Below are 55,459 nucleotides of genomic sequence, written 5' to 3'. Positions count from 1 at the left end.
CGATACCGTCCGTGTCGCGCTGGTGACGACGCTGGGCACGATCGAGATCGATCTCGACGGCAAGCATGCGCCGATCACCACCGCCAATTTCCTGCACTATGTCGATACCAGGCGGTTTGACGGGATCACGTTCTACCGCGCGATGCATCTGGCCTGGGGGGATCAGCCCAATGGTCTGGTCCAGGCGGGCCTGCGCGATCCGCGCCGCCTGTTCCCGCCGATCGCGCACGAACCGACCACGCAGACCGGGCTGTCGCACAAGGCGGGGGCCATTTCGATGGCGCGCAATGCGCCGGGCACGGCGACTGCCGATTTTTCGATCCTCCTGTCCGAAATGACCGGGCTCGATGCCGATCCCAAGGCGACCGATCCCGATCTTCGCGTCGGCTATGCCGTGTTTGGCCAGGTCGTGTCGGGGATGGACGTGGTGCGCAAGATCTGGGACGCGCCGATTTCGCCGACCGAGGGCGAAGGCGTGATGCGCGGGCAGATGCTCGCCGACCCGGTCAAGATCCTGAACGTGCGGCGGATGCCGATCCCGCCCCCGCCCGGACCTCCACCGGGTGCCTAACGCGTGACGGCTGCGAGCGCCGTGGTGATCGCGGCTTCGACCCGCGCGTGGTCGGCTTCGTCGAGGCAATAGGGCGGCAGGACATAGACCGTGTTGCCGAGCGGGCGCAGCAGCACGTCTGCCTCGCGAAACAGCGCGAGCAGGCGCGGGCCCAGTGTCGAGAGATAGCCGCCGTCGGGCGCGATCACGTCGATCGCCGCGATCGTGCCGCAAGTGCGCGGATTGGCAACGCCGGGCAAGGCGGCCAGCCGTTCGACCATCGCCGCCTGTCGCGTGGCCAGGGCCGCGATCCGTTCGCGCACCGGCTCGTCCTGCCAGATCGCGATATTCGCCGCCGCCGCTGCGCAGGCGATCGGATTGGCGGTAAAGCTCGACGAATGGAAAAAGGTCTTGGCGCGGTCGGTCGAGCAATGCGCCGCATAGATCGGCTCGGTCGCCATGGTTACCGCCAGCGGCATCGATCCGCCGGTCAATCCTTTGGCAAGACAGAGAATATCGGGCACCACCCCGGCCTGATCGCAGGCCAGCAAAGTGCCGGTGCGGCCCCAGCCGGTCATCACTTCGTCGGCGATGAACAACACGCCATGCGCGCGGCAGATCGCCGCCATCGCGCGCAGGACATCCGCCGTATAAAACAGCATGCCGCCCGCGCCGAGCACCAGCGGCTCGACGATCAGCGCCGCCGGGCGCGTTTCGCGGCAGGCGGCGTCGAGCGCGGCCAGAGTCGCTTCACCATCGTTGGTCGGATGAGGGCCGGTGGGAAAGGGAATCGTGCCGACATCGAACAGCAGCGGATCATAGGGCGCGTTGAACACGCCGCGCGCGCCGACCGACATCGTGCCGATGGTATCGCCGTGATAGCTGTGTTCCATCACCAGAATGCGGCTGCGCCCGGTGCCGGTATGAGCATGGAATCCCAGCGCCATTTTCAGCGCGACTTCGACACTGGTCGATCCGCTGTCGGAAAAGAACACCCGCGTCAGCTCTGCCGGCAGCAGCGCGCGCAGTCCGGCGGCAACATCCTCGGCGGGCTGGTGCGTCCATCCGGCAAAGATCACCTGGTCGAGCCGTTCGGCCTGATCGCGGATCGCGGCGACAATGCGCGGGTGATTGTGCCCGTGCGTCGTGACCCACCAGCTCGACACGGCGTCGATCACGCGGCGCCCGTCGCGGGTGTAAAGCGCGGCGCCTTCGGCCCGTTCGACCTGCGGGATGGGCTCGTGCAATCCGTGTTGGGTAAACGGGTGCCAGATCGCGCTCATCCGAAGGCCTTCATGTCGAACCCGGCGACGAACGCGGCGGCCAGGCTGTCGCGATCGAGCACGGGCAGGATGGGGAGGCGGCCGAGGCGACGGACTTTGCCCATCGCGGCAATGGTCGCCTCGTTGTCCTCGTTGGCATCGCCGACAAAGGCGACGCCGTGCACTGTCACGCCGCGCGCATGGAGCGCCTCGATCGTCAGCAGGCTGTGATTGATCGTGCCAAGGCCGGTGCGCGCGACGACGATCACCGGCAGGTTCCACCAGGCAAAGATGTCGGCATAGGTCGTGCTGCGCGTGACAGGGACCAGCGCGCCGCCTGCGCCTTCGACCACCAGCGGGCGTTGCGGCGGCAGCGCGAGCCGGGCCGGATCGATCACCAGCCCGTCGAGCTCGGCAGCGCGATGCGGCGAAAGCGGCTGCGTCAGGCGATAGGCCTCGGGCAGGATGCGATCGCGCGGCACCCCGGAAAGCTGCGCGACGGTATCGGCGTCGGCGCCATCCATCAGCCCGGATTGCACCGGCTTCCAGTAATGCGCGGCAATCGCCCCGGTCAGCGCGGCGGCAAACACGGTCTTGCCGATGCCGGTATCGGTGCCGGTCACGACAAAGGCGGTCATAGCGGTTCGCCTTCCAGGGCACAGGTCAGCGCTTCGGCAAGCGCGCGCAGATCTTCGGGGCGGCTGTTGAGCGTCAACGAGATGCGCAGCCGCGCGGTGCCCTGCGGCACGGTTGGCGGGCGGATGCCGCGCACGTCGAACCCGGCGACTTGCAGCGCACCGGCCAGGCGCATCGCGCGCGCATCTTCGCCCAGAATCAGCGGAAGGATCTGCGTGCCCGTTACGGTCGCGCCGAGCGGGGCCAGCGTGCGTCCCGCTTCGGCAACGAGCGCCGCCAGGCGCGCGCGGCGTTCGGGCTCATCGGCGCAGATGCGGATCGCCTCGCGCACGGTGGCGGCCATGACCGGCGAGGGCGCGGTCGAAAAGATGAACGGGCGGCCCCGGTTGATCAGGAAATCGCGCACCACGGCGGGCGCGCAGATCAGCGCGCCTTCGGCCCCCAGCGCCTTGCCGCATGTGCGCAAAACGATGGTATCGGGCCGCCCGTCGAGCGGTTGGGCCAGATCGGCGACCAGACCGCGCCCGCCGCGCCCGAATACGCCGGTGGCATGGGCTTCGTCGATCAGCATGATCGCGTCATGGCGTTCGGCAATCGCCACGAGATCGGCCAGCGGCGCGCGGTCGCCATCCATCGAATAGAGCGTTTCAAACGCCAGCCAGATCCGCCCATGCTCCCCGTTGGCGTGCCCCCCCTTTGCGTGCCCCCCCTTTGCGCGCCCCCCCTTTGCGCGCCAATGCGCGGCGGCGTCGGCAAAGGCATCGGCATCGTTGTGCGGCACGGCGATCGCCATGGCGCGCGACAGGCGCAGCCCTTCGTGCATCGAGGCGTGGATCAGCTCGTCATGAATGATCAGGTCGCCCCGTTGCGGCAAAGTGGCAAGCAAGGCGACATTGGCGGCATAGCCCGATGACAGGAACAGCGCGGATTCGCTGCCCGCCCAGGCCGCCGCTTCTGCTTCGAGCGCTTCGTGTTCGGGATCGTTGCCGCGCAACAGCCGCGATCCGCCCGATCCCGCCGGAACCCCGCGCGCGAGCGCATCGGCCATCGCATCGCGCAGCCGGGCAGAGCCCGACAGCGCGAGATAGTCGTTGGAGGCAAAGTCACAGCCTCGCCGGGGTTTGAGCGAACGCAGCCGGTCGCGCGCGGTCAGCGCGGCGAGATCGTCATGGTGCGCGCGCCACAATTGCGCGGCGCGATCCGGATCGGGCCAAATCACTGGCGGAGCCATCGGAGTCAGGCCGCGCATGGGCCTGCGCAAGAGGAGGCTTTGGCCGCGCGCAAGGGCTCTTCGCCTTCCATCGGGCGGAGCCCCAGCCGCGCAAACATCGCCGCGTCGGCATCGTCGCCCGCATTGGCCGCAGTCAGCAGCTTGTCACCGGTGAAAATCGAATTGGCCCCGGCCAGGAAGCACAAGGCCTGCGTCGCCTCGCTCATCGCTTCGCGCCCTGCCGACAGGCGCACCATCGACAGCGGCATGGTGATCCGGGCGACGGCGACGGTGCGCACGAATTCGATGTCATCGATTTTCGCCAGCGGCGTATCGGCCAGCATGTCGCCCAACACGGTGCCCTTGATCGGCACCAGCGCGTTGACGGGCACCGATTCGGGGTGATGCTCCATCGTCGCCAGCGCGTGGACAAAGCCGACGCGGTCGGCGCGGGTTTCGCCCATGCCGACGATCCCGCCCGAACAGACATTGATCCCCGCCGCGCGCACGCGATCGAGCGTGTTCAGCCGGTCGGCAAAGCTGCGCGTGGTGATCACGTCGCCATAGCGTTCGGGCGAGGTGTCGATATTGTGGTTGTAATAGTCGAGCCCGGCATCGGCGAGCTGCGCGGCCTGTCCTTCGGTCAGCATGCCGAGCGTCATGCAGGTTTCGAGCCCCATGTCGCGCACGCCCTGCACCATGGCGATGATCGAAGGCATGTCGCGGTCTTTGGGATTGCGCCAGGCGGCGCCCATGCAAAAGCGCTTTGACCCGGCATCGCGCGCCTGCGCGGCGGATTGCAGCACGGCCTGCACTTCCATCAGCTTGGTCGCCTCGACCCCGCTGTCGGCCTTGACCGATTGCGAACAGTATCCGCAATCTTCGGGGCACCCGCCGGTCTTGATCGACAGCAGCGTACACAGCTGCACTTCGCCCGCGCGATGGTGCGCGCGATGGACCTCCGCCGCGCGGAACACCAGCTCGGTAAACGGCAAGTCGAACAAGGCGGCGATCTCTTCGCGCGTCCAGTCGTTGCGAACCGGCGTCGGCGAGGCGCTGGGGGGGGCGTCTGCAAACATGCGAAGTGTCCTTTGCAAAGTGGCGTTCAGGTCCGCGCGTTGAAATCGGCGCATCGTTTTGCCGTTGCCCTTAGCAAACCGGGCGCATCTGCAAACCGTTATTTCGCTTTGCCCCAAAGGCACAGGCCCGGCGTGGCGCCTGCCGCCACAGCGCGGCGCGCCGCTGCGGCGGGCAACAGGCGGGCCGATGCCCCCTCGCACACCAGTTCGCGCGATCCGAAGCCGGCCATGTCGATCAGCACCTGATCCCAGTGGCGATATTGCACGTCGTGGCCTTCGCCCGGATAGGCGCGCGTCGTGGCGGGGCCGCCCACCGCCCGGCGCCAGAACGCGCCGTTGGCGGGCACCACCAGCGGATCGGACTCGCCATAATAGGTATAGACGGGCGCCTTGACCGCTTTCAGATCGGGCAGGGCCGGATCGCAATAGCGGTGCATTTCCGCCGCTTCGGGCGTGGCATCGCCCATCTGGCCGCGGATGAAGAAAGCGCGCGCGCCTTCGTCAAAGGCGCGGTCGGAAAAGCCGGGGATCCGGTGAGTCGGGCTGGAGGGGGGATAGCTCCACCATTTCTGCGGGTTTTGCACCGTCCCGGCCAGACCTTTCGCCGCATCGGCGAGCGGCGCCTGGCAGGTGTCGAGCCCGGCCGAGCGCACATTGGCAAGCGCGGCGGCGAAATGCAGCGAGATCAGGCGGTCGGGCATGGCCGCCGCGATATGTCCGGCATAGGGGCCCCCGCCCGAAATCGCCACCATGGCAAAGCGCGCGACGCCCAGATGATCGAGCACGGCGCGCACTTCGCCGACATAGTCGTCATAGCCCCAGGCCGGATCATAGGCGGTATCGCCAAACCCGTTGCGCTCGACCGAGATGAACCGCAGATGCAGTTGCCGCCGCAGCGTTTCGAGATAGCCGGTCATCAGGAATGCGCGCGCGCTCGTGCCCGTGCCGCCCAGAAACAGCACCGGGCGCCATCCCGCTTCACCGGTGTCGGCGAAATGAACCGTGCGCCCCTTCGGCCCCGGCAAAGCCTGCACCACGGGCCCCAGCGTGTCGAACTGCGCCTGAAAATGCGCAGGAGGCGCCGGTACACTGCTTGGCTCGGCGATGGCAGAGTTGGGCGCGGGTATGGCCGCAAGCGCAAATGCGGTCAGGGCAAGGCGTTTCATCCGGATACTCCCAGGCGGGCATGACCCCGCATTGGCGCGTGATTGCGCCATCAGGTCAAGCCCCTCGCGTTCGCAAGGCGAGGCTGTTCACTCTCGGCTTTGGCCCCGCGTCCATCGCGCGCGCAGCTCTGGCAGCCGGGAAAGAGGCCTGAGGAAAGCGCAGGCGGGCTGAAGCAAAAATGAGAATCTTCGGTCGCCAGACACCCTTCCGTCAAACCTCGATCCTTGACCCCGGAACCGGATTTCCTTCACATTGTCCAACGAACCGGAAGGCTAAGGTGCGGCCAGGTTTGGGCGGTCGGGTATGGCGCCTGTCGGCTGAGCTCCACCGTAATTCCCCGAATATGCAGGCGCGTGGAATCCATCATGATCGATATGTCCCGGGATACTCAGGGCGAGGCGCCTTCCGTGCCCGTGCGCGGATTGGCGGTCGAACCGGCGACGCGCGCTCCCTTTAAATCGCGCGATGCCATCGGCCGCCTGATGGACGGTTTTTCGCACGCCGGACGGGATCTCTTTCGGCGCCATTTTCCGTTCGCCGTATTTGAGCGCAAACGCGAAACGCCCGAAAGGGCGGCAGGCGCACTCATCGAACTGGCGAGTGCCCTGCTGTCGGTAAGGGGGGAAGCGTCCGGGGTCGCCATCGCCACCGATCTGCTGACGCTTTATGGAAAGGCCGATGCAACGGCGCGGCACACGTTCTTCGCGACGCTTGCGACAGACTTCAATCCCGACGAGACAGCCCTGGCCGCCAGTTGGGAGCGTTATACCAAAGAGGGTGCGTCGGCTTTGCCCGCCTTGGCCCAGGCGGTGGAGGCACCCCGGCAGGAACTGTTCCGTCGGCTAAATCTGGCGCCCGGCGGAACCGGCGCGCTGGTGCGCATGCGGGCGGACCTGCTGGCGCAGATGGCGGCGGACGGCCCGTCGCTCGATGTGGTGGATGCCGATCTGGTCCACCTGCTCCAATCCTGGTTCAATCGCGGCTTTCTTGCGATGCGATCGATCGACTGGTCCTCGCCCGCCAGCCTGCTGGAACGGATCATCCGTTACGAAGCGGTGCACGATATTTCCAGTTGGGTGGAATTGCGCCGCCGCCTCGATCCTGACGACCGGCGCTGTTTCGCTTTCTTCCACCCGGCGATGCCCGAGGAGCCCCTGATCTTCGTAGAGGTGGGGCTGACCACGGCCATCCCCGACAGCATCCAGGCGATGCTCGCCCCTGATCGACCGATAGTGGCGGCGACAGACGCCAGCACTGCGGTCTTCTACTCGATCAGCAATTGCCAGCCTGGCCTCAAGGGCATTTCCTTCGGGCATTTCCTCATCAAGCAGGTGGCGACCGACCTGAAGCGCGAATTGCCGGCTCTGACGACCTTTGTCACTCTGTCGCCCGTGCCGGGCTTGATGCGCTGGTTGCGCAGTACCGCAACAGAGCCAGCCGATGGCGCGATGCTCGACAGGTTGCAAATGCCGGGCGGCTTTGACGAGGCGGAAGAAGCGGCGGCGCGAACCTTTCTGCTGAGCCAGGCCGTGACCTATTTCACGCAGGCGCGCACGAAGGCCGGCAAGCCGGTCGATCCGGTCGCGCGGTTTCATCTGGGCAACGGCGCGCGGCTGGAACGCATGAACTGGCGCGCCGACATATCGCCCAACGGGCTGCGGCAAAGCGGAGGGCTCATGGTCAACTATCTCTATGCCTTGCCGCATATTGAGGAATATCACGAAGCCTATGCCAATCGCGCCGAAGTCGCGACCGGCGAGGCTTTCCGCAAAATGGCAAAAAAGCCGGCAGCCGACGTCCGGCCAAAGAAATAAGGGTGCATGGTCCAATCTTCTTGGCCAACATCCGGGGCCGCCTTCATGCCTGCTTCCCCGCAAATCGCGCCGATCCGTTCTCCAGGCCTGGTGACGGCTCTCCGTAGCGGACAGCGCATCGACAAACCTTGCGGAGCCATGGCGCCGGATGTGCGATAACTCCTTAGAAGGTCCTGCGATAAAATACATATAAATCAATATGGTAATATAAACAAATTGCGGTTTATGCAACTGAGGTTGTGACCATGCCGTTTGACACTTCGCCTCACAGAGGAGGATAATCGGCTTTTTGCAATAAAAGGGAGCGGCATGACAAACGACACCAGTGGCGCCAATGACAAAACCACGGGCGCGAGCGATGTGCGCAATCCCCGGGGTGTGACTTCGACAACGGTCGGCGAACCGCATGCAGGCATGGAGACCGGGCTGGCGGATGAACGGCAAGAGGCGGCGGTCGAAGCCGAGCTTGCTGCGGTTTCGGCGATTGCAGCGCAGGCGGCTGAGCGCGGCGACGCGCAAGGCGATGAAGGCGTGGCGGCGATCCTCGCCGGCGCAGCCCCCGATGATGCGGCGCGGCTTGCCCATTCGCTGGGCCTGCCCAAGCCGCCGGGTCGCCCGCGCCGCACCAGCAACGAACTGGCGCCCGGCTGGCGCAAGGGCGCCTATCCCTATCGCTTCAAGATGCTGCGCCGCGATTACGAGCGCGAGAAATTCGTGCTCCAGACCGAATTGCTCAAACTCCAGCAATGGGTCAAGGAAGCCAACCAGCGCGTCATCATCCTGTTTGAAGGGCGCGATGCTGCCGGCAAGGGCGGCGCGATCAAGCGCTTTATGGAACATCTCAATCCGCGCGGCGCGCGCGTCGTCGCGCTGGAAAAGCCGAGCGAGGTCGAACGCGGGCAGTGGTATTTCCAGCGCTATGTCCAGCATCTGCCGACCACCGGCGAAATCGTGATGATGGATCGCAGTTGGTACAACCGCGCCGGGGTGGAGCGGGTGATGGGCTTCTGTTCCGAAGACGAATACAAGGAATTCCTGCGTCAGGCGCCCGAGTTCGAGCGCAATCTGGTGCGCAGCGGCATCCATGTCTTCAAATTCTGGTTTTCGGTCAGCCGCGAGGAACAGCGCCGCCGCTTCAAGGAGCGCAAGGTCCATCCGCTCAAGCAATGGAAGCTGTCGCCGATCGACCTCGCCAGCCTCGACAAGTGGGAAGATTACACCCGCGCCAAGGAAGCGATGTTCTTTCACACCGACACCGCCGATTCGCCCTGGACGGTGATCAAGTCCGACGACAAGAAGCGCGCCCGGCTCAATGCCATGCGCTATGTGCTCCACGCGCTGCCCTACAAGGACAAGGACGTGGCCCGTATCGGCGAAGTCGATGATTTGCTGGTCGGTCGCGCCAACATCATCCACGAACGCGGCGAGCACAAGTTCGGGCCCGACAGAGACGATTGAGCGGCAATTACGGCCCTGCCCGATTGCGCTTTGTCAATGCGCGCGGTTGGGCGCGATCTCATGATGCCGCCCGTGGAGTCGGTTCACCCGAATGTGGGGGCAGTGTTATGTTTGTTCGCTTGATGGCCGCGCTGTTCAGTGTGGTCGCCACCGTGCTTATGGGGATATTGGTGACTGCCGTGCTGGCCAGCGGCTTGGGGACCAGCCGGTGGATCATCCTTGCCGCTGCAACGGGCTTTGTGTTGGCAATTCCGGTCAGCTGGGCAGTGGCGCGCGCCATCGTCGGCAAGCAGAGCGCCTGATCGGCGTCGGATGGCGGTCCGGGCGCAGGCGATGCGCTTTGCGGAGAAATGATGCGGGCTCGGGGCGTGGCGCTCCGGGCCCGTTTTCGCGATCTGCGCGTGGTGCTGTCCGGGGCGTTGCGAGACGGACGCCACATCCGGCCATAGTGCCGCTTTTGCGTTTACGATGGGGAAGGGGATCGCCTGCTATGCCAAGCGCAACGGGGCGCATTGGGCCCGGTGTGACTTTGGCAAGAGAGCGTCCCGGAAATCATGAAATCTGTCGAACGGATCGGGGTTGTCGGGCTTGGCTATGTCGGGCTGCCTTTGGCAGTGGCCTTTGCCCGGCGTTATCGCGTGACGGGGTTTGATATTGGCGCGCATCGCGTGGCGACTTTGCGCGCCGGTCATGATTTTACCGGGGAAGTGAGCGCGCAGGATCTGGCGGCGGCAAATCTGGAGATTGTCGACGATCCGGCGGCCTTGCGCGAATGTCCGGTGATCATCGTGACAGTGCCGACGCCGGTCGATGCGGGGCATCGGCCCGATTTCGGGGCGCTGCAGGCGGCATGCGATACGGTCGGGCGCGTGATCCGGCGCGGGACGATCGTGGTGTTCGAATCGACCGTCTATCCCGGCGCGACCGAGGAAATCTGTGCGCCGGTGATCGAGCGGGTGTCGGGGTTGACCAGCGGGGTCGATTTCAGGCTTGGCTATAGTCCGGAGCGGATCAATCCGGGCGACAAGGATCACCCTTTCGAAAAAATCGTCAAAGTCGTGTCGGGGCAGGATGCCGAAACGCTCGAAACGCTGGCCGAACTCTATGGCTCGGTGGTGACGGCCGGGATACATCGCGCGTCCTCGATCAAAGTCGCCGAGGCGGCCAAAGTGATCGAGAACACCCAGCGCGACATCAACATCGCGCTGATGAACGAGATTTCGCAGATTTGCGATCTGGTCGGCATTTCGACGCGCGAAGTGCTCGCGGCGGCAGGGACGAAGTGGAATTTCCTGCGCTTTTATCCGGGACTGGTCGGCGGGCACTGCATCGGCGTCGATCCCTATTACCTGACCGCCAAGGCAGAGCAGCTCGGCTATCACCCCCAAGTGATCCTGGCCGGGCGGCGGATCAACGACGGCATGGGCAGCTATGTCGCGCAGCGCACGGTCAAGCTGCTCGGGGCGAGCGGGCATGCATTGCGCGCGGCGCGCGTCGGCATCCTGGGGCTGACGTTCAAGGAGAATGTGCCCGACATCCGCAATTCCAAAGTCGATGACATCGTGCGCGAACTGCGCGAATTCGGCATTGCCCCGCTGGTGCATGATCCTTTGGCGACGCCCGAGGCGGCGGCGCATGAATTCGGCATCACGCTCAGCCCGATCGAGGCGTTTTGCGAGCTGGATGCGCTGATCTATGCGGTTGGTCATCGGGCCTATGCCGATCTGGGCCAGGCGGCGATAGCGGCCATGGTCGTGCCCGGCGGCGCGATCGTCGATGTCAAATCGTCGCTCGCACCGGCCTCCTTGCCGGAGCATATACGATACTGGAGCCTTTGACCGGGAACGGCACGACGTCTGCGCTGCGGCGACGCGCCGGAGCGGTCCAGATCAGCCCTGTGGCCGAGGCGGCAGGATCGAGCCGGCGATAGAAATTGCCGTTGATCTGCGTTTGCGCGATCAGTTCGGCGCGAAACCGGTCATGGAGCACGGGGTCGGGCACGGCGTCCTGCGCTTCGCCCCAGAACCGGTCGAGCGGGCCCTGCCAGGTCAATCCCGGCATGTCATAGATCGCCGTACCCACAGTCTTGGTCGGGCGTCCGCAGCCGATCGCGGACAGCCCGGCCGTGCTGTTGATCACCACCGTGCCGCGGCAATGGGGCAGGATCGTCGGCATGTGCTGATCATGGATATAGACCACCCGCCCGGCGCATCGGGCCGCGTGCGCGCTGCGGCGGATCAGCCCGGCATAGTCGCAATAGCCGCGGTCCATCGGATGATGCTTGAACACCAACACGGTGTCTGCCGGTGCGGCGCGGGCAAAGGAGGCGATCGTCTGCACGATGAAACCGGGCACGCCCCCGGTATCGGCATGGCAATGGACTTGCGCGTCGTTGTGGACTTGCAGCGGCACGAGGAAAAAGCGCCCCGACCATTCCCCGGTCAGCCGTCGGGTCATGCCGCGCTCGGCGATTTCATACCACGCCTTGCGCAGTGGCGAGCGCAGCCAGGGCAGCGCCTGGGCAAACGTGATCGGGCGGTGATGGCGGTAATGCGGATAGCGCCAGCGCATCAGGGCGGCTGCGGCAAAATAGAGAAAGCCCCACAGCACCATCGGCCAGAACGAGCGCGGCATCGGGCGCACCGCGATGGCGCGCGGCGGCGCGGCGCGCAAGGCATCGGGATCGGGCTTGTGCGGGCTGTTGGCATTGACCCCGTGGCGTTCGAGCGTGATGAAATCGGGGCGCAGATAGCCTTCTTCGAAAACGCCGACTTCGATCCCCATGCGCGTCGCCACCGCATGCGCGGCGCGATGGACCGGGCGGCAATCGCCGAACAGAAAGACAAGATCGATCGAGCGCGCGGCGATATACGCGGCGAGCCATTCGGGCCAGGCCCCCATCGTGCCGCGATAGGCGGTGCCATGGGGGTGAAACAACGCATCGCCGCCGTTGAAATTCACTTTGTGGACGCGTGCGCCGACCCGTTCGAGATCGTGCGCAAACCGCGCGAAAAACGGACCGACCGGGCCTTGCAGCAAGAGCACGTTGCGCCCCGCGAATGCCTCGATCCCGCCTGCGATCACCCGTCAGCACCCCTTTGAAAAGGCGTCTGGACAACCCGTCATCGCCCCGACGCCCAGCAGTATTGCGCCCGGCGCAGCAGAGGCGGCAACCGGCGAAACCACCGAAGCCAACCAATCTGGCCGAACACGCGTCTTTCGCGATCCCCGATGCGACGTGACGTGGCGCACCCCGCCGGGTCAATCAGGGGCGTTGCGGATTGCGCGCGGGCGAAAGCCATGCGCGGGTCAGCACCACGGCCTTGCGCCGCTGCCGCCGCCAGAATCCGTAAGTCAGACGATCGGGCGCGGGGCCGTGCAACAGTGCCTCGCGTTCGGAGGCAATTGTCGCCAGCGCGGCTTCGGCTGTGACGAAAGTGCCCGCCGCCGGATCCCAATAGCGCGGATAGAGCAGCATGGTTGCCGCGACCAGCGAGTCGAGATCGAGCCGCCTGCTGCGCCGTGCCAGCGCCGGATGGTCGCGCGCGCGGTCATCGGTCAGGCCCCATCCGGCATAGAACGGCGCGCCATGGGTCACCACCGGGATGCCGCGCAACAGCGCGTCAAATCCGGTGAGCGAGGTCATCGTGTGCACTTCGTCGGTATGGGCAAGACAGGCGATGATCGAGGCGGTGGTTTCGACATGGTCGGCAATCTGCATCGCGGCGCGGTGCGACAGCGCGCCGCGCCGGTTTCCGGCCATGACATCGGGATGGGGCTTGTAGACGAGGAATGCATCGGGCCGGGCCGCGCGCGCCGCTGCCAGCAAATCCGGATTGGTGCGGATGGCGCCGCCGCCCAGCGCGATCGAGGCATCGGTTTCGACTTGTCCGGGCACGAGCACGACCGGACGACCGCGATGGGCCCAGATCGGCGGCGCGGGGCTTTCGATATTGTATTTGGTCAGCCCATGGTCGACGATAAAGCCGCGCAAGGCCGCCGCCCGGGCGCAGAGCGCAGGCTCGAACGGTGCCGACATCAGCAGCGTTTCCAGCCCCGAGGCATGCGTCGCATCGAAATAGATGCCGCGCTCGTCAAGCACCAGCGAGCGCGGCGCAATCAGGTCGCTGCCCAGCCCGACCGAGCGGATGAAGCCGTCTTCGATTCGCACCAGCCGCGCCCCGCTTGTCCCGACGAGATCGTCGAGGCCGTCGGGCGCGCCCGCGCCCCAGACCATGATGCGATCATCGCGGCCGGGGCGCATCCGGCGCGCCGCGCGGCAATCGCGGACGAACACGATCCGCCCCGCCTGTGCCCGCAACAGCGGGGCCAGGTTCCAAGCGCGCCAGCGGCGAAAGCCGATGATCAGGGTTCGGCCCGCGCCGTCCGTCATCGGCATGGCGGCAAAAGCCGTTGTTGCGCCAGCCAGGCTTCGACCTGGGCAAAGTGGTCGTTCCAGTTCGGCGCATGATAGCCTGCCATCGCCGCCAGTTGGCGCGCGCGTTCGGGGCTGTCGTCGCAAAAGGCGCGGATCGCCGCCTGCCAGCCCGGTCCGTCGGTCGGATCGATAAACGTGGGGATCGCACCGGCAATCTCGCGAAACACCGGCAGGTCGCTGGCGATCACCGGAACGCCAAGCTGCAAGGCCTCGATCACCGGCAGGCCAAACCCTTCGGCGAACGAGGGCATGAGCAGCGCCCGCGCGCCCGCGATCAGCCCGGCCAGCGTGGCATCGTCGGCGGCGCCATATTCGATGATATGGGCGTGAAGGATCCGATCGCGGTCGATCATCGCCTGCGCCAGTTCGGCTTCCCAGCCGCGTTGCCCGACGATGACCAGCAAGGGCGTTGCCGGGCCCATGGTCCGCGCCAGCCGCTGCCAGGCCTGAAGCAGCAGGGCATGGTTCTTGCGCCCTTCGATCGTGCCGACGGTGACGAACCAGGGGCGGTCGAGACCGGCGGGCCGGATCGCCGGAGGCACGATCGGGCCGCTGATCCATGCAGCCAGCATGGGGGGGCGAGGCAGGCCGTGGCGCGCGGCGTATATATCCAGTTCGCGCAGCGTTGCCGCGGAATTGGCAATGATCCCGCTTGCCGCGCCGAGCGCATGGCGGATGCGGCGTTCATGGCGCGGCGCTTCGCCCGCGCGGCAGAATTCGGGATGGGTAATCGGGATCAGGTCATGCAGCAGGAATACTGCGCGAAGGCCATGCGCCGCGATCCAGCGCGCCAGAGCGGGATGATCGAGCCCGGTATGTCCGATATTGAGATAGAGCGCCCCGGCCCGCGCGTCGCGCTTTGCGGCAATTGCCAAGGCGGGCAGCATTGCGGCAAAACCCGCGCGAAAGCCCGGCCCGCCGCGATCGATCAGGCCGAACAACCGCTCCGACTGCGCGCGCGACAGAACCCGCATCCGCCCGCGCCATTGCAGCACGGCGCGCGCACGCGGCGCAAAATGGTCGAGATAGGCAAGGCAGACACGGTCTATTCCGGTCGGCAGGCGCCCGGCCCAGCGCCGCCAGACCAGTCGGCTGACATCAAGCAGGATCGGATCGGGATGCGCCATGGACCCGGCAGGTATCACGGACCCGGCTCGCAGGCACGTCCCCGACGGCCTGTCTTTGATCGAAACCGGATCATGACGCGCTACCAATCCACGTGGTTTTGCGTAGCCATCTGGTCCCGACAGCAAGGGCGACGACGGCAGGAGTGACGGTTCGATGAGCGCCGAGGCAAGTGAGGCAATCAGCATCTTCGATCCCGGCGAAGGCGCATGGGACGGGTCGGCGCAGTTCGAAACGGAGATCCCCGATTTCACGCCGGAACGATCCGTCGGCGGCGCCCCGGTCGCAGCCGCTGCGCGGCCGGTCGTGCGCGCTTCGCCACCGCGCAGCCGCTTTGACCTTGCGGCGCGGCCCCGGGTGACGCGGACGGCGCAGATCGCCCGGGCGCTCGATGAAGCCTTTGGCGATGAACGGTTTCGCGATGCGGTGGGGCAGGCCGATGCGGCGCGCGATCGCGGCGACTGGGTCACGGCAGAGCACGAATATGGCCAGGCGTTGCATCTGTTTCCGCTGCACTGGGGCTATTGCATCCAATATGCCCATGCGATCAAGGAGCAGGGCCTCTATCCCAAGGCGGAAGTCTGGTATCGCAGCGCAGTGGCGCTGGGCGCGCCGGGCGAGATGGTCGATGAACATCTGGTGTTTGTTGCGCAGCGCAACGGGGTCGCATTCGTCCGTCAGGGAACGATCGATCTCGACGTGCCGCCGCTGCTGGCGCCGCCGACGATCCATGACATCCGCGTGCTCGGTCGTCTGGCGCGGGTGCCGGGGCTGGCGGGCGAAGAGCTGGGGCTGACTTTGCTGCGCGAGGCGCGCGACAATCGCGCAGTGCTGATGCGGATGATCGCCATGCCCGAATTTGCCCGGTCGAACCGCGCGTTTCTCGACATCCTGCGGGGTTGATCGTTTATGCCTGTATCGTTTCCCACCGTTTCAATCGTCGTCAATACCTACAACCGTGGGCCGTGGCTCGATGATGCGCTGCGCGGGCTGGCCGGGCTCGATTATCCCGCGTTTGAAGTCATTGTCGTCAATGGCCCGTCGACCGACAACAGTGCCGAAGTGATCGCGCGCTGGGGCGGGGCGATCAAGGCGCTGACATGCGATCAGGCCAATCTGTCGGTATCGCGCAATGTCGGCATTGCGGCGGCGGCAGGCGACATCATCGCCTTTATCGACGATGACGCGGTGCCGCATCCGCAATGGTTGCGGCGGCTGGTCGCGCGCTATGACGATGCCGCCGTCGGCGCGGTCGGCGGCTTTACCGTCGATAACACCGGCACCCGCTGGCAAATGCGCAAGACTTTGTGCGATCGTTTCGGCAATGCGCATCATGTCAGCGACTATTTTGACGAACGCCCGCTGAACCGCCCCGGCACACCATTTTACCCCAGCCTTTTGGGCACCAATTCCTCGTTTCGCGCCAGCGCCTTGCGCGAAGTGGGCGGGTTCGATCATGTCTTTGCCTATTTGCTCGACGAGACAGATGTCTGTTTGCGGCTGGTCGATGCGGGATGGCAGGTGCATTTCGAGCCTGATGCGCTCGTGTGGCATCAGTTCGCGCCGAGCCACATCCGCTCGGGCAATCGCGTCGCGCGCACGCTCTATCCCTCGGCGGTGTCGCGCGGCTATTTCATCACGCGCCATGGCGGTGCAGCCGATCTTGTCGCGGCGGGCGAAGCGCTCGATGTCTTTCGGCGCGATCTGCTGGCGGTCAACGCGCGGTTCGAACGCGACGGGGTGATCGATGCGGCGCACCATCACGCGCTTGACGAAGATCTGGTGCGCGGCCTTGCCGAAGGACAGCGGCTGGCGATGGCGGGCGGTGCCAGGCCGGGCGGAGACCTCGCCACGGTGGCAACCGGCGCGCCGGGGCCGTTTGTGCGCTTTGCGGCGGCGCCGGGGCGGCGGATCGCGCTGATCAGCCAGGGCTGGCCGCCCGATAATGACAGCGGGATCGCGCGCTGGACCCAGCTTGTCGCCAAAGGGCTCATCGCGCGCGGGCACAAAGTCCATGTCCTGACCAAGGCCGCCGCCGCAGCGACTGCGGACGCGGCGGAAAGCGTGGTCTTTTGCGATGGGCTGTGGGTGCATCGGCTGCTGCCCGATGCGGACCTCGCCCCGGCAGCGCAGGAACGCTATGGCCTGCCCGCCGGGCTGGGCGCCTGGGCGATGCGCGTCTGGCGCGAGGCGCGGTTTCTCAAATCGTTTGGCGTCGATCTGTTTTCGTTTCCGATCTGGGATCTCGAAGGGCTGCCGCTGCTCGATGATCCGGATCTGACCACGGTGGTCAGTTTGCATACCACGTATGCCATGGCGCGGCCGTTCAAGCCGGAATGGCAGGAGCGCCCGTTGCTGGGCGCGCGCCATGTCGAGCCGGTGATCGCCGCCGAAAAGGCGCTGCTCGAACGGGCGCCGTGGTTGCTGGCCAACAGCCATGCGATCATCGACGAAATTGCGGTCACTTACGGCCTCGATGTCGGGCCGCGCGCGCGGGTCGTGCCGCATGGGACGCCCGATCCGCTGACAACGCGCGAATTCGAAGCCTGCGCCCGCGAAAATCAGGCGCTGACCGGGGCGCCGTTGCGGGTCTTGTTCGTCGGACGGTTCGAACCGCGCAAGGGGTTTGACATCGCCGCGCGGGTGGCGCGCGGATTGATCGATGAAAGCGATGTCGAGGTCTGGTTTGCCGGAGGCGAACTCGATGAGGATGCCCGCGCGACGCTCGCCTCGGTCGGGGCCGAAGCGATCGCGGCGCATCCCCAGGTCCGGTTCATGGGGCTGCTCGATCGCGCGGCGCTGGATGACGCCTATGTCGCCGCCGATCTGGCGCTGATGCCGAGCCGGTTTGAATCGTTCGGGCTTGTCGCGATCGAGGCCATGGCGGCGGGGCGTCCGGTTCTGGCGCTCGATGCGGGCGGTCTGGGCGAAATCGCGCGGGAAGACCATGGCGCGCGCGCCTTTGCCGATGGCGACGATGTGGCGCGCGCGATCGTCGCCGAGATCGAGGCGCTCGACGGCGATCGGCTTGAATTGCGGCGTCGTGGCCAACGCGCCCGCGCCGCCTGGCAGGAGCATTACAGCATTGCGGCGATGATCGCCGGGCTGGAGGCGTTTTACGCAAGCGTCATAGCGGGCAAGGCTGCGCCGCGTGCCGAACAGGCCGTGGGCGCCGAGTGCGAAAGGGCCGTGGCATGACGATCGATGCGAACTGGCTGGGTGATGTGGTCGAATTGATGACGGGTCGTGCTTTCGATGCCGACGCCGCGCGGGCGCTGGCCCCGGTGCTTGGCGAACCGGCGGAAGTGTTGCCTTGGCTGGTGCTGCGGCAAGGCGTGTTGGCCGACGAGCCCGCGATCGCTGCCGCGCTTGACGCACAGGCCGCGCAGATCGGACGACCGCTGACCCGGCGCGCGCCCGGCTTTGCAGTATCGGCGCCGCTGGTCGAGATCGATCGGGGGCTGAACGATGCCTTGCGCCTGCTGATCGCCGAAGATGTCGCCCGCACCGATCTTGCCGAGGAAGTGCATGGCCTGTTCGTGCGTCGCCATGCGCTTGCGGCAACGGACCTCGATGGCGCCTTTCGCTATCGGATCGGTGGCGTGGTCGATGCAGTCTGACGGCGCAAGGGTCTGATCAATGGGCAAGATTTCCGAAATCATTCTCCACATCGGGCTGGAAAAGACCGGCTCGACCAGCATCCAGATGTTCCTCGATGATCAAAAGGCGCTCTTGCGCAGTCAGGGGATGTTCGCCTCGGGCTGCCTTGGCTGGTACAATCACAAGCTGCTCGCGGCCTATGCCATGGCGGATGGATCGCGCGATATTGCGGTTACTTCGGCGGGGATTGACGGGCCCGAGAGCCATCAGGCGTTTCGCGCGCGGACGCGGGGGCATGTCCTGGCCGAAATCGAGCGCACCGATGCGCACCGCTACCTGATTTCGTCCGAAGATCTGTCGCGCCTGACCTCGCTTGACGATGTGCGGCGGGTTCATGACCTGATGTCGGAAATCTGCACCCGCATTCGGGTGATCGTGTTCCTGCGGCGGCAGGATCGCCTGGCGGTAAGCCGCTATTATTCGCTGCTGATCAACGGGGGGCTGCCGCCTTCGGTGTTTCCTGCTCCCGATCAGGCGGCCTATTACGACTATGCCGGGGTGATCGAGCCCTGGGCCGAGGTTTTTGGCACGGGCGCCATCCGGATCGTGCATTATCCCGAGGCTGCTGCGGCGCAGGGTTTCGATGCGATCGGGGCCTTTTGCCGGGCCGCCGGGATCGTGCTTCCTGTCGACTGGCAGCCCCCGGCGCGGCGAGAGAATGTCAGCCTCGATCTCGTCAGCCAGACCATTCTGGAAGCGATGAACGGACATTCCGACGTGCTGAAGGAAAAGGCGTCGGGCAAGCGCTTGCTCAAGCTGTTGCAGGTCGCCGACGGCGGCGTGTCGGGCCAGTTCGTCAGCGCGGCAGAGGCGAGGGCGTTTTACGAGAGGTATGCTCTGGGCAATGCCCGGCTGGCCCGGAATTTCGAATTGCCGTACCCCTTTTTCGACGATGATTTTTCGATGTATCCACAAACCCCCGCCCGGCGCGCCGATCTGGCGCAAGACGCGCTTGTGCGCATGGTCGGCGTTGTGGCCAATCTGTTGCAGGGGCCGGGCGCGCAGGCCTCGTGAACGAGGCTGCGTGAACAATTCATCGCTCGATCAAACGGCGGAAATTGGAGGTTAGCTGTCGTCGCCAACACGTCGCTTCGTCATTCCAGCGAAAGCTGGAATCCAGTGACGGGGGCTACGGTACTGATTATGGAATACGTTGTGTCTATTCGAGGCGTCGCAACTGGATTCCAGCCTTCGCTGGAATGACGAAGGGTGTGTCCGCAATTAGGCGTTACCTGCCTTTGCCGCCACTGCACGGGCCATTGGCCACGGAAGGGCGCAAAGTGGTGGAAAGCGGAAGTTGTAGACGGCCGGGTTTTCGTGCACCTTGCGCCCCGTAATCTGGCCTACGCTGTTGATTGAAAGACTTGCCGACAGGGGAGGGAACAGGAGGATGGGTCATGCTCAAGCTACTTATACGCTTCGGGGTGGCGGTGGCGCTCACGTTCACTTCTCAGGGATACGCCATGGCTGAGCAAGCAGGTCACATCACCGGCGTCGGCGGCGTCTTCGTCAGGAGCAAGGACCCGAAGGCGCTCGCGAAGTGGTATCGAGAAGTCCTCGGCCTTGAGGTCAAACCTTGGGGTGGAGCGGCATTGTCGTTCGATGCTCCGGGCCACCCTCCGAAAATATCCTGGACGGCCTTTCCTGACTCAAGCGACTATATGAGCCCTTCAACGCGGGAGTTCATGATCAACTTCGCAGTCGATGACATGGATGCTATGATTGCGCGACTTACTGCGCACGGCGTTCCTATCTTGAAGCGCGACGACGGTGACGCTTTCGGCCGGTTCGCCTGGATACAAGACCCGGACGGTACCAAAATCGAACTTTGGCAGCCCAAGGGGAGCTAGGCCCCGGTCTGCAAAAACTTGTCGCTGTCTAGGGATGACTGTGGAACCAACTCGACAGCAGCCGACCGATTCCGAAGGCCGGGTGCGCGATGCCGAAACTGTCGTCGGCGGTCTTGTCGGTCTTTTCGGGGCATTGGCCGTTCCATTGGGCAAAGTCGGTCGGTCGGCTCAGGTCCGGGCCGACCATCAGCGTGTCGGGATAATCGAATGACCAGCCGGCCACGCCCATGCGATGGCGCCACAAGTATTCGATCAGTTGCCGGCTCAGGACCGGCGCATTGGGGGGGCATCCGGTGCCTTTGCCATCGGGATAGCCCGCCAATCCCCATTCGGTCGCCATGCAGGGGTGGCTGGTGCAGAACTGGCCGAAATAGACATCCCAGTTCGCCGGGTTGCTGAATCCGACTTTGGCGGCGTTGAGATAGGGATGAACGCCATAGACCACTTTGGCATCGGGATCGGCGATCGGCGGGGCGCCGCGCAGCCAGTGCGCGGCCTGAAGCCCGCTGACGATGACCACCTGACGATGGAATCCGGCATTGCGAATCGCCGCGATGACGTGTTCGTGCGCCTCTTTCCATTGCTGCCACAGGCCGGGTTCGTCGCCGTTGCCGACAGGTTCGTTGAACAAGTCGAACATCAGCCCGCCGTCGTCTTGCGGCAACGCGGCGAGCAGGGCGGTCCAGGCGTTTTGCGTGCTGGCCGTGGGGAAGCCGGTTTCGGTCCGTGACCCCGATCCCGGCTGCCATTGCATCGAGATCATCACGGTCAGCCCGTTGGCGCGAAACAGGCGGATCGCGTTGACCACCCTGTCGCGATAGGCCGGGTCATGGATCGGGTGCGCGGGATCGAGCCCCGGCTGCGAAACCTTGATGACCACCGTGTCCGCGCCGAATGCACGGACTTTGCCCGGCAGTTGCGGTCCGAAACCGTCGTGCGCCTCGTGCAGGCGAATGCCGATGAAGGGGCGGTTCAACTGACGCACCGGGGTCACCACGCCGGAAATGCCGACCCCGCGCATCTGCCAGGGCCGCCCATCGCGGATCAGCACACCCCTGACCAGATCGACCTGGCCCGGGCCGAAGCGCCCCTGGGGCTGCGCGGCGATGGCTTCGGGTGTTGGCTGCGCTATCGCCGGGGCACCGGCAAGAGCCAGCGCCAAGCCGGCCACAGCGCCGCTCAGGCGCAACACGTTCCGCATGATCATGGGCCCTTTCTTGTCCCGCACGCTCTAAAATCCGCGCCGGTAGAGGTCTGTCAGGTAGCGGTCGAGATGGTGCTCGGTCGCTGCATCGGATTGTTTTTGCAGATTTACCTGCGTTTCGGTGAGCGTGAAGCCAAACGCGGCAAGCACTGGCGCCAGCAAGCCCGGATCGCCTGCGACATCTTCGTAACAGAGCCGGATCGGGGCAATTCCCGCGCCTGCAAAGAAATCGTCCCACAGACGATCCTGTAGCGCGAGAACGCGGCAAAAATGGTCGATAGCCACGAAATCATAGGCGATGTCCGGTTCGCCGCTGCCATCCCTGACGTGCCATCGACCGCTCGCCTTGGCGCGCCAGAAGCTGATGGCCTGGCGAAACTTGTCGCGGCGGGCGACATGGATCCACGTCGCGCCGGGAAAGGCGGCGGCCAGCTTGTGCGATTGGCTGCGCGGCAGGCCCAGCGCGCGGCCAAGGCCGCTGCGATGGGGCCACATCAGCTTGGCCGTAAACAGCGCCCCGGCAAACGGTTCGGCCACCGCGTCGCAATAGGCGGCCGGGTCCGGGGCCTGACAGATCTTGTTGAAGCGTTCGATGTCGATTCCGCTCAGCCCGTTGCGGCCGAGGATCCTGGCGATGTAGCTGCTGCCCGAACGGAACGTCGATGCCATGATCGCACAGCGGGAAATCCCGTGGCGAGCGAAGGCCTGTGCCAGAACCATCGAACGATCATGTTCGGGCAGGCGCGCGGCGCGCGGCGCCCGAAATATCGTGCTGTCCACGTTTGCGCGGATCATGACACCCTCGCATAGACGGACGCCAGCCGTTCGCGATAGGCTTCGCGGCTGAATTTGGTGGCCTGGATGCGCCCACGCGCGGCATAGTCGGCGCGCAAGGCCGGGTCGGCGTCCATCGCGCGGATCGCGCGCGCGATCGCGGTGGTGTCATAAGGATCGACCAGCATCGCGGCATCGGCGGCGACTTCGGGCAGGCTCGACGTGTTGGACGAAATGACCGGCGTGCCGAGCAGCATGGCTTCGAGCACGGGCAGGCCAAACCCTTCGTAGATCGACGGAAACAGCGTCGCGCGCGCGCCCCGGATCAGGCTGACCAGCAGCGAAAAGGGCGCATAGGGCAGGATCATCACGCGCTTGCGGGTGAATTCGTCGTTTTCCACCGTGCGGCGAAAAACGATGTTTTCCTCGTTGAGCAGGCGCAGTTCCTCTTCCGATTTCCACGCCATCGCGCCGACGATGACCAGCGGCGCATCGACTTTGCTGGCGAGATAGCCCTCGATCATCCGGCCGATATTCTTCTTCGGCTCGATCGAGCCCCAGAACAGGTAATACCCCTTGTAATCGACCCCGACCGCGCCTTCGACTTCGCGCGCGACGTCCTCGTCGGGCTTGGCAAGGAATTTTTCCGGGATGTCGATCGATTGATAGGTGTTGGTGATCCGTTCTTCGGGAATGCCGACCAGTTCGATCAGATCGCGCTTTGAACATTCCGACACGGTGACGATATGATCGGCAATGCTTGCGATGCGCTTCATCAGGCGCAGATAGAACCGTTTGTTGTCGAGCGTGGTATAAGGCAGCTTCAGCGGCACGACATCGTGCATGGTATAGACATTGGGCCGCCCTTTGAGCCGGATCGGCAAGGGATAGGTCCAGTGCGCGATGTCGGGCCGGTTTTCCATCGACAGCCGGGTCAGCATTTTCCAACTGCGAAATGCATTGTGGCTGCGGCCGAAAATGTTGGGCGAATTGACGATGCGGTCAAAATAGGGGAGCCGCGCGCTGAACGTGCGCGACACCACTTTGCCGCTGATCGGCACGTCAAAGGCATGTTTGCCCAATGGCCCGATCAACCGGCTGCGCACCGCCTCGATCGCCTGGGCAAGGCGGTCGCGATCGCCATGATTGGCATCGAAAAAGGCAATTTCGCGCATCAGGGCATTGCGCGAAGGCCCCGCGCCATTGCCGTAAAGCACTTCGACTCCATGCCCCATGGCATGCAGTTCATACGACAGGTTGCGGGCATAGGTCGCAACCCCGGTGCCCTTTTCGAGCCCCAGATTGCGCCCGTCGATCAGGATGCGGGTCATCGAATTGCGCCGATCTTCAAAGGTGCGGGAAAGCGTGCTGTGTCATTCAGGCGGCCTTGCGCGTGAAGGCGATGCCGAACGAGGTCGTGACCCATTCTTCCAGTTGCAGTTTCAGGTGCAGGTCATGTGAATAGGGTGCCATGTCGATGTGGTGATCTGCGGGCAGATCGCCGAGGTCGAAATTGAACACGGTTTCGCAGCCCAATTTCGCCAGTTCGGACCCAAAATCTTCGAAGTCGCGGCGGCGGAAGAGTACCGTGCTGGCATGATCGAGCGTCGCACTGTTGGAAGAACAGTTGAATTCGGTCGTGTGGACGGCGATTCCCCCCGGCGCGAGCAGTCGGGCCGTGTTGCGCAGGAATGCCCCGCCCCGTTCGATCGAGCCGAGATGTTCAAAGGCACAGGCCGACCAGATGAAATCGAACGGTCCCTGATGTTCGGAGCCAAGTGTATCCGCGATGGCGTTCATGTCGGCGAAGCGGAATTCGACATTGTCGGCAAACAGGTCGGGCGGACAGATACCGCGACGGTTCAGCCCTTCTTTGCTGCGGGCATGTTGGCTGGTTTCGATCCAGCCGGTGCCTGCCGCCGCCTCCGGTGCGAGGTCGGTCGCCAGAACGCGGGCGCCGCGCGCGGCAAACAGGGCGGCAAGCGGCTCTTCCCCCACGCCAAAGCCCAGCCCGCGCTGTCCGGGAGCCAGCTTTCCCGCCGTCGCGAGCACCTGGGCGATATAGCAGAATTCCCACTGTTTGCGATGTTCGCGCGGGTGTTCCCTGATCTGTTTGCACCAATAGACATAGGCTTCTTCATCCATCTGGCTGCGGGTGCAGGCCTGCGACACCGGCCGCGCCAGCAGCGGAGGCCGGGAGCCGAGCGCGAGGGGCTCTGCGGCGTCGGAACGAAAGAAGGCGAGGGGCATTGTGCGCTTGTGTCCTTAGCTGGAGGCGGTGCCGGAATCAGGCGGAGGGGTCCAGCCGATCAGGCCCTTGAACAAGGTGTAGGCGTCTTCAAAATCATCATGAAAATGCATATGTCCATCATGTAAAACTGCAAAATGGTCGCAATGATCGCGGACATAGGCCGCGTCGTGACTAACGATGATCATGGCGCGGTCGGCGCGTTTCTCGAACAGTTCTGCCTGACACTTCTGGCCAAAGCGGGCATCGCCGACCGCGCTGATTTCGTCGATCAGAAAACAGTCGAATTCGATGATCATCGACATGGCAAAGGCGAGGCGCGCGCGCATCCCCGACGAATATGTGCGCACCGGCTCATGCAGATAGGGGCCAAGCTCGGCAAATTCGTCGACCGCAACGATATTGCGTTCAAAATCGGAATTGTAGATCCGGCTGATGAAACGCACATTGTCGCGCCCGGTCAGCGCGGTCTGGAATGCGCCGCTGAATGCCAATGGCCATGATACCGACATGCCGCGTTCGACTGTGCCCGCATCGGCGCGTTCAGCGCCGCTGATGATCCGGATCAGAGTGGATTTGCCCGCGCCGTTACGGCCAAGGATGCCCAGCTTTCGCCCCGGGGCAAGGTCAAAGCTCACCGAATCGAGGATCGTGCGATGGCCCCCGCGGATCGGATAGGTCTTGGTGAGGTTGCGGACGCGGATCATTCGATGATGATCTCCGGTGCGATCGCGCGGATCTGCAACAGCGCCAAAAAGGTCAGCGTGCTGGCGATCGCGATGACATAGCCAAGATCGTAATGGGCATGGGCATAGCTGCCGAAATAGCCCTCGCGCACGATTTCAACCCCGTGAACCATCGGCAACAGCAAGACATAGCCCTGCGCCTCGTGCGGCAAGGCATCGACCATGAAGGCCGAGCCCGATAGCGGAAAGACCAGATAGGACAGCGGGTGCCACAGCTTTTCGACCAGCTCGCTTCTGACCGACAGCGCGCCGAGAAACAGCGCAAGCGCCATGCCGAACCAGGCCAGAATGAACCAGCCGCCGATCACTTCGAGCAAGTCTTCGGGCAGTTCCATCCACCCGATCATGTGAAACAGAATGCCCAACAGCATGAAAGACATCGTCGCGCCCATGAATTCCAGCACCAGTCGGGCGATGAAGATGTCCAGAATGCGGACGTTGCGATGATAGAGCAGCGGCAGATTGGGATAGAGCGCGTTGATGCATCGCCCCGGCATGTTGCGCCACAACAGCACGCTGGAATACCCGGTCAGGGCAAAGGCGGTGATCGGGATCGAACTGCCATGAACCGTCTTGGTCAGCGACCACAGCGCGGTGACCCCGACGGTAAAGATCATCGGTTCGACAAACAGCCAGAGAAAGCCGATATTGTGCCGACCATAGCGAGTCAGGGCTTCGCGCATCAGCAGTGCAAAGATCACCCGCCGCTCGATCGCCAGCGCTTCGTGCAGCGACGGCACCCGCTCGGGCGTGCAGGCCGGCTGGTGCGTGAGGCCGGGCGCCGTCACGATCCATGCTCCTTGATCCCGGCGATCAGCATCGTGGCCACGCCCCACACGATCAGGCTGAAGACCAGCGTGGTGGCGATCGCGCGCAAGCGGCGCGGCTCGATGGCCTTGTCGGGCAAGTTGGGCTCGACGATGCGTTCGACATAGCTCGACTTGCGCTGTGCGTCGGTCTCTGCCGCTTCGAGCGAGGCGAGCGCGGCGGCGAGGCGTTTGGCGGCAAAGTCGGAATCGAGCGAGAGTCGTTCGTATTCCTCGCTGGCGGCGGCGAGCGATTTCCTGCGGTTGCCTGCGGCCAGCCCCGATTGTTCGGCAATGCGCTGTTCGATTTCCCTGATCCGGGCATCGAGCGCGGGGATCTGCGCGCTTTGCGGCGCGAGGACGGTCAATTGGCGCCGGTCGCTGCGTGCCTCGATCAATTCGTCCTGAAGCTTTGACACCAGCTCATACTGGATCGGCGCCTGCTTTTCGGGATCGATCACGCCTGCGGTGTTGCGATAGCGGGCCCGCGCGGCCCCGGCGGCGCGGGCGGCGGCCTTGGCATCGAAGACTTCGTGTTCGGAACTGGTGATCAGGTCCTGGCGCGCGCGCTCGCTCATCCGGTTGACCGTCGTTTCGGCCAGCCGCAGCAACTGTTCGTTGATTGCCCGCGCGTCGGCGGCGCTATAGGCGCGCACGGTCAGCTCGGTGATCCCGGCGGAATTGTCGGTATCGACCCGGACGTGGCCTTCGTAATACTTGTAGAGATCCTCGAAACTGCCGGCAAAACCCGTCGGATCGAACCGGTCAAATCGCGAAATCGCCGAGCGCGAATAGGCGCGCGCATAAGCATTGCCGCGATTGAGTGCGGACAGCGCATCGCGCGACATAAGATAGCTTTGCGCCGCGCTGCTTTCGGGGGTGCCATGGCTGAGCGCGGCGTTGTTGAGCAGCAGGCCGAGCGCGGTCGGCGTCGATTTGTCCTGCCCGCGCACGATGAAGCGCGATTCCGACAGATAGACGTCGGACGCCAGCACACCGAAATAGAGCATGGCGATCGCCGTCGGCAGCACCACGCAGATCAGGAACAGCGGACGAAGCCACCAGACCTGCGGCTTGGCCCGTGATTCGGCAATGGAGTCGGTCATCGTGCGTTCCGTTCGTCTTGCCCGCCCGGTTCGTCTTGCCCGTCCGGTTCGTTTTGCCCGTCCAGGCGTGCGGAATGCCCCGGATGTATCCGCCGCCGCATCGCGAGGGGATCGCCGAATGCGCCGTTTCGGCACCATTGCGCCCCTCGGGACGGGTGTCGGAGCACCGGCCCGGATCGGGTCTCAGCCCGCTGGCGAGGCCGATCCCGAGCCCCCATGAGGCATGGCTGCGCGCCCGTTACGTTATGGCCCCGGAATGGACCCATACCTCGACGGAGGCGGCCGGAAATCCGCTAGGATCGGATCAGGCAATCCCTTTCGCCGCACGGCGAGAAGGGGGCATTGGGGTCAGCTAGTGAAGATTTCGGCAGGGCGCGCAGACATGACAGCTATTGAAAGACGATTTTCCGCCGGTTTTCCGCTTCGCACCGGCGCGGGCCTAGCCTTGGCGCTGGCTCTGGCCGGGCCGCTGGCGGGGTGCGGCGAATTCGGTCGGTCGGGCCCTTATGCAAGCTCGGTCACGCGCGCGGCGGGCGCGCCGGTTCAGGCCGCGCCGATCACCGTGGTCGAATTGACCGGCGTCGCCGCGCGGCAGGTCTTCGCCAGCGAGCGGCAGCAGACATTTGCCGAGGCTTTGGGCGATGTTGCGGCGGTCGGCACCGTGATCGGCAAGGGCGACACGATCGACATCGCCATCTGGGAAGCGCCGCCCGCCGCACTGTTCGGCACGATCAGCCCGCTGGGCACTGTCAATTCCGGGGTTCAGGCGGCGCGCAGCGCGGGGCTGCCCGAACAGATGGTCGATGAAACCGGGCGGATCGCGGTGCCGTTTGTCGGCGACATCGTCGTTGCCGGGCGATCCCCGCGCGATGTCGAGCGCGAGATTGCCGAGCGGCTGCGCGGCAAGGCCAACCACCCGCAAGTGATCGTACGCATGACTCACAACGCGCTCAAGAATGTCTCGGTGATCGGCGACGTCGCCAGCGCCGGGCGCTTCAACGTGACCCCGCATGGCGAACGCGTGCTCGATGCGCTGGCCAATGCGGGCGGGGTGAAACAGCCGGTGACCAAGACCGTTCTGCAGATCACGCGCGGGTCGAAAGTCGCGACGATGCCGCTCGATGCGGTCATCCGCGACCCGGCGCAAGACGTGCGGCTCGCCCCCGACGATGTCGTCACGGCGATGTTTCAGCCCTGGACGTTCACGGCGCTGGGCGCGACCGGAAACAATGCCGAAATCCCGTTTGAGGCGACCGGCATGACGCTGGCACAGGCGCTGGGTCGTGCGGGCGGACTGAACGACAATCGCGCCGATATGCACGGCGTGTTCCTGTTCCGGCTGGAAAACCCCGCCGCGCTCGATCCCGCCGTGCTGGCGACGGCCAGGACCACGCCCGATGGTCGCGTGCCGGTGATCTATCGCCTCGACCTGAGCGATCCGGCCGCATTCTTTGTCGCGCAGGGCTTTCGCATGCACGATCATGACGTGATCTACGTGTCCAACGCCCCCGGCGCGGACTTGCAGAAATTCTCGATGACGGTCGCCAACTTTGCCTATGTCGGGCTGGGCATGGTTAATCAGGTGAAATAGCGGGCGGGCAGGTCAAATAGTGGGCGGGCAGGTCAAATAGCGCGCGGGCAGGTGAAATAGCGCGCGGGGGCCGCGCCGGATGCGACCGTTCAGCCCGGCGCTTGTGCCCCGGCCAAAAAGTCCATTTTCCCGATCGAAACGCCTTTCATGCGCAGCAGGGCATAGGCGATGGTCAGGTGGAAATAGAAATTGGGCAAAGTAAAATCGGTGACGAGGCTCTGGCCGCTGAAGGTCATTTTCATGTTGGGAAATTCCAGCGTGATCTCGGCGGTTTCGCGGCCTTCAAACGCGGCGGGGTCGGCTTCTTCGAGATAGGCGATGGTCCTGGCGATACGTTCGCGCAGTTCGGCCAGGCTCTTTTCCTCGTCGGCCATCGCGCGGGGCCCGATCTGGGCCAGGCGCGTGGCGGCAAGCTTGGCCGTATCGCAGGCGATCTGCACCTGACGCGACAGCGGGAACATGTCGGGGGCAAGCCGCGCTTCGAACAGATCCTGCTCGTCGAGGCCGCTGGCGATGGCCTTGGCCAGCAGGTGATCGAGACTGTGCAGCTTTTGAATGAAGACCGGAATGGTGATCGCATAAAGGCTTGGCATCAACTCTTCCCTTTTTGGTGCGCGTGGCTTTTGATAAGTGCAGCAGGGCGCGATCGGGTGATGCACGCTCGATCCGGGCGAAGCAAGCTGTCCCCCGCGAAGCAAGCTGTCCGGGTTGCGCAAACGACGCTCACTTGTGGCGCGCGGCTTCCACAAGATCGCCGACGCCGATGACGCCGGTCACGATGATCTGCACCCCGACGCACAGCAGCAGAAACGCGACCAGCCGCGACATGACCCGCGCGCCGCCCTGGCCCAACAAGAGCGTTACCCCGTGCGACCAGCGATAGCAGAGCCAGATCAGCAGCGAGATCGCCGCCGCCGCCGCGCTGACCCCGCCGAAAAAGCCGAGCGGCGCAAAGCCGGTTTCCGGGCGTTGCGAAGACAGCGCGATGGCGACCGCGATCGTCCCGGGGCCGGTCGTCAAAGGCATGGTCAGCGGGAAAAAGGCGATGTCTTCGGCGTTTTGCGCGGGCTCTGCCTGATGCGCCTTGCGCTCTTCATGCGCTTCGGGCTGCATCAGCAGGCTCCAGGCGCGCGCGGCCACGACCAGCCCGCCCGCGATGCGCAGAGCGCTGAGGCTGACTCCGAAGAAATTCAGGATATAGCCGCCCAGCCATAGCGATGCGAGCAGAACGGCCAGCGAATAGAGCCCGATCTGGAACGCCATTTTCCGCTTTTCGGCGGGCGATTTGCCGGTGGTCACCGAATCGAAGATCAGCGCCCCGCCGACCGGATTGACGATCGAAAACAGCGCGGGAAACGCGAAAAGGAACGCGCCGATGGCGGTTTCGACCGGGATCGGGCTAATGTCCATGAAGTTCGTGCAGGTCCAATGAGCGAGGCGTTTCGCAAACGAGGCTATGCCTCATGAACAAGGTCCGGTTCAAGCGCGCCGCCGTCAAGGGCGGATAGGCGAGAGTCAGCGTTCCGCCCGGACTGCCAATCGCGACCGCAGCCGCGCGAACGTGGCGCGCACGATGGCGCGGTGCGCTATGCCGACCGGGACCATATAGGCCTTTCCAAACCAATTGTGCGTGGTGACCGACGATGTGATGGTCAGTCTTTGCTCGCCGGTCGTGACGCACGTCATCACATCGAGGTGCCGATCGCGCACGGTCAGCGTCAACACATCCGGGGCGATCCGCTCGATCAGAAAGAAGTCGAGCATGTCCCCTTGTGCCGGATCGGCCTTGCGCGTGCCGGAAAAGCCGCCGATCCGCTTGACTCCAAACCGCGCCGAAATCGCATCGCGCACGGCGAACGCCGCTTTCATGAACGGCAAGGGTTCGGCCATCAAGCGGTCCCAGGCCTCCAGCGCGCGAAGCGGATAGGGCAGGGCCATGGACTGCACGTCGAGATAGGCCAGCGCGTTTCGCGGAGCGACCAGATCGGCAGTCGGCGGCGGCATCGGCATGTCCTGATCTCCCGTGATCGGGCGCATCATAAGGCCCGCGCCGGCCCGCGCAACCGCCACCCGACGGCCCCGCTATCCACAGCCGCCGGGTGGACAGGTCGCCCCGCCGGTCGCTACGGGCGCGGCATGGGTATCACCGCAACGATCATGAACACCGTCACCGGACGGCCAATCCAGAAGATGACTTTCGGCCGCATGCCGAAACCATGGGCCAGCTTCACGCTCGAAACCGGCGAACTGGTCACCGCCGAACGCATCGACATCGGCAAACCCGCCCCGGGCAAAGTCGTCACCCCGGTCGACGTATGGATCACGCTGAAACCGAAGGACTGAGGCCGCCGCACAAGCGGACGGCTAGCTCCTCATCGAGGCATTCTGTAAGCTGCCGCTCAATCACCTTAGCCCAAACGTCGGCAATTGGGCCGATTACGGAATGGCGGGTTCCGGGCTGGGAAAGTGGGATAGCTGCCCCACCTCAGTCCAGGACCCCAAAGGCAGGTGCAAGCCCCATGTCGGTCCTTCAATCGCATTTCGGCCTGGACGCCGCCGTTCACAGCGCCGCAGGAAGTCGCTTGCTTCTCGCGAGAGCGTATCCACCGACAACTGCGGCAGCGAAACCCGCCGCAGCCCCGACGCCGAGCGACCAGCGTGGGCCGAAGTGATCGGCCGTCCAGCCGACGATGGGAGCCCCGACAGGTGTGGCACCAAGACCGACACCGATCCGCAGAGCCATGACACGCCCCCGCATGGATGGCTTTGTCGAGAGCTGCATGATGGGATTGGTCGCGTTGATGAATGTCAGATAGCCGATCCCGATCAAGGCCAGTGAGGCGGCAAAGGTCCAGTAGGTCGGAGAGACGCCGCCGAGCGTGAAGCCGAGACCTAGCAACGCTGTGCTCCAGATCAGGGTGACAAGCGTCGGTCGGCCGCTTTGGGTGCTCCACAGCGCGGCCGCCACGGCGCCGATGGCCATCGCCGACGACAGCGTTCCAAAACCACGGGCGTCGGCGTGAAAGACCTTCACCGCCATGGTCGCGATGAAGATCGGAAAATTGAGCGCAAACGTCCCGACGAGAAAGAGCATGACGAGGATGGCGATCAGATCAGGGCGACCGGCGACGTAGTGCAGGCCTTCGATGAAGCTGCCACGGCTTTGCCTGGCACCAGCAGGCGCGTGCAGTTCAACCTTTTTCAGCAGAAACAACGACGCCAGCACCGCGACGAAAGACGCGCCGTTCAGCGCAAATGCCCATCCGGTGCCCACGGCCGCGATCAGCACACCCGCTACGGCAGGGCCGATCAGGCCCGCGATGTTGAAGGATATCGTGTTGAGCGTGACCGCATTGGGCAGATACTCGTCGCCGACCAGTTGCGAGACGAATATCTGACGGACGGGTGCGTCGAACGCCGCGGCGATGCCCAACACGAACGCAAAGACCTGAACGTGCCAAAGTCGCACGGTGCCGGTCAGCGTGAGCGCGCCGAGCAGGAGCGCCAGAATCCCCATGGCCGCCTGCGTGGTCATCAGCAACTTGCGCTGGTCCAGATGATCCGCCGCCGATCCAGTCCAGGGTAGAAACAGCAGCTGGGGCGCGAACTGAAGCGCCATCACCACGCCCAGCGCCGATGCGCTGCCGTGTGTCAGCACCACCAGCACCAGCCAGTCCTGCGCGGTGCGCTGGATACTGGTGCCGATGTTTGACGCAAGCGCCCCCGCCGCCCAGATCCGATAGTTCCGGACTTTCAGCGACTGGAACACGGTAGCGACAATCGCGCTCAAGACGGGTCCGGATGGTTGCCGCCGTGAAAGCGGCCGAAATGGCGTGCCGAAAAAAGCGAAATCAGAAGCATGCCCCCGCCCAGCGCGGCTGCTTCGCCGGCATCACGTAAATCGAACAGTCCGACCCGGCAGATGAGGACATAGGCCAAAACCAGATTGGCGCCTCCCCACAACACATTGACGGTGGAAGATGAAAGGCCCTCACCGGGCGGTTTGGCGAAGGGGCTCTGGAAGGGGCGGCCCATTGTTCCACTAACGAGGTGCGGGATCGCATTGGCCAGGAAAAGACCGCCGCCGAAATAAGCGAGAAGATGAAACCACGGCATGTCAGGCCTCCTTGCTGCCCAGAAGATCGATAATCTCTTGAACCGTCCCGGTCTCGCCGAGACGGGGAAAGACGTTGTCGATGCTGTATCGGTGCGCACTCGCACGCATGTCGGTCATGGCGTCGATCGCCAGGGTGACGTTGTAGCCTTGCTCGAAGGCCTGGCGCGCGGTCGATTCCACACCTGTCCCGGTCGCGATCCCTGCAACGATCACCTGCGTGATCGCCATCGCCCTCAGGCGTGCGTCGAGGTCTGTGCTGGCGAAAACGCCCCAAGTGCGCTTCGTAACGGTGATGTCCTCGGGTCGCTGGTCAAGCTCTCGAACGAAGTCGGTGAAACCGTCAGGGAACGGACCGCTGATGCGCCCCGGTTCTTGCGTCCGCCCCGGTGCGCTGCCGGCAACATTGATCAGCACAACCGGCAGGTCATGCTGGCGGAAGGCATCGATCAATGCGCGCGAGCGATCCAGTACCTGCGCCATCGAAGGCACGTCGTCGGTCAGCCGGTCAATGGCGGAACTGACGATCCCGGCCTGAAGATCGACGACCAGAAGGGCAGTCCGTGCATCGAACGCGGTCACTGGCATGCGCATCTTCCTCTATGAATGACGGGAATGGGGAAACTCAGTCGTCGGTGAGGCGCGACAGCAGACCGACGGCGTGGCCTACGACATCCAGTTCCTCCGTCGAGAGTCGGGTCTGAAGTGCACGAGTAAGCCAATCCTGCCGCACCGCCCGCCCGCGCTGGATCCATTCCCGGCAGGAATCGGTGAGGGAAAGCAGGATCCGCCGGCCATCGGTGGGATCCGGTTCACCTCGGACCATGCCAGCGGCCTCCAGAGCGGCGATCACGGTCGACATGGATTGCGGCCGCATTCCTTCCGCGCGGGCTAGCTTCGATGCGGTGGCAGGCCCTTCCTTTTCCAAACGAAGAAGCGCGGAGACCTGCGACGGCGTGAAGTCACCGACGTCCGCCTGCTCGCGCAGCCGCCGCTTCAGCTTCCCCACCAAGGCGCGAAGCTCGGTTGCCAAGTCGGCTGCGTTTGCGGTGTGGGGCTGCTGGGTCACACTGTTCATGAAGCGCACAGTACCAGATAATCAGAAAACTGAAAAGAAAAGCTTATCAGTTTAGCTGTTATAAATCACTGCGAGCTTTGCCCGTTGACCGCTGGCTGAGTGGCACGCCAAAAGCGGCTTGGCAGAAGAGTCCCAGATGCGGTCATGGGATGCGGGCGCCGACAAGGTTCGGATGGAATGACCGGTTCCAGGATTGGGGGCTGGCTTGGTGAATGACTAGATTGGGGCGCAAAGCTGACGCTGACGTTGGTCGGTAGGAACGGCAGCTTATGGTCGTTCGCGTTTGCGATGCTGACTTTCCGGTCAGTCCGCAACAGCCGCCTTTCCCGCAAACCAACCGCTTCACGCGTCGCCGTGGGCGGCTTCGGCTATGTGCAGGATGCGTTCGATCAGGGTGTCGAGCTGGTCGAGGGGGATGGCGTTGGGGCCGTCGGAGAGGGCCTGGGCAGGGGTGGGGTGGGTTTCCATGAACAGGCCGGACACGCCGACGGCGGCGGCGGCGCGGGCGAGGGGGGCGACGAATTCGCGGCGGCCGCCCGATGATCCGCCCATGGCGCCCGGCAACTGGACCGAATGGGTGGCGTCGAAGATCACCGGGCAGGCGGTTTCGCGCATTTCCACCAGCGCGCGCATGTCGACCACCAGGTTGTGATAGCCAAAGCTGCTGCCGCGTTCGCAGACCATCACGCAGTCTTCGTCGCATCCGGCGGCGCGGGCGGCGGCGCGCGCTTTGGCGACGACCGGCAGCATGTCGCCCGGCGCCATGAATTGTGCCTTCTTGATGTTGACCGGGCGTCCGCTGGCGGCGGCGGCCATGATCAGGTCGGTCTGGCGCGCGAGGAAGGCGGGGGTCTGCAACACGTCGACCACTTCGGCAACGCGCGCGACTTGCTCCGCGCTGTGAACGTCGGTCAAGAGCGGCAGGCCGGTTTCGGCGCGGACTTTGCCGAGCACCGCCAGCCCTTCGTCAAGGCCGGGGCCGCGAAAGCTGGTATGGGCGCTGCGGTTGGCCTTGTCGAAGCTGGCCTTGAACACCACCGCGATGCCCAGCCGATCGCGCAGCCGGGCGAGATGACGCGCGATCTCCAGGCACAAGGCCTCGCTTTCGATCACGCAGGGCCCGGCAATCAGAAACGGCCGGGCCATGGCGCCCACCGTGTGTCCCGCGATCCGCATCCCGTCAATCCGCCCTAATCGATCCCCAGCTCGGCGAGTACGCGCTCGATCAGGGGAATGTCACCCGGATTGTTGCACTCGATCGCATCCCACGCGGGCACGGCACACAGGGCGACCCCGACCGGCACGCCCCGATCGCAAAAGCGCAGTTGTTCGAGCCCTTCCATATCTTCGAGCGGCGAAGGCGGCGCCGCCGCATAGGCGCGCAAGGCCGAGGGGCGATAGGCATAGACGCCCATGTGCAAATGGACCGCGTGCGCCTGTGTCGCCAAGCGTTCGGGCGCGACATGGGGGATGACGCGTTTGGAGAAATAGAGCGCGCGGTGTGCGCCGTCGAACACCACGGTCGTCCCGCCCACGCGCCCCGCCGCCTGATCGGTGATCAGCGCCGACAGCACGCTAGGCGTGCAGGGCGCCGCCGGAGTCGCGACGCCGAGATCGGGGGCGCCTTCGATCCGCGCGATCAAGGCGGCAACGACATCGGGCGGGGTCAGCGGCGCATCGCCCTGAAGATTGATGACGAGATCGGGATCATGGTCGAGCGCATCGAGCACGGCGGCGCAGCGTTCGGTGCCGTTGCGGCAGTGCATCGGGGTCATCACCACATCCGCGCCAAACCCGCGCGCGGCCTGGGCAATGCGGTCATCGTCGGTCGCGATCAGCACGCGGCTGATCCCGCGAACGGCCATGGCCGCGCGCCAGGTCCGCTCGATCAGGGGGCGCGGCCTGCCGCCTGCGCCGCGAAGATCGACCAGCGGCTTTCCCGGAAAGCGGGTCGAACCATGGCGGGCGGGAATGACTATGATTCGTTCGGGGATTCGTTCGGGGATTCGTTCGGGGATTCGTTCGGGGATTCGTTCGGGGATCCGCTCGGGCGATGACATTCCGGTCATCGCGCATCGGCCTCCGTGGGGGCGGAAACGGCAAGGTCGCACCGCGTCAGATCGTGAATGTGCACCACGCCGAGCGGGCGGCGCGGATCATCGCGCGCGACCACGAACAGCGCGGTGATCCGCGCTTCGTTCAACAGCGCGCGCGCATCGCCGGCCAGACTGCCCAGCGCAATGGTCTTGGGATCGCACGTCATCACGTCTTGCGCGGAAGAATCCATCAGGCGGTCGATATGGCGCCGCAAATCGCCATCGGTGATCACTCCGGCCAGCCGACCGCTGCCATCGATCACGCCGGCCAGTCCCAGGCTTTTTTCCGTCATTACCACCAGGACATCGCGCATCGGCATGGTCAGCGGCACCAGCGGCAGGCCGGGCGCTGCGTGCATCACTTCTTCGACCGGGGTCAGGCTGGCGCCGATCGTCCCGCCGGGGTGCAGCACATGGATGCGCTCGCGCGAGATGCCGCGCCGCCCCATGACCGTCACCGCCAACGCATCGCCCAGCGCCATCATCATCGTCGTCGATGTCGTCGGCGCGATATTGACCGGGCAGGCCTCGCGCGCATCGGGCAGGACCAGCGCGACATCGGCGCCCTTGAGCACCGGCGAATGCGGTCTGGCGGAAATGCCGATCACGCTGCAGCCGAGCGATCGGGCATAGCGCATGATCGGCCGCACTTCGGGGGTGGCGCCCGAATTGGACAGCACGATCAGCACGTCGCCGGGCATCAGCATGCCCAGATCGCCGTGCGCCGCCTCGGCAGGGTGAAGAAACATCGCGGGCGTGCCCGTCGCCGACAGCGTGGCGACGATCTTGCGTGCGACATGGCCCGATTTGCCCATGCCCGTCACGACCACGCGACGGCTGGCCGTCATGATCAGGTGTACCGCCTCGGCAAAGCGATCGTCGAGCGCATCGGCCAGCCGGGTGAGTGCGGCGGCCTCTATGCCGATGACCTGCCGGCCACTGGCAACGAGCTCTGCCGTGGTGGTATTGCGGCTTGCGTGCGCGATCGGTTGCCCGCCTGCCCTCGGTTGCCCGCCTGCGCTCGGTTGCCCGCCTGCGCTCGGTTGTCCGCCTGCCATCTTGTCCTCAAATTCCTGAATTCACCGATGATGGGTACATCGAAGCGGACAGGGGTGGAGGTGTAACTGCGCCCGTTCCCGAGCGAATTGGCCACGCCTCCGGGCCATTCGGGCGAGATGACACGATGGCCGCTCCCGGCTAGGACATGCATGGGGAGAACTTCAATCCATGCAGCTGCGCCACTTGCGCTATTTCGTCACGCTGGCCCGCATGCGCCATTTTGCGCGCGCGGCAGAGGAATGCGGCGTGTCGCAGCCCACGCTTTCGGCGGGGATGGTCGCGCTGGAGCAGGAATTGGGTCGGCGTCTGGTCGAGCGGGATCGCCGTTTCATCGGGCTGACCCCGCATGGCGAGGCCATGTTGCCCTGGGCGCAGCAGATTCTGGGCGCGATGGGGGCGATGCATGCGGCAGTCATGGCGACCCCGCTCGAAGGCCCGTTTACGCTGGCGGCCATTCCTGCCGCCTTGCCGCTGGTCGGGCGGTTCGGGGCGGCGTTGCTGGCGGCCAATCCGGGGCTCATGCTGTCGGTGCGTTCGGCGACGGCGCGGGCGATCGATCAGGCGCTGCCCGCGCTCGAAATCGATGCCGCGATCACCTATCTCGATCAGGACCCGCCGCCGGGGCTGACGGCGGTGCCGCTGGCGGGCGAGGACTATCTGTTTCTGACCCGGCGCGGCGGGCGGTTTGACGATCGGGTGACGATCGGCTGGGACGAAGCGGTGGCGCAGGATCTGTGCCTGCTTGACGAAACCATGCTCTACCGCCGCATTCTGGACCAGCGCCTTGCGCTGCGCGGCCATGTCGCGCGGCCGCGGGCGACGGCGGACAGCCATGTCGCGCTGTTTGCGCTGGTCGCTTCGGGCGCGTTTTCGGCGATCGTGCCCGATGGCTATGCGCATCTTCTGGCCGGGGCCGAATGGGCGCGGTTTGTGCCGCTCGATCCGCCCGAGCCGGTGCGGCGGGTGGGCCTGCTCGTGCTCGATCGCGATCCGCCGCTGCCGCGCGCGCAAGCGGCTATGGCGGCGGCGCGGGCTTTTGTGATAGATGGCCTCTATCAATCTTTGCCGGTTTCGATTTGACTTCACAGGGCAGCGCGCGAAGGGTTCGCGCTGGACAGGATTGATATGGCGCCGATGACACCGACCGAACTTGATCGCATCCTTGCCGCCCATGCCGGGCGCGAAGGGGCTTTGTTGCCGATCTTGCACGACGTTCAGGCGGCTTTTGGCCATGTCGGCGAAGAGGCGGTGCGTGCGATTGCCGCCGCGCTCAATCTCAGCCGCGCCGAAGTCCATGGCGTGGTCAGTTTCTATCACGATTTTCACGAAACGCCCGCGCCGCGCCCGGTGATCAAGCTGTGCCGCGCGGAAAGCTGCCAGGCGCGCGGGGGCGAAGCGCTGGCTGCGACGCTCGCCGGGGAAACGCGGGTGACGATCGAGCCGGTCTATTGCCTTGGCCTGTGCAGTGTCGGGCCCAATGCCATGGTCGGCGATGGGCTTCATGCCCGGCTCGATGCCGCGCGGCTGTCGGCCTTGGTGGAGAGTGTAGCGTGAGCGCGGTTACCGTCCGGATCAGCGACGATGCGCTGGCCCTGGCCTGCGGCGCCGATGCGGTTGCCGATGCCTTTGCGGCGGCGGGCTGCACAGTCATCCGGGTGTCGAGCTGGGGCATGCACTGGCTCGAGCCGCTGGCTGAAATCGACGGGCACGGGTTTGGCCCGCTGACGCCGGGCGATGTCGGGGCCGTGCTCGCCGGGGCCAGCCCGCTGGGCATCGGGCGGATCGCGGCGCATCCGTTCATCGCCCGGCAGGAGCGGCTGACGTTTGCGCGCGCGGGCAAGATCCGCCCGCTCAGCCTGGATGATTATGCCGCGACCGGCGGCTGGATCGGGCTGGAGCGCGCGCGGGACCTGGGGGCGGAGGCGACGATTGCCGAAGTGACGCGGTCGGGCCTGCGCGGGCGCGGCGGCGCGGGTTTTCCCGCCGGGATCAAGTGGACCACGGTGGCCAAGGCGCCCTCCCTGCGCAAATATGTCGTATGCAATGCCGACGAAGGCGACAGCGGCACATTTGCCGACCGTATGGTGATGGAGGGCGATCCCTATCATCTGATCGAGGGCATGGCGATTGCCGGGTTCGCGGTCGGCGCGCAGCAGGGCTACGTCTATATCCGCAGTGAATATCCCCATGCGATCGCGAAAATGCGCGCGGCAGTCGAACGCGCCGCGCCGATCATCGCGCCGTTTCGCATCGAAGTGCGCGTCGGCGCGGGGGCCTATGTCTGCGGTGAGGAAACCTCGCTGCTCAACAGTCTGGAAGGCAGACGCGGCGAAGTGCGCGCGAAGCCGCCGTTGCCCGCGCTCGAAGGGCTGTTTGGTCAGCCGACCGTGGTCAATAACGTGCTGACGCTGACGGCGGTGCCGTGGATCATGGCCAATGGCGCGGCGCATTATGCCTCGGTCGGGTTTGGCCGGTCGCGCGGGACGATGCCGATCCAGATTGCGGGCAATGTCCGCCATGGCGGCCTGTTCGAAGTCGGCTTCGGGATTACGCTGGGCGAGCTGGTCATGGATATCGGCGGGGGCACTGCCAGCGGGCGCCCGGTGCGCGCGGTGCAGGTCGGCGGGCCGCTGGGCGCCTATCATCCGCCATCGGATTTTCACCTGCCGTTCGATTACGAAAGCTTTGCCGCCGCCGACGCGCTGATCGGCCATGCCGGGATCACCGTGTTTGACGATACGGTCGACTTGTCTGCGCAGGCGCGCTTTGCCATGCAGTTCTGCGCGGTCGAAAGCTGCGGCAAATGTACCCCGTGCCGCATCGGATCGACGCGCGGGGTCGAAGTGCTCGATCGCATCCGCGCCCGCACCGGGCGGGTGGCCGATCGCGTCGAAACGCTGCCGCAGATGCACAATGCGAAAAAGGGCGCGCGTACTTTGTCCGAAGACATCGCACTGCTGACCGATCTTTGCGAGACGATGAAATTCGGCTCGTTGTGCGCGCTCGGCGGCTTTACGCCTTATCCCGTGCTGTCGGCGCTGCGCTGGTTTCCCGAAGATTTCGGCCTGCCCGCGCGGGTGCAGGAGGCGGCGGAATGATCGCCGCGCGCGTCATGGGCGTGGTTTTGGCGGGCGGCACATCGCGCCGGTTTGGCAGCGACAAGGCGCTGGCCGAGATCGGCGGACGCAGCCTGATCGCGCGCGCGGTGGCGAATCTCGAGCGGCAATGCGATGCGGTCATTGTCGCCGGGCGCGCCGAAGCGCCGGTCGCGGTGGTGCCCGATCATCCGGCGCCCGGGCTGGGACCGCTGGGCGGGCTGTGCGGCGCGCTGCATCATGCCGCCGATCATGGCTTTGACGCGGTGTTGTCGATCCCGGTCGATGCCTTCGATGGGCCCGTCGATCTGATCGCGGAGCTGTCGCCTGCCCCTGCCTATGCCGAGGGCGCACCGGTCATCGGGCTTTGGCCGGTTGCGGCGCGGGGCGCTCTCGATGCCTTGCTGGCCGAAGACACCGTGCATTCCTTGCGCGCCTTTGCCTTGCGCATCGGCGCGCGCGCGGTGCGCCTGTCGCGCCAGCCGTTCAATATCAACACTCCGGCCGATCTCATCGCCGCGAAGGAACACGCCCATGGGCTATGAACCCCAGGCCGATTTCGGCACGCCCGAAGTCCGCAGCGAAACTCCTGTCACGCTGTCGCCTGTCACGCTGTCGCCTGTCACGCTGTCGCCTGTCACGCTGTCGATCGATGGGCGCGAAGTCAGCGTGCCCGCAGGGACGACGGTGATGCGCGCGGCGGCGGTGTCGGGCGGATCGATTCCCAGACTTTGCGCGACCGACAGCCTGAAGCAATATGGCTCGTGCCGGCTGTGCCTTGTCGAAATCGACGGGATGCGCGGCACGCCCGCGTCTTGCACCACGCCGGTCGCGCCGGGCATGGTCGTGCACACCCAGACCGAAAAGCTGCAGAAACTGCGCCGGGGGGTGATGGAGCTCTATATCTCCGATCATCCGCTCGATTGCCTGACGTGCAGCGCCAACAACGACTGCGAATTGCAGGACATGGCGGCCAATGTCGGCCTGCGCGATGTGCGCTATGGCTATGAGGGGGACAATCACCTTGGCGCCGAGACCGACAGTTCGAACCCCTATTTCGATTTCGATCCGTCGAAATGCATCGTCTGTTCGCGCTGCGTGCGCGCCTGCGAGGAAGTGCAGGGGACGTTCGCGCTGACTATCGACGGGCGCGGGTTTGGCTCGAAAGTCAGCGCGGGGCTGGCGAGCGACGATTTCCTGTCGTCCGAATGCGTTTCGTGCGGCGCCTGTGTGCAGGCCTGCCCGACCGCGACGCTCAATGAAAAGGCGGTCAAGGCCATCGGCAAGCCCGAGCGCGCCGTGATCACGACATGCGCCTATTGCGGCGTCGGCTGCACCTTCCGCGCGGAAATGCGGGGCGAACAGGTCGTGCGCATGGTGCCGTGGAAAGACGGCAAGGCAAACCACGGCCATTCCTGCGTCAAGGGCCGCTTTGCCTGGGGCTATGCCATGCATCAGGAACGGATCACCAGGCCGATGATCCGCGAACGCATCGATCAGCCCTGGCGCGAAGTCTCGTGGGAAGAAGCGCTGGGCCACGCCGCGCGCGAATTCCGCCGCATCGCCGATACGTATGGCAACAATGCGCTGGGCGGGCTGGTGTCGAGCCGCTGCACCAACGAGGAAGGCTTCCTCGTGCAGAAACTGGTGCGCGCAGGCTTTGGCACCAACAATGTCGATACATGCGCGCGCGTGTGCCATTCGCCGACCGGCTATGGCCTCAAGACCACATTCGGCACGTCCGCCGGAACGCAGGATTTCGACAGCGTCGATGACAGCGACGTGATCCTGGTGATCGGCGCCAATCCGACCGACGGGCACCCCGTGTTTGCCAGCCGGATGAAGCGGCGGCTGAGACAGGGGGCAAAGCTGATCGTGATCGATCCGCGCCGGACCGACATGGTGCGCTCGCCGCATATTGCCGCCGATTATCACTTGCCCTTGCGCCCCGGCACCAATGTCGCGGTGCTGACGGCGATGGCGCATGTCATCGTCACCGAAGGCCTTGTCGATGAAGCCTTCGTGCGCGAACGCTGCGATGGGGACGAGTATCGCGACTGGGCCGATTTCGTTTCGGACGAGCGCAACAGCCCGGAATTCCTTGCCCCCGTCACCGGCGTCGACGCCGATCTGGTGCGCGGCGCGGCGCGGCTGTTTGCCACCGGCGGTAATGGCGCGATCTATTACGGGCTGGGCGTGACCGAGCACAGCCAGGGCTCTTCGACGGTCATGGCGATTGCCAATCTGGCCATGGCGACGGGCAATATCGGCAGGCGCGGCGTCGGGGTAAACCCCTTGCGCGGGCAGAACAATGTGCAGGGCGCCTGCGACATGGGCTCTTTCCCGCACGAATTGTCGGGATACCGCCATGTTTCCGATCCCGAGGCGCGCGCGCTGTTCGAAGCGGAATGGGGCGTGGCGATCGATCCCGAGCCGGGGATGCGCATTCCCAACATGCTCGATGCCGCGACCGACGGCGCGTTCAAGGGGCTCTATGTCCAGGGCGAGGACATCCTCCAGTCCGACCCGGATACAAAGCATGTCGCGGCCGGGCTCGCGGCGATGGAATGCGTCATTGTGCATGACCTGTTTCTCAACGAAACGGCCAATTATGCGCATGTCTTCCTGCCGGGATCGAGCTTCCTTGAAAAGAACGGCACGTTCACCAATGCCGAGCGGCGTATCCAGCGCGTGCGCAAGGTGATGGAGCCGGTCAACGGCTATGAAGACTGGCAGGTCACGCAGGAACTGGCGCGCGCCATGGGGCTCGACTGGAACTATACGCATCCGGGCGAAATCATGGACGAGATCGCCCGCCTGACGCCGAGCTTTGCGGGGGTCAATTACGATCGGCTTGACGCCGATGGCTCGCTGCAATGGCCGGTCAACGCGGCGCATCCCGACGGGTCGCCGATCATGCATGTCGATGGCTTTGTGCGCGGCAAGGGCAAGTTCGTGGTGACCGAATATATCCCGACCGACGAACGCACCGGGCCGCGCTTCCCCTTGTTGCTGACCACCGGGCGGATCTTGTCGCAATACAACGTCGGGGCACAGACGCGGCGCACCGAAAACACCGTCTGGCACGGCGAAGACGTGCTCGAAGTCCATCCCTCCGATGCGGAAAACCGGGGCATCCGCAGCGGCGACTGGGTACGGCTCGCCAGCCGGTCGGGCGAAACCACCTTGCGCGCGACGGTTACCGACCGGGTCGCGCCGGGGGTGGTCTACACCACGTTTCACCACCCCGCGACTCAGGCCAATGTCGTCACCACAGACTATTCCGACTGGGCGACCAATTGCCCCGAATACAAAGTGACCGCCGTGCAGGTGACGCCGTCGAACGGCCCGAGCCAGTGGCAGGAAGACTATGACAATCAGGCCGCGCAGTCGCGCCGCATCATGGCGGAGCCGGCGGAATGAGCGCGGAGGATCACACCGTCGATACCATCGCCAAGCTGGTGCGCATGGCCAACCAGATCGCGCGCAATCTGACGCATGACAAGGATCCGGTCGCGGCGATCGCGGAGCATATTCATGCCTTCTGGACCGTGCGGATGCAGGAGCAGCTGTTTGCGCACGGACCCGAGGGGCTTGACCCGCTGGCGATTGCCGCGCTCGAACGGCTGGCGCTCGGCGCGCGGGATCAGGGCCATGCAGTCCGTTGAAGGCGCGCGTCCGAGCGTCGTTACCGAACATTTTGCCGATGGCAGGCCCGCGCGCGCGCTGACCCGGCACTTGGTCGAAGAAGCGCCGATCGCGATCGAAATCAACGGCATCGGCTATGCCGTGATGATGGCGACGCCTGCCGATCTGACCGATTATGCGCTGGGTTTCTGCCTGTCGGAGCAGTTGATCGATGACGCTCGCGAATTCGTGTCCGCCGATGCGGTTGCGGTTCCTGCGGGCGGCTGGATGCTGCGCGTGCTGCTCGATGCGCCCTCGGCGGGCCCCCTGATCGATCGCGCGCGGCTGCGGCTGGCCGAGGGCAGTTGCGGGTTGTGCGGGATCGAAAGCCTCGAACAGGTCTTGCGGCCCTTGCCCCCGATCACGGCGCGGCTGACGGTCGCCAAGGCGGCGGTGTTTCGCGCGGTCGCGGCGCTGGGCGATCATCAGGCGCTGGGCCGGGCCACGCGCGCCGCGCATGGTGCCGCGTTCTGCGATCCCGATGGCACGATCCGCCTCGTGCGCGAAGATGTCGGGCGGCACAATGCATTCGACAAGCTGATCGGCGCGCTGGCGCATGCGGGGATTGATCCTGCGACAGGGTTTGTCGTGCTGACCGCGCGGTGCAGCTTTGAGCTCGTGCAAAAGGCGGTGATCGCCCATGTCCCCGTCTTGGCGACGATTTCTGCCGCATCGACGATGGCGGTCGATCAGGCGCGCGCGCATGGGCTGACGCTCTATAGTCTGGCGCGCGAGGACAGCCTGCTCGAAACCTGATAGAGCGGCGCCCATGGCCAGACCGTCGTCCGCCTCTGCATCGCCCGCTCCGGCTCGTTTTGCCGATACGCCTGCGCTGTCGCGGCGCGCACGCGCGGGGCTTGGTCTGGCGATTGTCTCGATCCATGTCCTGCTCGGCTTTGGGCTGGTCCGCGCCTTTGGCGGTGTGCGTGCGCTGGCAGAGCAAGTCGGGCTGGGGCCGGTGCTGGTGGCGCTGGCCGTGCCCGACAAGCCCGTGCCGCCGCCCCCGCCGACCCGCGCGGTAACCAGCCACGAAGCCGAAGGCGCCAGCGGCGCGGCGGGCAAGCGCGCCGCCGCCGACCAGATCGTTGCCCCACCGGCGCGAGTGCCGATCCCAGCCCCGCCCGCAGCGCCTGTCGCGGGCACGGGCAACGAAACCCGTTCGGGCGCCACGGCGAGCGGGGAAGGCACCGGCGGGGCGAGCACCGGCACCGGCACGGGCAGCGGCGGCGCAGGCAACGGCAGCGGCGGGCGCTTTGTCGCGACGAAGCCGGAGAAAATTGCGGGCGATCTCGCAGAGAGCGATTACCCCAAGGCAGGGCGGGCGAAGCGATTGGGCACTGCCGTGATCGTGGTGCTGACCGTGGGCACCGACGGGCATGTCACCGCCTGCCGCGTGCATCAGCCGAGCGGCGATCCCGAAGCCGACGCGGTGACGTGCAAACTGGCCCGCGAACGCTTCCGCTTTCACCCCGCGCTCGATCAGAACGGCGATCCGATCGAGGCGCCGTTTGGCTGGCAACAGCGCTTCTTCTGGAATTGAACCTTGCCATGGCGCGGCGCGCCGGCAAGATGGCGCGATGATTGCGCAGACCATTCAGCTTTCGCTCGCGCCGGTGTTCGTGCTGGTGGCGATCGGCAATATCATGAACATCCTGACCACACGGCTGGGGCGGATCGTCGACAGGTCGCGCGTGCTGCAAAAACTCCATGCCGAAACGCTGGGTGCCGAACACGATGTCGTGGTGATCGAAATGCGCTATGTCGATCGGCGCATTCAACTGATCGGCCATGCGCTGCTGATTCTCGTGCTCAGCGCGCTTGGCATCGGGGTAACGGTGGGCACTTTGTTCCTTGGCGAATTGTTCGGCCAGGAACTGCGCCTTGCCACGCAAGTCAGCTTTTTCACCGCGATTGCCCTGTTGATGGCCGCGCTGGTCTATCTTCTGCTCGAAACCCGCCTTGTCGCGCAGACGCTGCGTCTGCCTCGCGGCTTGCTCGAATTGCACCGAGAGGATCTGTGACGTGTGCCTTTGATCCGAACGCCGGGCGGGGTGATCCGTATTCGCCCTGATGTCCAGCGGGCACAAGTCGCCTATCGTTGCGTAACGCAACGCTAAGGGGAAGGGCGGTTCGGGCGATGCAGGTGGGAATTGCGTTTGCGAACGCGGCGTCGGACGCGTTCGGTCTGGCGCGGCGCAATCGCGCGGCCTGGCATCTGCTGGAAGTTCTCGGCAAGGGCGCGGGTGTGGCCTGTCGGATCATTGCAGAGCCGACAGCGCCCGACGATATCGACCCCCTCTCGCCCGCCGAAGCCGCGCGATGCTGCGATCTGATCATTGCGGTGGGGCAGGATCTCGCTCTGGCCGACATTGCGCCCTTTCGCGCGCGGGGCGGTCGCTATGTCCTGTTTCTGCCGGACAATCCTTATGCCGGATGGGTCGAGCATTCGATCTTTGACCGCGGGGCGGAATTTGGCCCGGTCGAATGCCATGACGAGATCTGGACTTTTGACACGTTTCGCAATCAGGAACGCCTCTTGCACACGCTGTACCGCTGCCCGGTGCGTTTTGTGCCGCGCGTCTGGTCGGCCTCGGTGATCGAACGGCATGATCGCCAGCAGGCGGAGGGGGCGGGATTTGTGCTGGCTTATGCGCCGCGCTGCGGGGGCGCGCTGCGCTGCGTGATCAACGAGCCCAATACGACCGCGCGCAAAATGGGCGTCATACCGCTCTTGGCCGTCAATCGGTTTCATACCGAAAATCCCGGCGCGATTGCCCGCGTGGCGTATCGCCACGGGGTGCATCTGCCCGATCAATTGACCTTCAATTTCATCGCGGCGAATTGCGAAGTGCATCATCAGGGCTTGCTGACGATCTGGGACGATCGGGATTTTTTCGCGTTTTTGCCGAATCACGCGGATTTCGTCTTTGCGCACAATGGCGACGGATCGGTCGAATTCGATCATCTCGATACGCTCCACGCCGGCTATCCCTTGCTGCACAATGTGCCCGCGCTGTCGGATCTGGGCCATTATTACGCCGACAGCGACATCGATCGCGCGGTCGCGCTGTTGGGCGACATTCTTCTGGCCAATCCGGCCCATTTCGAGGCCCGTCGCGCCGAAACGCGCCGTAAACTGCGGCGGTTCGATGTCGCGAATGACGACGTTGTCGCTGTTTACCAACGCGCCGTGATGCGGGAGGTCTGACATGACGGGCTCTGCGCGCGTCGATCGCGGCCTCAGGGTCGGGGTGACCATGTTCATCCGGGGCGGCGATCAATCGCTGTGGGAAAACGGCATTCACCAGAACGCCAATTTCCTGATGCTGCTGCTGATGCGTTCGCCGATCGTTTCGCAATGTTTCGTGGTCAACGGCGCGCCAAAGGCCCTGCACAAGGGCGGCAATTTCGAAGCCGAACTGCTCTGTCCGGTGATCGACATGGTCGAGGCGATGAACACGCTCGATGTCGTGATCGAGCTGGGCGCGCATCTCAAAGACGGCTGGACCGCCCAATTTCGCGCGCGCGGGGGGCGGATCATCGCCATGCGCGTGGCCAACGATTATGTCATCGACATGGAAAGCATGGCCAATACCCTGCCTCCAGGGCAACTGGTCTATGGCATCGAATACGATCAGATCTGGACCTTGCCCGCATTCGAGCGGACCAATACGGCCTATTACGCCAATCTGTTGCGCGCGCCGGTCAGGACGATGACCCATTTGTGGAGCCCGCTGCTGATCGAGCGCGATGCGCAGGCGACCGGGCGGCCATGGGGGTACAAACCGGACGGTGCGCCCTGGCGGATCGCGATCATGGAGCCCAACCGGTGCTCGGTAAAGACGTGCCATGTTCCGATGCTGATCTGCGAAGAGGTCTATCGCAGGCAGCCGCAGGTCCTGGCCGCGATGCAGGTCTTCAACGCCGATCTGTTTTCGCGAGAGGGGTATTTCGCCCATTTCGCCGCAGCCCTCGATGTGGTGCGCAGCGGGCTCGTCACATTCCGGCCGCGCTACAAGATCAGCCGGATCATGCATGATCTGGCCCATTGCATCGTGTCGCATCACGTCGATAATGCGCAGAACTATCTCTATTACGAGGCGCTGCACGGCGGTTTCCCGCTGATTCACAATTCCGCGCTGCTGGCCGATTGCGGCTATCGCTATCGTGATCTGGATTGCGAGGACGGCGCGCGGGCGCTGCTGGCGGCGATGGCCTGCCACGAGGCAGAGCTTGATGGCTATCGTGCGCGGAGCCGGGCCTTTCTCAAGACGCTCGACCCCTGTGGCGGGGCCAATGTGGCGCAATACAGCGCCGCGATCCGGGACTGTTTCGTCGATCGGTAAGCTGCCCTCCCGGTCAGGAAAGCAGCTTTTCGCCCCGTTCGCGGATCATCTTTTCGATCATGCCGCGGGCAAAGCCCAGACCGCCCGGTATCGTCACATCGAACACCAGCGCGGTCTCGGTGATGTCGAGCGTGGTCGGCACGGTATAGCCCATTGTCGAGGCTTCGACCGACAGGCGGTCCTGCCCGATCCAGTGCAGCGTCAGGCTGAGCGGGCCGCCGACCAGCGCGCCCGCTTTGGCTTCGGCGCCGTCCATGCGTGCGGCAATGCGGCGGCGGACTTCATCCTTGCCGAGCGAGTGGGGAATTTCGAGACGCATCAATGCTCCGGAAGGCTAGTGGTCCGATTCTGACATTTGCTACCGTGCTATCCGGATGGCGGGATGCAAATGTCAAAAACAATCCACTAGGGCGTTTCCTCAAGCGCGTTGCCATAGCGATAGTCAAGATAGCGCGCTTCGGTCGCCAGCGCGTCGATGTCGCCATCGGCCAGACGGCGCGACAGCGTGTCGATTTCATCGGTGATGCGCGACAGGCCCTCGGTCAATTGCGCATCGGCGGTCTTGCCGCCGCGCGTTTCGCTGCGCAGATGGGCGGGGATGCGGACATAGCTGGCGACCATGCCGGGCAAGTGTTCGCCGATCAGGCGGCGCACGTCGCCCACCGCCGGTTCGGCCGGGTCGATCCCCGCCATCTGCGTACCCAGCGCATCGAGCCGGGCGCCGATCGCATCGAGCTGGCGCGCGGCGGGCGGCGGCAGGGCGGGGCGCTGCGATTCGAGCCACAATTGCGTGCGCCCGACCGTGGCGCGCACGTCGCCGCGATTGAGCGCGCCGAGATCGGGCACTTTCAACCGGGGAAACACCGCAAAAAAGCCGACCGCCAGCACGAGCGCCACAATCGTCAGCACGAACCCGCCAAGGCCGATCCCGCCGATCATGATCCCGGCTATCGTCGCGGCAAACAGGATCACGCCGACCGCAAGGCTGGCGCGTACCAGCTTGCGCAAGACATGCTGGCGCTTCAATTCCGCCGAGCGCCGCCCGATCGAACGACCTGAGGCACGGCGCCCGCCATCCTGCTGAAACGCCAGCGTCGCGCGCGCGGCTTGCATGATCTGCGTGTGGTCGCTTGCTTCGCCGGCCATGATCAGCCTTCTGCGTCGAGCGACAGGGCCGGGTGCGGGGCCGCATTGCCGGTCGAACTGGTGGCCTGCGCGCGGGCGATATAGCCTTTCGACTTTTCGACCTCGTTCGACAGCGTGGTCACGGTCTGCTTCATCGAATCGAGCGCTTTCAGCTTGAAGGTGTCGATCGAATCCATCGTCTCATAGATGTTCTGAAACGCCTTTTGCAGCGTTTCGAGCGGGATCGTGCTCGATGCCGCCATCTCGTGGATTTTTGCGGTGTTGTCTTTCAGCATCGTGCCGGTGGCATCGATGATATTGGCCGTCGTGGTGTTGAGCGCGGTGATCTGTTGCAGCACCAGCCGCTGGTTGGTCATCGCTTGCGCCACGGTGACGGCGGTGCGCAGCGCGGCGACTGTGGTCGTACCCGCGCGGTCGACGCCCTTGATCAGCTCGACATTGTTCTTCTTGACCAGATCGAGCGCGAGATAGCCCTGCACGGTGACCGCCATCTGGGTCAGCAGATCCTGCGTGCGCTGCCGCGTGTAGAACAGCGCCGATTCGCGCAAGGCCTTGGCTTTGGCCGGATCGGTGTGATCGAGATCGAGCGCGGCCTCCTCCAGCTTTTGATCGAGCGTGCGCGCGATGTGGATCATCTGTTCGAGCTTGCCCATCGCCTCCCACAGTTTGGTTCGCTCGACATCGATCGCGGCATTGTCCTTGAGCAATTCGTCCTTGCCCGAGGCGAGCCGGTCGAGGATCGCCTTGATATGGCCCTGCGCGGAGACATAGCTGTCGAAATAGCGCTTTACCGGGTTGCCGAAGGGGATGATGCCCAACAGCTTGCGCCCGCTGCCGGTCACCCCGCGCTTGCCCGGATCGAGATCTTCGACCGTGCGGCGCAGCGCGGCAAGATCGCTGCCGACTCCGCTATCCTTGTCCATGGCGCGGACCGGGCGGTCGAGAAAGCGGTTCGACATCCCGGCGGCGGCGGCGATTTCCTTGGCCCCCATCGCGGTCAACTGATCGACGCGGCTGCCGAATTCGGGGCTGGCGGCGTCTTGCGCGATCAGGTCGGCGACAAAGGCGTCGGCGCGCTCGTCGAGTTTGGTACAGGTCTCGTCGGTCAGCGGAACCAGCCCGGCGGCCTGTTGCGGCGCGACCACGGGCACCGGATCGGGCGGGGTCAAAGTCAGGGCAGGGGCGGTATCGGCGCTGGTGCTGGCCATGGGGGTACTCTGTTGGAGGCGTTTATCGCTGCGAAGATGGCCCGGCGCGGCCCGACCTGCAAGGGTGCATGGTCGATGGGGATTGGCGGTTGGTCGGAAACCGGGCTAGCCTGCCGCGCCATGGCTTCTGTTTCTCTTGATCGTCGTACGATTCTTGGCGCGCTGGGCGCCTCGCTCGTTCCCGTTCCTGCGCTGGCGGTCCCGTCGGCGCGCGCGCTGACAGGCGCCGGATGGCTTGGCGCGCTTGAGCGTCGATCGGGCGGGCGGCTCGGCGTGATGGTGCTCGACAGCGCGCGCGCGCGCGGCTTCGGCTGGCGCCAGGACGAGCGTTTTGCCCATTGTTCGACGTTCAAGCTGTCGCTGGCCGCCATGGTCCTGGCGCAAATCGACGCCGGGCGCGCGCGGGGCGATGAAGTGGTGCCTTATTCGGTGCTCGACGTGCTGCCCGCGTCGCCGGTGACGGGCGCGGCGGCGGAAAAGATCGCGGCGGACCCGGTGCTGGCGGGCCAGGAAGGGCTGCCCGTCTTTGCACTGGCCGAAGCGGCGGTCGAGCGCAGCGACAATCTCGCCGCCAATCTCCTGCTCGCGCGGTTTGGCGGTCCGGCGGCGCTGACGGCCTTCTGGCGCGCCACGGGCGATCCGATCAGCCGCCTCGATCATCACGAGCCCGCGCTCAACCGGGTCGCGCCGGGGGCGGATCAGGACACGACGACGCCCGCCGCGATGGCGGCGACAGTGGCGCGGCTGCTGACCGGATCGGTGCTGTCGGGCGAATCGCGCGCGCGGCTGTGGGGGTGGATGAAGGGCGCGCCGACCGGGCTCGGGCGGTTGCGCGGCGGGCTGCCCGCCCGATGGCAGGGGGGCGACAAGACCGGCACGTGGACCGGGGCCGAACTGCCCGCGAAAATCAACGACATCGCGCTGGCGCTGGCCCCGGTGGGCGATCGCCATTTTTCCGCGCCGCTCGCCGTGACCGCCTATTACGAACCCTTGGGCACAGTCGATGCGGTGCGCCCGGAAGACGAGGCTGTGTTGGCGGCGGTCATGCGCATCGCCGCCGACCCCGCCGCATGGCGACCGCAGCGGCGATGATGCCCGTGCTCAGGCGGCGAGGCTGTAGGGTTCGATTTCGCCGGTCAGATACAGCTTTTTGGCTTTGGCGCGGCTGAGCTTGCCCGAACTGGTGCGCGGCAGCGTGCGCGGCGGGACCAGTTCGACGACGCAGTTCATGCCGGTGATCGCGCGGACCTTGTCGCGGATCTGGTCGCGCAGGCGCAGCCGTTCCTCGGGGTCCGAGACGCGGCAATGGACCAGCACGGCGGGCGCTTCTTCGCCCGATTCGGTCTCGATCGAAAAGGCGGCGATGTCGCCCTGATGGAATCCGGGCAGCTGTTCGACCGCCCATTCGATGTCCTGCGGCCAGTGGTTCTTGCCGTTGATGATGATCATGTCCTTCGCCCGACCGACGATGAACAAGTATCCGTCCGCGTTGAGATAGCCCATGTCGCCGGTATCGAGCCAGCCGTCGACCATCGCGGCCTCGGTCGATTCGGGATCGCGGAAATAGGAATGCATCACCGACGAACCGCGGCACCACACTTTGCCGATATGGTGGTGTGCGACGGGCGCGCCGGATTCGCCGCGAATCTCCACTTCCATGCCGCGCACCGGTACGCCGCAATTGACGATCGCGCGATAGCGCGCGGGGCGCGACAGATCGCGCGGGCTGCCCGACAGGCGCTCCTCTTCGACCAGTTCGACCCGAATGCCTTCGCCCGGCGGCATCAGCGTGACCGCCAAAGTCGCTTCGGCCAGGCCATAGCTGGGCAGGAACGCGGCGGCCTTGAACCCGGCGGGGGCAAAGGCATCGACAAAGCCCTGCATGACATCGGGGCGGATCATGTCGGCGCCGTTGCCTGCCACGCGCCAGCGCGCCAGATCGAAGCGTTCGGCCACGTTGGTCTGGCTGGAAATGCGCCGCGCGCAGATGTCATAGCCGAATGTCGGCGAATAGGAGACGGTCGTGCCCTTGTTGCGGCTGATCATGTCGAGCCAGGCGAGCGGGCGCCGCGCGAAATCGTCGGTTCTGAGGAAATCGACCGAGACCTGATTGGCGATCGGCGACAGGAAACAGCCGACGAGGCCCATGTCGTGATACCACGGCAACCAGCTGACGCAGCGGTCGCCGTTCTGGATCTTCATGCCGTGGGAATGGCCGGCAAGATTGGCCATCAAGGCGCGGTGGGTGACGGCCACGCCGTGGGGAAAGCGAGTCGATCCGCTCGAATACTGCAGATAGCTGATCGCGTCGGGATCGGCCGGGGGCAGATCGCCCTTGGCCGGTTCGATCGCGGCAATATCCTGCCAGCTCAGCCCCGGGCAGCCCTGACGCGCGGCGGCGGCGGCGCACATCGCGCCGATTTCGTCGGGATAAAGCAGGACGCGCGGGTCGGAGCTGGCCAGCTGCACCGTGATCTGGTCGATATAGTTGTCCTTGCCGCCAAAGCTGGTCGGCAGCGGCAGCGGCACCGGCCAGGCGCCCGCATAGATCGTGCCGCAGAACAAGGCGGCGAATTCGGGGCCGGTTTCGGCAATCAGCGCGACCCGATCGCCCGGCGCGATGCCATGCGCGATCAGCCGGTGTGCGGCGACCAGCGCATCGGCGCGCAGCTCGGCAAAGGGATAGACGCGCGACAAAGTGCCGCGTGCGTCATGAAAATTGAACCCGCGCTCGCCGGCTGCGGCATAGTCGAGTGCGTCGCAGAACGTCGCAAAATCGGCGAAGCGGCGCGGCTGGGCGTCATCATTGGGTGTCGGCACCAGCGCCGCCACATCGCGGACGGCTTCGGAAACGGTCATCTGCTACCCCGGGGTCTATAGTCTTTTGCAGTTTTATGTCGCGGGCCGATGGCACAATTGCGCGCATGAGGCCAGAGTTCTCCTTTATCCGCGACTGTGGCACGAATAAGGCGTGATGATGGACGAACGGGACAATCAGGGGCGTTCGGGCAAACGCAGGGCACCAAAGCCGCTCGATTCGCGCCAGATCGACGAGCTGGCGCTGTCTTACGTCGCGCGCTTTGCAACGAGCGCGGGGCGGCTGTCGGCCTATCTGACGCGCAAGATCAGAGAGCGCGGCTGGGATGGCGAGGCACCGCCCGATGTGGCGGCGGCGGTCGCACGGATGGTCGATCTCGGCTATGTCGACGATGCCGGATTTGCTCTGGCGCGCGGGGCAAGCCTGATGCGCCGGGGCTATGGCGCGCGGCGGATTGCCGAAACGCTGGCGCGCGACGGAATCGAGGCGCCCCTGATCGCGCAAGCGGGCGGCAACGAGCATGAAAATCGCATCGCTGCGCTGGCCTTTGCCCGGCGGCGGCGGTTGGGGCCGTTCGGGCGCGGTTCAGGCGAAGGGGGCGAATGCGTCCTTGATCCGGCCCTGCGCGCGCGGCAAGTGGCGGCGATGATGCGCGCCGGGCATTCGCATGGCACGGCGCGCGCGCTGGTCGATGCGGCCGATGTGGCGGCGGCGCAGGAATGGGTGGATGAAGCTGATGATTCGTAAAGTGGTTTTCCGCATCGTTGGGGGCGTTGTCGCAGGCGCCGTGCTTGCCGCCTGTTCGCCGGTCGCGGCCGGCGATACGCCCGGCAACACGGCGGATCCGGCAGCCTCTGCGCATGCGCCGCGTCTGCACCCGATTTCGGGCCTTGCGGTCATCCCGCTTACCGTCACCGGCGCGCGCGGCGCGCACACGTTTCAGGTCGAAGTCGCCGCGACCGCGTCCGAGCAGGAGCGCGGGCTGATGTTTCGCCGCGCGATGGGCGCCGACGAAGGCATGATCTTTCCGACCAATCCGCCCCGGCGCACTGCATTCTGGATGAGAAACACCGTCATCGGGCTCGACATCCTGTTCATCGGCGCCGATCATAAAGTGCTCAATATCGCGCGCAATGCCGTGCCTTACGACGAGACTCCGCTGCCCTCGGCAGGCGAGGCGGCGGGCGTGCTCGAATTGAACGCCGGGCGCGCGGCGGAACTGGGCATCAATCCCGGCGATACCGTCCAATGGTAGTAAGTCCGAAATGAGCTGCACGACGTCCTTGCTTCATCCCCCCGGAAAGGGCTAAGCGCTAGCGCCATGAGCATCCTCGGCACGATTTTCACATGGTGGGACGGCGCCACCTTCGGCACCTGGCTCGACAGCGCCCGTCACGGCGAGCAAGTTGGGCAAGACGCGCAGGGTAATCGATATTACCGCGCGAAAAAGCCTTACCCCAAGGGCCACCCCTTTGCCGGGCGTGAGCGCCGCTGGGTCATCTACAATGGTGCCAACGATGCCAGCCGCGTGCCGGCCGAATGGCATGGCTGGCTGCACGGCAGCTTTGACGGCGTGCCCGAAAGCAATCTGCCCCCGGCGCGCGTCTGGGAAGTCGATTATACGCCCAACGCCACGGGCACTTCGGCGGCCTATCGTCCGCAGGGTGCGCTTGAACGCGGTGGTCAGCGCGCCGCGGCGACGGGCGATTACGAAGCCTGGTCGCCCGACCAGGCCTGACCCCTCGCCCATTCGCAAACCCACCCCATGATGCGCCCGGTTCCCGCTTTGCGAGTTTTTTCAGCGTTGCGGGTGGCTGGGCGGGTGGCTGGGCGGGTGGCCGGACGAGTGGTTGGCCCGGTCGGGCTGGCGTTGGCGCTTGCCGCCTGCAACCGTCAGTCCGAAGCGCCGCCGCCTGCCGAAGCGACCGAGGCCGCCGGACCATCGGCATTGGCAAGCGGCGTGGTCGAAAACGACTATGGCACGCCGGTCAAGGACCGCGTCGCCACGATTGGCCTGATCAACAAGCGCAACAATATCACGCAGGATGTGGTGCTAAGGCCCGGCGAATCGCGCCGGGTGGGCAATGT

The 55,459-nt window shown here is 65.2% G+C and carries 56 protein-coding genes and 1 pseudogene (2 of these 57 cut by a window edge); 28 read left to right on the top strand and 29 right to left on the bottom strand.

The annotated features are described in order from the left end of the window. Positions 1–571, top strand: partial view of a peptidylprolyl isomerase gene (locus AQZ50_RS06220; RefSeq protein ID WP_067744704.1) — the 3' portion only. It extends 128 nt beyond the left edge of the window; the window shows 571 of its 699 coding nt (coding positions 129–699); the start codon falls outside the window, past its left edge; it ends in the stop codon at positions 569–571. Here the strand turns inward: AQZ50_RS06220 and AQZ50_RS06215 are convergent. The 5 genes from AQZ50_RS06215 to AQZ50_RS06195 all read right to left on the bottom strand — a co-directional run bounded on the left by AQZ50_RS06215 (position 568) and on the right by AQZ50_RS06195 (position 5,903). Next, the gene (locus AQZ50_RS06215) at positions 568–1,833 is read right to left on the bottom strand and encodes an adenosylmethionine--8-amino-7-oxononanoate transaminase (protein ID WP_067744206.1); all 1,266 of its coding nucleotides are present in this window, start codon (positions 1,831–1,833) and stop codon (positions 568–570) included. The two genes, AQZ50_RS06220 and AQZ50_RS06215, sit on opposite strands and share 4 nt — an antisense overlap. After that, positions 1,830–2,450, bottom strand: coding sequence for a dethiobiotin synthase (bioD, locus tag AQZ50_RS06210; protein WP_067744204.1), 621 nt, complete (start codon positions 2,448–2,450; stop codon positions 1,830–1,832). Before bioD ends, AQZ50_RS06215 begins: the two co-directional genes overlap by 4 nt. Then, positions 2,447–3,667 carry an 8-amino-7-oxononanoate synthase gene (locus tag AQZ50_RS06205; RefSeq protein WP_231730136.1) on the bottom strand — a complete coding sequence of 407 codons (1,221 nt, stop codon included), beginning with the start codon at positions 3,665–3,667 and terminating at the stop codon, positions 2,447–2,449. The genes bioD and AQZ50_RS06205 overlap by 4 nt, the downstream gene beginning before the upstream one ends. Positions 3,668–3,684: 17 nt before the next feature. After that, the gene (gene bioB / locus AQZ50_RS06200; protein ID WP_067744201.1) at positions 3,685–4,737 is read right to left on the bottom strand and encodes a biotin synthase BioB; all 1,053 of its coding nucleotides are present in this window, start codon (positions 4,735–4,737) and stop codon (positions 3,685–3,687) included. 98 nt (positions 4,738–4,835) lie between these two features. Then, the gene (locus AQZ50_RS06195) at positions 4,836–5,903 is read right to left on the bottom strand and encodes an alpha/beta fold hydrolase (protein WP_067744198.1); all 1,068 of its coding nucleotides are present in this window, start codon (positions 5,901–5,903) and stop codon (positions 4,836–4,838) included. A 366-nt stretch (positions 5,904–6,269) separates the two neighbouring features. Between AQZ50_RS06195 and AQZ50_RS06190 the strand changes: the two genes are divergently transcribed. The 4 genes from AQZ50_RS06190 (at position 6,270) to AQZ50_RS06175 (ending at position 11,014) form a co-directional block, all read left to right on the top strand. Next, on the top strand, positions 6,270–7,718 hold the full coding sequence (locus AQZ50_RS06190) for a malonyl-CoA decarboxylase (RefSeq protein ID WP_231730135.1): 1,449 nt from the start codon (positions 6,270–6,272) through the stop codon (positions 7,716–7,718). Between the two features lie 309 nt (positions 7,719–8,027). Beyond that, the gene (gene ppk2 / locus AQZ50_RS06185) at positions 8,028–9,176 is read left to right on the top strand and encodes a polyphosphate kinase 2 (RefSeq protein WP_082703447.1); all 1,149 of its coding nucleotides are present in this window, start codon (positions 8,028–8,030) and stop codon (positions 9,174–9,176) included. A 107-nt stretch (positions 9,177–9,283) separates the two neighbouring features. Next, positions 9,284–9,478 carry a hypothetical protein gene (locus AQZ50_RS06180; protein ID WP_067744192.1) on the top strand — a complete coding sequence of 65 codons (195 nt, stop codon included), beginning with the start codon at positions 9,284–9,286 and terminating at the stop codon, positions 9,476–9,478. A 252-nt stretch (positions 9,479–9,730) separates the two neighbouring features. Next, positions 9,731–11,014, top strand: a complete 1,284-nt coding sequence (locus AQZ50_RS06175) for a nucleotide sugar dehydrogenase (protein WP_067744189.1) — start codon at positions 9,731–9,733, stop codon at positions 11,012–11,014. On the opposite strand, the gene AQZ50_RS06170 is transcribed toward AQZ50_RS06175, so the two are convergent. The 3 genes from AQZ50_RS06170 to AQZ50_RS06160 all read right to left on the bottom strand — a co-directional run bounded on the left by AQZ50_RS06170 (position 10,956) and on the right by AQZ50_RS06160 (position 14,741). Beyond that, on the bottom strand, positions 10,956–12,260 hold the full coding sequence (locus AQZ50_RS06170) for a capsule biosynthesis protein (protein WP_082703446.1): 1,305 nt from the start codon (positions 12,258–12,260) through the stop codon (positions 10,956–10,958). The two genes, AQZ50_RS06175 and AQZ50_RS06170, sit on opposite strands and share 59 nt — an antisense overlap. Positions 12,261–12,441: 181 nt before the next feature. Next, positions 12,442–13,575, bottom strand: coding sequence for a capsular polysaccharide export protein, LipB/KpsS family (locus tag AQZ50_RS06165; protein ID WP_231730134.1), 1,134 nt, complete (start codon positions 13,573–13,575; stop codon positions 12,442–12,444). Next, a complete protein-coding gene (locus AQZ50_RS06160; protein ID WP_067744186.1) occupies positions 13,566–14,741 on the bottom strand; it encodes a glycosyltransferase family 4 protein in 1,176 nt (391 codons plus the stop codon). The genes AQZ50_RS06165 and AQZ50_RS06160 overlap by 10 nt, the downstream gene beginning before the upstream one ends. 154 nt (positions 14,742–14,895) lie before the next feature. On the opposite strand from AQZ50_RS06160, the gene AQZ50_RS06155 reads away from it, so the two are divergent. From AQZ50_RS06155 to AQZ50_RS06135, 5 genes are all read left to right on the top strand, one after another. Further along, entirely contained in the window at positions 14,896–15,642 is a 747-nt protein-coding gene (locus AQZ50_RS06155) for a hypothetical protein (RefSeq protein ID WP_067744183.1), read from the top strand. 6 nt (positions 15,643–15,648) lie between these two features. Then, entirely contained in the window at positions 15,649–17,937 is a 2,289-nt protein-coding gene (locus AQZ50_RS06150) for a glycosyltransferase (RefSeq protein ID WP_067744181.1), read from the top strand. Next, on the top strand, positions 17,934–18,359 hold the full coding sequence (locus AQZ50_RS06145) for a hypothetical protein (protein ID WP_067744178.1): 426 nt from the start codon (positions 17,934–17,936) through the stop codon (positions 18,357–18,359). Before AQZ50_RS06150 ends, AQZ50_RS06145 begins: the two co-directional genes overlap by 4 nt. Before the next feature lie 19 nt (positions 18,360–18,378). Beyond that, complete coding sequence (locus AQZ50_RS06140; RefSeq protein WP_067744175.1) at positions 18,379–19,413, top strand: hypothetical protein; 1,035 nt, start codon at positions 18,379–18,381, stop codon at positions 19,411–19,413. A gap of 383 nt (positions 19,414–19,796) precedes the next feature. After that, positions 19,797–20,249, top strand: coding sequence for a VOC family protein (locus tag AQZ50_RS06135; RefSeq protein ID WP_156427247.1), 453 nt, complete (start codon positions 19,797–19,799; stop codon positions 20,247–20,249). Between the two features lie 28 nt (positions 20,250–20,277). Here AQZ50_RS06135 and AQZ50_RS06130 read toward each other — a convergent pair whose 3' ends face one another. From AQZ50_RS06130 to AQZ50_RS06100, 7 genes are read right to left on the bottom strand one after another with little or no spacing between them, the layout of a single operon-like run. Next, complete coding sequence (locus AQZ50_RS06130; RefSeq protein ID WP_067744173.1) at positions 20,278–21,456, bottom strand: glycoside hydrolase family 5 protein; 1,179 nt, start codon at positions 21,454–21,456, stop codon at positions 20,278–20,280. Positions 21,457–21,480: 24 nt separating this feature from the next. Continuing rightward, positions 21,481–22,248, bottom strand: coding sequence for a Stf0 family sulfotransferase (locus tag AQZ50_RS06125; RefSeq protein ID WP_067744172.1), 768 nt, complete (start codon positions 22,246–22,248; stop codon positions 21,481–21,483). Next, complete coding sequence (locus tag AQZ50_RS06120; RefSeq protein WP_197412394.1) at positions 22,245–23,558, bottom strand: glycosyltransferase family 4 protein; 1,314 nt, start codon at positions 23,556–23,558, stop codon at positions 22,245–22,247. The genes AQZ50_RS06125 and AQZ50_RS06120 overlap by 4 nt, the downstream gene beginning before the upstream one ends. 46 nt (positions 23,559–23,604) lie before the next feature. Next, a complete protein-coding gene (locus tag AQZ50_RS06115) occupies positions 23,605–24,477 on the bottom strand; it encodes an SAM-dependent methyltransferase (protein WP_067744170.1) in 873 nt (290 codons plus the stop codon). Positions 24,478–24,492: 15 nt separating this feature from the next. Beyond that, positions 24,493–25,182, bottom strand: a complete 690-nt coding sequence (locus AQZ50_RS06110; protein WP_067744168.1) for an ABC transporter ATP-binding protein — start codon at positions 25,180–25,182, stop codon at positions 24,493–24,495. After that, on the bottom strand, positions 25,179–26,009 hold the full coding sequence (locus tag AQZ50_RS06105; protein ID WP_369801389.1) for an ABC transporter permease: 831 nt from the start codon (positions 26,007–26,009) through the stop codon (positions 25,179–25,181). The genes AQZ50_RS06110 and AQZ50_RS06105 overlap by 4 nt, the downstream gene beginning before the upstream one ends. Beyond that, the gene (locus AQZ50_RS06100; protein WP_067744165.1) at positions 26,006–27,133 is read right to left on the bottom strand and encodes a KpsE/RkpR family capsule polysaccharide export protein; all 1,128 of its coding nucleotides are present in this window, start codon (positions 27,131–27,133) and stop codon (positions 26,006–26,008) included. The genes AQZ50_RS06105 and AQZ50_RS06100 overlap by 4 nt, the downstream gene beginning before the upstream one ends. Before the next feature lie 382 nt (positions 27,134–27,515). Between AQZ50_RS06100 and AQZ50_RS06095 the strand changes: the two genes are divergently transcribed. Then, complete coding sequence (locus tag AQZ50_RS06095; protein WP_082703445.1) at positions 27,516–28,724, top strand: polysaccharide biosynthesis/export family protein; 1,209 nt, start codon at positions 27,516–27,518, stop codon at positions 28,722–28,724. Between the two features lie 89 nt (positions 28,725–28,813). Here the strand turns inward: AQZ50_RS06095 and AQZ50_RS06090 are convergent, their stop codons facing one another. From AQZ50_RS06090 to AQZ50_RS06080, 3 genes are all read right to left on the bottom strand, one after another. Further along, the gene (locus AQZ50_RS06090) at positions 28,814–29,317 is read right to left on the bottom strand and encodes a DUF1993 domain-containing protein (protein WP_067744162.1); all 504 of its coding nucleotides are present in this window, start codon (positions 29,315–29,317) and stop codon (positions 28,814–28,816) included. A gap of 130 nt (positions 29,318–29,447) precedes the next feature. Next, positions 29,448–30,134, bottom strand: a complete 687-nt coding sequence (locus AQZ50_RS06085) for a MarC family protein (RefSeq protein WP_067744159.1) — start codon at positions 30,132–30,134, stop codon at positions 29,448–29,450. 105 nt (positions 30,135–30,239) lie between these two features. Then, positions 30,240–30,734 carry a DUF2867 domain-containing protein gene (locus AQZ50_RS06080; protein WP_082703474.1) on the bottom strand — a complete coding sequence of 165 codons (495 nt, stop codon included), beginning with the start codon at positions 30,732–30,734 and terminating at the stop codon, positions 30,240–30,242. 126 nt (positions 30,735–30,860) lie between these two features. On the opposite strand from AQZ50_RS06080, the gene AQZ50_RS06075 reads away from it, so the two are divergent. Further along, positions 30,861–31,067, top strand: a complete 207-nt coding sequence (locus AQZ50_RS06075; protein WP_067744156.1) for a hypothetical protein — start codon at positions 30,861–30,863, stop codon at positions 31,065–31,067. Between the two features lie 217 nt (positions 31,068–31,284). Here the strand turns inward: AQZ50_RS06075 and AQZ50_RS06070 are convergent, their stop codons facing one another. From AQZ50_RS06070 to AQZ50_RS06040, 7 genes are all read right to left on the bottom strand, one after another. Beyond that, positions 31,285–32,514, bottom strand: coding sequence for an MFS transporter (locus AQZ50_RS06070; protein WP_067744153.1), 1,230 nt, complete (start codon positions 32,512–32,514; stop codon positions 31,285–31,287). Continuing rightward, positions 32,511–32,840, bottom strand: a complete 330-nt coding sequence (locus AQZ50_RS06065; protein WP_067744150.1) for a hypothetical protein — start codon at positions 32,838–32,840, stop codon at positions 32,511–32,513. The genes AQZ50_RS06070 and AQZ50_RS06065 overlap by 4 nt, the downstream gene beginning before the upstream one ends. Before the next feature lies 1 nt (position 32,841). Beyond that, entirely contained in the window at positions 32,842–33,426 is a 585-nt protein-coding gene (locus tag AQZ50_RS06060; RefSeq protein ID WP_067744147.1) for an isochorismatase family protein, read from the bottom strand. A 37-nt stretch (positions 33,427–33,463) separates the two neighbouring features. Beyond that, positions 33,464–33,916, bottom strand: a complete 453-nt coding sequence (locus AQZ50_RS06055) for a MarR family winged helix-turn-helix transcriptional regulator (protein ID WP_067744142.1) — start codon at positions 33,914–33,916, stop codon at positions 33,464–33,466. 342 nt (positions 33,917–34,258) lie between these two features. Continuing rightward, positions 34,259–35,092, bottom strand: a complete 834-nt coding sequence (gene kdsA / locus AQZ50_RS06050) for a 3-deoxy-8-phosphooctulonate synthase (RefSeq protein ID WP_067744139.1) — start codon at positions 35,090–35,092, stop codon at positions 34,259–34,261. 14 nt (positions 35,093–35,106) lie between these two features. Further along, a complete protein-coding gene (locus AQZ50_RS06045) occupies positions 35,107–35,985 on the bottom strand; it encodes a 3-deoxy-manno-octulosonate cytidylyltransferase (protein WP_231730133.1) in 879 nt (292 codons plus the stop codon). Continuing rightward, positions 35,982–37,070, bottom strand: coding sequence for a KpsF/GutQ family sugar-phosphate isomerase (locus AQZ50_RS06040; protein ID WP_082703444.1), 1,089 nt, complete (start codon positions 37,068–37,070; stop codon positions 35,982–35,984). Before AQZ50_RS06040 ends, AQZ50_RS06045 begins: the two co-directional genes overlap by 4 nt. A 169-nt stretch (positions 37,071–37,239) precedes the next feature. Between AQZ50_RS06040 and AQZ50_RS06035 the strand changes: the two genes are divergently transcribed. From AQZ50_RS06035 to AQZ50_RS05985, 11 genes are all read left to right on the top strand, one after another. Then, positions 37,240–38,151 carry a LysR family transcriptional regulator gene (locus AQZ50_RS06035; RefSeq protein ID WP_067744136.1) on the top strand — a complete coding sequence of 304 codons (912 nt, stop codon included), beginning with the start codon at positions 37,240–37,242 and terminating at the stop codon, positions 38,149–38,151. A gap of 54 nt (positions 38,152–38,205) precedes the next feature. Further along, the gene (locus tag AQZ50_RS06030) at positions 38,206–38,625 is read left to right on the top strand and encodes an NAD(P)H-dependent oxidoreductase subunit E (protein WP_082703472.1); all 420 of its coding nucleotides are present in this window, start codon (positions 38,206–38,208) and stop codon (positions 38,623–38,625) included. Further along, positions 38,622–40,169: an NADH-ubiquinone oxidoreductase-F iron-sulfur binding region domain-containing protein gene (locus AQZ50_RS06025; RefSeq protein WP_067744130.1), complete on the top strand. Its 1,548-nt coding sequence runs from the start codon at positions 38,622–38,624 to the stop codon at positions 40,167–40,169. The genes AQZ50_RS06030 and AQZ50_RS06025 overlap by 4 nt, the downstream gene beginning before the upstream one ends. Next, positions 40,166–40,711 (top strand): molybdenum cofactor guanylyltransferase, encoded by a 546-nt coding sequence (locus tag AQZ50_RS06020; RefSeq protein ID WP_067744127.1) that lies wholly within the window; start codon positions 40,166–40,168, stop codon positions 40,709–40,711. The genes AQZ50_RS06025 and AQZ50_RS06020 overlap by 4 nt, the downstream gene beginning before the upstream one ends. Continuing rightward, positions 40,701–43,589, top strand: coding sequence for a formate dehydrogenase subunit alpha (gene fdhF / locus AQZ50_RS06015; RefSeq protein WP_067744124.1), 2,889 nt, complete (start codon positions 40,701–40,703; stop codon positions 43,587–43,589). The genes AQZ50_RS06020 and fdhF overlap by 11 nt, the downstream gene beginning before the upstream one ends. Then, a complete protein-coding gene (locus AQZ50_RS06010) occupies positions 43,586–43,834 on the top strand; it encodes a formate dehydrogenase subunit delta (protein WP_067744121.1) in 249 nt (82 codons plus the stop codon). The genes fdhF and AQZ50_RS06010 overlap by 4 nt, the downstream gene beginning before the upstream one ends. Next, positions 43,821–44,609 (top strand): formate dehydrogenase accessory sulfurtransferase FdhD, encoded by a 789-nt coding sequence (fdhD, locus tag AQZ50_RS06005; RefSeq protein WP_067744118.1) that lies wholly within the window; start codon positions 43,821–43,823, stop codon positions 44,607–44,609. The genes AQZ50_RS06010 and fdhD overlap by 14 nt, the downstream gene beginning before the upstream one ends. Before the next feature lie 13 nt (positions 44,610–44,622). Then, complete coding sequence (locus AQZ50_RS06000) at positions 44,623–45,393, top strand: TonB family protein (protein WP_231730132.1); 771 nt, start codon at positions 44,623–44,625, stop codon at positions 45,391–45,393. A gap of 37 nt (positions 45,394–45,430) precedes the next feature. Further along, positions 45,431–45,874, top strand: coding sequence for a DUF2721 domain-containing protein (locus AQZ50_RS05995; protein WP_067744114.1), 444 nt, complete (start codon positions 45,431–45,433; stop codon positions 45,872–45,874). A gap of 116 nt (positions 45,875–45,990) precedes the next feature. After that, entirely contained in the window at positions 45,991–47,061 is a 1,071-nt protein-coding gene (locus AQZ50_RS05990) for a DUF2827 family protein (RefSeq protein WP_067744111.1), read from the top strand. A 1-nt stretch (position 47,062) separates the two neighbouring features. Continuing rightward, positions 47,063–48,199: a DUF2827 family protein gene (locus AQZ50_RS05985; RefSeq protein ID WP_067744109.1), complete on the top strand. Its 1,137-nt coding sequence runs from the start codon at positions 47,063–47,065 to the stop codon at positions 48,197–48,199. A 13-nt stretch (positions 48,200–48,212) separates the two neighbouring features. On the opposite strand, the gene AQZ50_RS05980 is transcribed toward AQZ50_RS05985, so the two are convergent. From AQZ50_RS05980 to AQZ50_RS05970, 3 genes are all read right to left on the bottom strand, one after another. After that, the gene (locus tag AQZ50_RS05980; protein WP_067744107.1) at positions 48,213–48,518 is read right to left on the bottom strand and encodes a polyhydroxyalkanoic acid system family protein; all 306 of its coding nucleotides are present in this window, start codon (positions 48,516–48,518) and stop codon (positions 48,213–48,215) included. A gap of 86 nt (positions 48,519–48,604) precedes the next feature. Further along, entirely contained in the window at positions 48,605–49,345 is a 741-nt protein-coding gene (locus AQZ50_RS05975; RefSeq protein ID WP_067744106.1) for a hypothetical protein, read from the bottom strand. 2 nt (positions 49,346–49,347) lie between these two features. Next, the gene (locus tag AQZ50_RS05970) at positions 49,348–50,553 is read right to left on the bottom strand and encodes a toxic anion resistance protein (RefSeq protein ID WP_067744104.1); all 1,206 of its coding nucleotides are present in this window, start codon (positions 50,551–50,553) and stop codon (positions 49,348–49,350) included. Positions 50,554–50,673: 120 nt separating this feature from the next. Between AQZ50_RS05970 and bla the strand changes: the two genes are divergently transcribed. Continuing rightward, complete coding sequence (gene bla / locus AQZ50_RS05965; protein ID WP_067744101.1) at positions 50,674–51,645, top strand: class A beta-lactamase; 972 nt, start codon at positions 50,674–50,676, stop codon at positions 51,643–51,645. A 9-nt stretch (positions 51,646–51,654) separates the two neighbouring features. On the opposite strand, the gene AQZ50_RS05960 is transcribed toward bla, so the two are convergent. Further along, positions 51,655–53,412, bottom strand: coding sequence for a fatty acyl-AMP ligase (locus AQZ50_RS05960; protein WP_067744098.1), 1,758 nt, complete (start codon positions 53,410–53,412; stop codon positions 51,655–51,657). A gap of 118 nt (positions 53,413–53,530) precedes the next feature. Here AQZ50_RS05960 and AQZ50_RS05955 point away from each other — a divergent pair, with 118 nt between their 5' ends. The 4 genes and pseudogenes from AQZ50_RS05955 to AQZ50_RS19980 form a co-directional block, all read left to right on the top strand. Further along, complete coding sequence (locus tag AQZ50_RS05955) at positions 53,531–54,118, top strand: RecX family transcriptional regulator (protein WP_067744668.1); 588 nt, start codon at positions 53,531–53,533, stop codon at positions 54,116–54,118. Beyond that, entirely contained in the window at positions 54,099–54,626 is a 528-nt protein-coding gene (locus tag AQZ50_RS05950) for a DUF192 domain-containing protein (protein WP_067744095.1), read from the top strand. The genes AQZ50_RS05955 and AQZ50_RS05950 overlap by 20 nt, the downstream gene beginning before the upstream one ends. A 66-nt stretch (positions 54,627–54,692) precedes the next feature. Beyond that, positions 54,693–55,109 (top strand): NADH:ubiquinone oxidoreductase subunit NDUFA12, encoded by a 417-nt coding sequence (locus tag AQZ50_RS05945; protein WP_067744092.1) that lies wholly within the window; start codon positions 54,693–54,695, stop codon positions 55,107–55,109. Positions 55,110–55,136: 27 nt separating this feature from the next. Then, positions 55,137–55,459, top strand: a pseudogene (locus tag AQZ50_RS19980) (DUF2155 domain-containing protein) (its annotated part continues 148 nt past the right edge of the window); the annotation flags it as partial.

Origin of the sequence: Novosphingobium sp. Fuku2-ISO-50, assembly GCF_001519055.1 — a bacterium.
Classification (GTDB): domain Bacteria; phylum Pseudomonadota; class Alphaproteobacteria; order Sphingomonadales; family Sphingomonadaceae; genus Novosphingobium.
The sequence above is the reverse complement of the archived record's forward strand: the minus strand, read 5'-3'. Positions and strand labels throughout refer to the sequence as shown.

Bases quoted from the DNA above. Each gene is read 5' to 3' on its own strand.
- kdsA (WP_067744139.1), bottom strand. From the start codon at position 35,092: ATGCGGATCGCGGGACACACGGTGGGCGCCATGGCCCGGCCGTTTCTG.
- AQZ50_RS06030 (WP_082703472.1), top strand. From the start codon at position 38,206: ATGACACCGACCGAACTTGATCGCATCCTTGCCGCCCATGCCGGGCGC.
- ppk2 (WP_082703447.1), top strand. From the start codon at position 8,028: ATGACAAACGACACCAGTGGCGCCAATGACAAAACCACGGGCGCGAGC.
- AQZ50_RS06085 (WP_067744159.1), bottom strand. From the start codon at position 30,134: ATGGACATTAGCCCGATCCCGGTCGAAACCGCCATCGGCGCGTTCCTT.
- AQZ50_RS06180 (WP_067744192.1), top strand. From the start codon at position 9,284: ATGTTTGTTCGCTTGATGGCCGCGCTGTTCAGTGTGGTCGCCACCGTG.
- AQZ50_RS06040 (WP_082703444.1), bottom strand. From the start codon at position 37,070: ATGGCAGGCGGACAACCGAGCGCAGGCGGGCAACCGAGCGCAGGCGGG.
- AQZ50_RS06135 (WP_156427247.1), top strand. From the start codon at position 19,797: ATGCTCAAGCTACTTATACGCTTCGGGGTGGCGGTGGCGCTCACGTTC.
- AQZ50_RS06190 (WP_231730135.1), top strand. From the start codon at position 6,270: ATGATCGATATGTCCCGGGATACTCAGGGCGAGGCGCCTTCCGTGCCC.
- AQZ50_RS06095 (WP_082703445.1), top strand. From the start codon at position 27,516: ATGACAGCTATTGAAAGACGATTTTCCGCCGGTTTTCCGCTTCGCACC.
- AQZ50_RS06090 (WP_067744162.1), bottom strand. From the start codon at position 29,317: ATGCCAAGCCTTTATGCGATCACCATTCCGGTCTTCATTCAAAAGCTG.
- AQZ50_RS06010 (WP_067744121.1), top strand. From the start codon at position 43,586: ATGAGCGCGGAGGATCACACCGTCGATACCATCGCCAAGCTGGTGCGC.
- AQZ50_RS06140 (WP_067744175.1), top strand. From the start codon at position 18,379: ATGGGCAAGATTTCCGAAATCATTCTCCACATCGGGCTGGAAAAGACC.
- fdhF (WP_067744124.1), top strand. From the start codon at position 40,701: ATGGGCTATGAACCCCAGGCCGATTTCGGCACGCCCGAAGTCCGCAGC.
- AQZ50_RS05950 (WP_067744095.1), top strand. From the start codon at position 54,099: ATGAAGCTGATGATTCGTAAAGTGGTTTTCCGCATCGTTGGGGGCGTT.
- AQZ50_RS06175 (WP_067744189.1), top strand. From the start codon at position 9,731: ATGAAATCTGTCGAACGGATCGGGGTTGTCGGGCTTGGCTATGTCGGG.
- AQZ50_RS06075 (WP_067744156.1), top strand. From the start codon at position 30,861: ATGGGTATCACCGCAACGATCATGAACACCGTCACCGGACGGCCAATC.
- AQZ50_RS06130 (WP_067744173.1), bottom strand. From the start codon at position 21,456: ATGATCATGCGGAACGTGTTGCGCCTGAGCGGCGCTGTGGCCGGCTTG.
- bla (WP_067744101.1), top strand. From the start codon at position 50,674: ATGGCTTCTGTTTCTCTTGATCGTCGTACGATTCTTGGCGCGCTGGGC.
- fdhD (WP_067744118.1), top strand. From the start codon at position 43,821: ATGCAGTCCGTTGAAGGCGCGCGTCCGAGCGTCGTTACCGAACATTTT.
- AQZ50_RS06155 (WP_067744183.1), top strand. From the start codon at position 14,896: ATGAGCGCCGAGGCAAGTGAGGCAATCAGCATCTTCGATCCCGGCGAA.
- AQZ50_RS06125 (WP_067744172.1), bottom strand. From the start codon at position 22,248: ATGATCCGCGCAAACGTGGACAGCACGATATTTCGGGCGCCGCGCGCC.
- AQZ50_RS06165 (WP_231730134.1), bottom strand. From the start codon at position 13,575: ATGCCGATGACGGACGGCGCGGGCCGAACCCTGATCATCGGCTTTCGC.
- AQZ50_RS06100 (WP_067744165.1), bottom strand. From the start codon at position 27,133: ATGACCGACTCCATTGCCGAATCACGGGCCAAGCCGCAGGTCTGGTGG.
- AQZ50_RS06000 (WP_231730132.1), top strand. From the start codon at position 44,623: ATGGCCAGACCGTCGTCCGCCTCTGCATCGCCCGCTCCGGCTCGTTTT.
- AQZ50_RS05955 (WP_067744668.1), top strand. From the start codon at position 53,531: ATGGACGAACGGGACAATCAGGGGCGTTCGGGCAAACGCAGGGCACCA.
- AQZ50_RS06020 (WP_067744127.1), top strand. From the start codon at position 40,166: ATGATCGCCGCGCGCGTCATGGGCGTGGTTTTGGCGGGCGGCACATCG.
- AQZ50_RS06145 (WP_067744178.1), top strand. From the start codon at position 17,934: ATGACGATCGATGCGAACTGGCTGGGTGATGTGGTCGAATTGATGACG.
- AQZ50_RS06160 (WP_067744186.1), bottom strand. From the start codon at position 14,741: ATGGCGCATCCCGATCCGATCCTGCTTGATGTCAGCCGACTGGTCTGG.
- AQZ50_RS06115 (WP_067744170.1), bottom strand. From the start codon at position 24,477: ATGCCCCTCGCCTTCTTTCGTTCCGACGCCGCAGAGCCCCTCGCGCTC.
- AQZ50_RS06035 (WP_067744136.1), top strand. From the start codon at position 37,240: ATGCAGCTGCGCCACTTGCGCTATTTCGTCACGCTGGCCCGCATGCGC.
- AQZ50_RS06080 (WP_082703474.1), bottom strand. From the start codon at position 30,734: ATGCCGATGCCGCCGCCGACTGCCGATCTGGTCGCTCCGCGAAACGCG.
- AQZ50_RS05975 (WP_067744106.1), bottom strand. From the start codon at position 49,345: ATGGCCGGCGAAGCAAGCGACCACACGCAGATCATGCAAGCCGCGCGC.
- AQZ50_RS06195 (WP_067744198.1), bottom strand. From the start codon at position 5,903: ATGAAACGCCTTGCCCTGACCGCATTTGCGCTTGCGGCCATACCCGCG.
- AQZ50_RS05980 (WP_067744107.1), bottom strand. From the start codon at position 48,518: ATGCGTCTCGAAATTCCCCACTCGCTCGGCAAGGATGAAGTCCGCCGC.
- bioB (WP_067744201.1), bottom strand. From the start codon at position 4,737: ATGTTTGCAGACGCCCCCCCCAGCGCCTCGCCGACGCCGGTTCGCAAC.
- AQZ50_RS05960 (WP_067744098.1), bottom strand. From the start codon at position 53,412: ATGACCGTTTCCGAAGCCGTCCGCGATGTGGCGGCGCTGGTGCCGACA.
- AQZ50_RS05990 (WP_067744111.1), top strand. From the start codon at position 45,991: ATGCAGGTGGGAATTGCGTTTGCGAACGCGGCGTCGGACGCGTTCGGT.
- AQZ50_RS06215 (WP_067744206.1), bottom strand. From the start codon at position 1,833: ATGAGCGCGATCTGGCACCCGTTTACCCAACACGGATTGCACGAGCCC.
- AQZ50_RS06060 (WP_067744147.1), bottom strand. From the start codon at position 33,426: ATGCCAGTGACCGCGTTCGATGCACGGACTGCCCTTCTGGTCGTCGAT.
- AQZ50_RS06110 (WP_067744168.1), bottom strand. From the start codon at position 25,182: ATGATCCGCGTCCGCAACCTCACCAAGACCTATCCGATCCGCGGGGGC.
- AQZ50_RS05945 (WP_067744092.1), top strand. From the start codon at position 54,693: ATGAGCATCCTCGGCACGATTTTCACATGGTGGGACGGCGCCACCTTC.
- AQZ50_RS06065 (WP_067744150.1), bottom strand. From the start codon at position 32,840: ATGCCGTGGTTTCATCTTCTCGCTTATTTCGGCGGCGGTCTTTTCCTG.
- bioD (WP_067744204.1), bottom strand. From the start codon at position 2,450: ATGACCGCCTTTGTCGTGACCGGCACCGATACCGGCATCGGCAAGACC.
- AQZ50_RS06045 (WP_231730133.1), bottom strand. From the start codon at position 35,985: ATGACCGGAATGTCATCGCCCGAGCGGATCCCCGAACGAATCCCCGAA.
- AQZ50_RS06055 (WP_067744142.1), bottom strand. From the start codon at position 33,916: ATGAACAGTGTGACCCAGCAGCCCCACACCGCAAACGCAGCCGACTTG.
- AQZ50_RS05995 (WP_067744114.1), top strand. From the start codon at position 45,431: ATGATTGCGCAGACCATTCAGCTTTCGCTCGCGCCGGTGTTCGTGCTG.
- AQZ50_RS05985 (WP_067744109.1), top strand. From the start codon at position 47,063: ATGACGGGCTCTGCGCGCGTCGATCGCGGCCTCAGGGTCGGGGTGACC.
- AQZ50_RS06150 (WP_067744181.1), top strand. From the start codon at position 15,649: ATGCCTGTATCGTTTCCCACCGTTTCAATCGTCGTCAATACCTACAAC.
- AQZ50_RS05970 (WP_067744104.1), bottom strand. From the start codon at position 50,553: ATGGCCAGCACCAGCGCCGATACCGCCCCTGCCCTGACTTTGACCCCG.
- AQZ50_RS06120 (WP_197412394.1), bottom strand. From the start codon at position 23,558: ATGACCCGCATCCTGATCGACGGGCGCAATCTGGGGCTCGAAAAGGGC.